This window comes from Streptomyces humi, assembly GCF_001005085.2.
GTDB lineage: Bacteria > Actinomycetota > Actinomycetes > Streptomycetales > Streptomycetaceae > Streptomyces > Streptomyces humi.
Window position 1 is genome coordinate 56,260 of sequence record NZ_LBMU02000085.1, and the last position, 45,477, is coordinate 101,736.

Annotated in this window: 38 protein-coding genes (1 of these 38 only partly in view); 24 read left to right on the forward strand and 14 right to left on the reverse strand. The window is 73.2% G+C overall.

Annotated elements, in window-relative coordinates:
- A protein-coding gene (locus AAW13_RS33700) for a M24 family metallopeptidase (RefSeq protein WP_046727206.1) crosses the window boundary here: on the forward strand, positions 1-44 show its 3' portion. It extends 655 nt beyond the left edge of the window; the window shows 44 of its 699 coding nt (coding positions 656-699); its start codon lies beyond the left edge, outside the window; it ends in the stop codon at positions 42-44.
- Positions 45-51: 7 nt separating this feature from the next.
- On the opposite strand, the gene AAW13_RS33705 is transcribed toward AAW13_RS33700, so the two are convergent.
- On the reverse strand, positions 52-414 hold the full coding sequence (locus AAW13_RS33705) for a winged helix-turn-helix transcriptional regulator (RefSeq protein WP_046727205.1): 363 nt from the start codon (positions 412-414) through the stop codon (positions 52-54).
- Between the two features lie 219 nt (positions 415-633).
- Between AAW13_RS33705 and AAW13_RS33710 the strand changes: the two genes are divergently transcribed.
- The 8 genes from AAW13_RS33710 to AAW13_RS33745 all read left to right on the forward strand — a co-directional run bounded on the left by AAW13_RS33710 (position 634) and on the right by AAW13_RS33745 (position 8,063).
- Positions 634-1,674 (forward strand): zinc-binding alcohol dehydrogenase family protein, encoded by a 1,041-nt coding sequence (locus AAW13_RS33710; protein WP_079179062.1) that lies wholly within the window; start codon positions 634-636, stop codon positions 1,672-1,674.
- Between the two features lie 145 nt (positions 1,675-1,819).
- Positions 1,820-2,584 carry a HipA family kinase gene (locus tag AAW13_RS33715; protein WP_046727204.1) on the forward strand — a complete coding sequence of 255 codons (765 nt, stop codon included), beginning with the start codon at positions 1,820-1,822 and terminating at the stop codon, positions 2,582-2,584.
- A gap of 17 nt (positions 2,585-2,601) precedes the next feature.
- On the forward strand, positions 2,602-3,030 hold the full coding sequence (locus tag AAW13_RS33720; RefSeq protein ID WP_046727255.1) for a DUF3037 domain-containing protein: 429 nt from the start codon (positions 2,602-2,604) through the stop codon (positions 3,028-3,030).
- Positions 3,031-3,179: 149 nt separating this feature from the next.
- On the forward strand, positions 3,180-3,941 hold the full coding sequence (gene fabG / locus AAW13_RS33725) for a 3-oxoacyl-ACP reductase FabG (protein ID WP_046727203.1): 762 nt from the start codon (positions 3,180-3,182) through the stop codon (positions 3,939-3,941).
- 31 nt (positions 3,942-3,972) lie between these two features.
- Complete coding sequence (locus AAW13_RS33730; RefSeq protein ID WP_046727202.1) at positions 3,973-4,734, forward strand: SDR family oxidoreductase; 762 nt, start codon at positions 3,973-3,975, stop codon at positions 4,732-4,734.
- 262 nt (positions 4,735-4,996) lie between these two features.
- Positions 4,997-6,574 (forward strand): ABC transporter substrate-binding protein, encoded by a 1,578-nt coding sequence (locus AAW13_RS33735; RefSeq protein ID WP_046727201.1) that lies wholly within the window; start codon positions 4,997-4,999, stop codon positions 6,572-6,574.
- Between the two features lie 93 nt (positions 6,575-6,667).
- Positions 6,668-7,354 (forward strand): uracil-DNA glycosylase, encoded by a 687-nt coding sequence (gene ung, locus AAW13_RS33740; protein ID WP_046727200.1) that lies wholly within the window; start codon positions 6,668-6,670, stop codon positions 7,352-7,354.
- A 103-nt stretch (positions 7,355-7,457) separates the two neighbouring features.
- Positions 7,458-8,063, forward strand: coding sequence for a hypothetical protein (locus AAW13_RS33745; RefSeq protein WP_046727199.1), 606 nt, complete (start codon positions 7,458-7,460; stop codon positions 8,061-8,063).
- A gap of 24 nt (positions 8,064-8,087) precedes the next feature.
- Here AAW13_RS33745 and AAW13_RS33750 read toward each other — a convergent pair whose 3' ends face one another.
- A complete protein-coding gene (locus AAW13_RS33750; protein ID WP_046727198.1) occupies positions 8,088-8,561 on the reverse strand; it encodes a hypothetical protein in 474 nt (157 codons plus the stop codon).
- A gap of 112 nt (positions 8,562-8,673) precedes the next feature.
- The gene (locus tag AAW13_RS33755) at positions 8,674-9,186 is read right to left on the reverse strand and encodes a DinB family protein (protein ID WP_046727197.1); all 513 of its coding nucleotides are present in this window, start codon (positions 9,184-9,186) and stop codon (positions 8,674-8,676) included.
- A 122-nt stretch (positions 9,187-9,308) separates the two neighbouring features.
- Between AAW13_RS33755 and AAW13_RS33760 the strand changes: the two genes are divergently transcribed.
- Positions 9,309-10,220 carry a Gfo/Idh/MocA family protein gene (locus AAW13_RS33760; protein ID WP_046727196.1) on the forward strand — a complete coding sequence of 304 codons (912 nt, stop codon included), beginning with the start codon at positions 9,309-9,311 and terminating at the stop codon, positions 10,218-10,220.
- Here the strand turns inward: AAW13_RS33760 and lnt are convergent.
- The 3 genes from lnt to AAW13_RS33775 all read right to left on the reverse strand — a co-directional run bounded on the left by lnt (position 10,138) and on the right by AAW13_RS33775 (position 13,039).
- Positions 10,138-11,712: an apolipoprotein N-acyltransferase gene (gene lnt / locus AAW13_RS33765; RefSeq protein ID WP_046727195.1), complete on the reverse strand. Its 1,575-nt coding sequence runs from the start codon at positions 11,710-11,712 to the stop codon at positions 10,138-10,140. The genes AAW13_RS33760 and lnt overlap by 83 nt on opposite strands.
- 76 nt (positions 11,713-11,788) lie before the next feature.
- Complete coding sequence (locus tag AAW13_RS33770; protein WP_046727194.1) at positions 11,789-12,292, reverse strand: nuclear transport factor 2 family protein; 504 nt, start codon at positions 12,290-12,292, stop codon at positions 11,789-11,791.
- Between the two features lie 69 nt (positions 12,293-12,361).
- Positions 12,362-13,039, reverse strand: a complete 678-nt coding sequence (locus tag AAW13_RS33775; protein WP_143145061.1) for a hypothetical protein — start codon at positions 13,037-13,039, stop codon at positions 12,362-12,364.
- A gap of 205 nt (positions 13,040-13,244) precedes the next feature.
- On the opposite strand from AAW13_RS33775, the gene AAW13_RS33780 reads away from it, so the two are divergent.
- Positions 13,245-13,985, forward strand: coding sequence for an SDR family oxidoreductase (locus AAW13_RS33780; RefSeq protein ID WP_046727192.1), 741 nt, complete (start codon positions 13,245-13,247; stop codon positions 13,983-13,985).
- Between the two features lie 10 nt (positions 13,986-13,995).
- On the opposite strand, the gene AAW13_RS33785 is transcribed toward AAW13_RS33780, so the two are convergent.
- Complete coding sequence (locus tag AAW13_RS33785) at positions 13,996-14,175, reverse strand: hypothetical protein (protein ID WP_046727191.1); 180 nt, start codon at positions 14,173-14,175, stop codon at positions 13,996-13,998.
- Positions 14,176-14,453: 278 nt separating this feature from the next.
- Complete coding sequence (locus AAW13_RS33790) at positions 14,454-15,278, reverse strand: helix-turn-helix domain-containing protein (RefSeq protein ID WP_046727190.1); 825 nt, start codon at positions 15,276-15,278, stop codon at positions 14,454-14,456.
- 133 nt (positions 15,279-15,411) lie between these two features.
- On the opposite strand from AAW13_RS33790, the gene AAW13_RS33795 reads away from it, so the two are divergent.
- Positions 15,412-16,119, forward strand: coding sequence for an alpha/beta fold hydrolase (locus AAW13_RS33795; RefSeq protein WP_046727189.1), 708 nt, complete (start codon positions 15,412-15,414; stop codon positions 16,117-16,119).
- A 52-nt stretch (positions 16,120-16,171) separates the two neighbouring features.
- A complete protein-coding gene (locus tag AAW13_RS33800; protein WP_046727188.1) occupies positions 16,172-16,561 on the forward strand; it encodes a nuclear transport factor 2 family protein in 390 nt (129 codons plus the stop codon).
- Between the two features lie 10 nt (positions 16,562-16,571).
- On the opposite strand, the gene AAW13_RS33805 is transcribed toward AAW13_RS33800, so the two are convergent.
- Positions 16,572-17,447: an undecaprenyl-diphosphate phosphatase gene (locus tag AAW13_RS33805; RefSeq protein ID WP_046727187.1), complete on the reverse strand. Its 876-nt coding sequence runs from the start codon at positions 17,445-17,447 to the stop codon at positions 16,572-16,574.
- Positions 17,448-17,739: 292 nt separating this feature from the next.
- Between AAW13_RS33805 and AAW13_RS33810 the strand changes: the two genes are divergently transcribed.
- The 3 genes from AAW13_RS33810 to AAW13_RS33820 are packed head-to-tail and all read left to right on the forward strand — an operon-like array spanning position 17,740 to position 20,545.
- Positions 17,740-18,897 carry a Gfo/Idh/MocA family protein gene (locus tag AAW13_RS33810; protein ID WP_046727254.1) on the forward strand — a complete coding sequence of 386 codons (1,158 nt, stop codon included), beginning with the start codon at positions 17,740-17,742 and terminating at the stop codon, positions 18,895-18,897.
- Complete coding sequence (locus AAW13_RS33815) at positions 18,894-19,823, forward strand: DUF6807 domain-containing protein (RefSeq protein WP_046727186.1); 930 nt, start codon at positions 18,894-18,896, stop codon at positions 19,821-19,823. Before AAW13_RS33810 ends, AAW13_RS33815 begins: the two co-directional genes overlap by 4 nt.
- Positions 19,820-20,545, forward strand: coding sequence for a cupin domain-containing protein (locus AAW13_RS33820; protein ID WP_420855507.1), 726 nt, complete (start codon positions 19,820-19,822; stop codon positions 20,543-20,545). The genes AAW13_RS33815 and AAW13_RS33820 overlap by 4 nt, the downstream gene beginning before the upstream one ends.
- Positions 20,546-20,552: 7 nt before the next feature.
- On the opposite strand, the gene AAW13_RS33825 is transcribed toward AAW13_RS33820, so the two are convergent.
- Positions 20,553-21,023: a winged helix-turn-helix transcriptional regulator gene (locus AAW13_RS33825; RefSeq protein ID WP_046727184.1), complete on the reverse strand. Its 471-nt coding sequence runs from the start codon at positions 21,021-21,023 to the stop codon at positions 20,553-20,555.
- Positions 21,024-21,138: 115 nt separating this feature from the next.
- Here AAW13_RS33825 and AAW13_RS33830 point away from each other — a divergent pair, with 115 nt between their 5' ends.
- Positions 21,139-22,311, forward strand: a complete 1,173-nt coding sequence (locus tag AAW13_RS33830; RefSeq protein WP_046727183.1) for a thiolase family protein — start codon at positions 21,139-21,141, stop codon at positions 22,309-22,311.
- 84 nt (positions 22,312-22,395) lie between these two features.
- Here AAW13_RS33830 and AAW13_RS33835 read toward each other — a convergent pair whose 3' ends face one another.
- Positions 22,396-23,175, reverse strand: coding sequence for a TVP38/TMEM64 family protein (locus tag AAW13_RS33835; RefSeq protein WP_046727182.1), 780 nt, complete (start codon positions 23,173-23,175; stop codon positions 22,396-22,398).
- Between the two features lie 342 nt (positions 23,176-23,517).
- Between AAW13_RS33835 and tuf the strand changes: the two genes are divergently transcribed.
- Both tuf and AAW13_RS33845 read left to right on the forward strand, forming a co-directional pair.
- A complete protein-coding gene (gene tuf, locus AAW13_RS33840) occupies positions 23,518-24,693 on the forward strand; it encodes an elongation factor Tu (RefSeq protein WP_046727181.1) in 1,176 nt (391 codons plus the stop codon).
- A 203-nt stretch (positions 24,694-24,896) separates the two neighbouring features.
- The gene (locus AAW13_RS33845) at positions 24,897-25,742 is read left to right on the forward strand and encodes a spermidine synthase (RefSeq protein WP_046727180.1); all 846 of its coding nucleotides are present in this window, start codon (positions 24,897-24,899) and stop codon (positions 25,740-25,742) included.
- Here AAW13_RS33845 and AAW13_RS33850 read toward each other — a convergent pair.
- Both AAW13_RS33850 and AAW13_RS33855 read right to left on the reverse strand, forming a co-directional pair.
- Positions 25,704-27,014: an MFS transporter gene (locus tag AAW13_RS33850; RefSeq protein WP_046727179.1), complete on the reverse strand. Its 1,311-nt coding sequence runs from the start codon at positions 27,012-27,014 to the stop codon at positions 25,704-25,706. The genes AAW13_RS33845 and AAW13_RS33850 overlap by 39 nt on opposite strands.
- A 68-nt stretch (positions 27,015-27,082) precedes the next feature.
- Complete coding sequence (locus AAW13_RS33855) at positions 27,083-28,096, reverse strand: DUF8017 domain-containing protein (RefSeq protein WP_046727178.1); 1,014 nt, start codon at positions 28,094-28,096, stop codon at positions 27,083-27,085.
- Positions 28,097-28,281: 185 nt separating this feature from the next.
- Between AAW13_RS33855 and AAW13_RS33860 the strand changes: the two genes are divergently transcribed.
- The gene (locus tag AAW13_RS33860; RefSeq protein ID WP_046727177.1) at positions 28,282-28,719 is read left to right on the forward strand and encodes a DUF4442 domain-containing protein; all 438 of its coding nucleotides are present in this window, start codon (positions 28,282-28,284) and stop codon (positions 28,717-28,719) included.
- Positions 28,720-28,787: 68 nt separating this feature from the next.
- On the opposite strand, the gene galU is transcribed toward AAW13_RS33860, so the two are convergent.
- Positions 28,788-29,750: a UTP--glucose-1-phosphate uridylyltransferase GalU gene (galU, locus tag AAW13_RS33865; protein WP_046727176.1), complete on the reverse strand. Its 963-nt coding sequence runs from the start codon at positions 29,748-29,750 to the stop codon at positions 28,788-28,790.
- A 415-nt stretch (positions 29,751-30,165) separates the two neighbouring features.
- Between galU and AAW13_RS33870 the strand changes: the two genes are divergently transcribed.
- The 4 genes from AAW13_RS33870 to AAW13_RS33885 form a co-directional block, all read left to right on the forward strand.
- A complete protein-coding gene (locus tag AAW13_RS33870; protein WP_240528806.1) occupies positions 30,166-32,013 on the forward strand; it encodes an RICIN domain-containing protein in 1,848 nt (615 codons plus the stop codon).
- Between the two features lie 381 nt (positions 32,014-32,394).
- The gene (locus AAW13_RS33875) at positions 32,395-34,875 is read left to right on the forward strand and encodes a beta-glucosidase family protein (RefSeq protein ID WP_046727175.1); all 2,481 of its coding nucleotides are present in this window, start codon (positions 32,395-32,397) and stop codon (positions 34,873-34,875) included.
- 528 nt (positions 34,876-35,403) lie between these two features.
- Positions 35,404-42,363: a type I polyketide synthase gene (locus tag AAW13_RS33880; protein WP_071659771.1), complete on the forward strand. Its 6,960-nt coding sequence runs from the start codon at positions 35,404-35,406 to the stop codon at positions 42,361-42,363.
- 91 nt (positions 42,364-42,454) lie between these two features.
- Positions 42,455-45,477, forward strand: a 3,023-nt coding sequence (locus AAW13_RS33885; RefSeq protein ID WP_240528807.1) for a type I polyketide synthase, incomplete at its 3' end; no start/stop codon positions are given.

Sequence of the window (45,477 nt, forward strand, 5' to 3'; positions counted from 1 at the left end):
AACGGGGCTTCGGCGGCTTCCACGAGGAACTGCTCACCCTCTGAGGGGTGGTCAGTCGCCCGGGGGGAAGCGGTCGATGTTCTGCTCCACCCAGGTGCGCAGGTGGGCCAGGGGGCGGCAGGCGTCCTCGCCGAGGGGCGTCAGGCTGTACTCGACGCGCGGCGGAACCTCCGGGTAGATCTCGCGGTGGACCAGGCCGTGGTCCTCCAGGCGACGCAGCGTCTGGGTGAGAACCTTCGGGCTGACGCCCTGGAGACGCGCACGCAGCGCGCCGAAGCGCTCCGGTCCGTCCTCCAGGGCGCCCAGGGCGAGCGCGCTCCACTTGTTGGCGAGCAGGTCGAGCATGTCCCGGCACGGGCAGGCCGCCAGGTAGACGCTCTTCGGGTCGTCGCAGGTATCGGCAGTCGTCGGCATACTCCAATAGTACCCATGGGGAACTAATGTCCCTTGCGGGTAACCACTACCCGTTGCGTACTGTCCCTGACGTGGCCGAAGCCATTCAGGCGGGCCACCAGGGCGCGTCGGCCCCGTGACACGGCCGGCTGCCGCGACCCTTGGTCCGACGCGCGCCCTCAACCGCCCACCGCCGTCGCGCGCCCTGATCACCCACCTCCGTCGAAAGGCCGTACCGCCATGACCGCCACGTACGACATCCCCGGGACGATGCCGGCAGTCGCCTACCGCAAGTCGCTGCCCGTCGACCACGCCGGCAGCCTGGAGGACGTCACCCTGCCCACCCCCGAGCCGGGCCCCCGCGACCTGCTGGTCCGCGTCGAGGCGATCGCGCTCAACCCGGTGGACTACAAGATCCGGCAGAACGTCGACCCGGGCGGCGAGGCGAAGGTGCTCGGCTGGGACGCCGCCGGGACCGTCGTCGCCGTCGGCGACGAGGTGGAGCTGTTCCAGGTGGGCGACGAGGTGTACTACGCCGGTGCGCTCGACCGCCCCGGCGCCAACTCCCGCTTCCACGCGGTCGACGAGCGGATCGTGGGCCGCAAGCCGGCCACGCTCTCCTTCACCGAGGCCGCCGCGCTGCCGCTGACCGCCCTCACCGCCTGGGAGGGGCTGTTCGAACGGCTCGGCCTGCGCACGGGGGCGCTGGAGCAGACCGGCGCCCTGCTGATCACCGCGGCCGCGGGCGGGGTGGGCGCCATCGCCGCGCAGCTGGCCCGCACCCTGACCAGCCTCACCGTCATCGGTACCGCGTCGCGGCCCGAGACCACCGCGTACGCGCGCCGGATGGGCGTGCACCACGTGATCGACCATCGCAGCCCGCTGGGCCCGCAGTTGGCGGAGGTGGCGCCGAACGGCGTCGACTTCGTCCTCAGCACCACGGGCACCGACCGGAACCTGGCCGCGTACGCCGAGGCCCTCAACCCGTTCGGCCACATCGTCGCCATCGACGACTTGGAGGCCCTGCCCATCGGGGTGCTCAAGGCCAAGAGCATCTCCTTCCACTGGGAGTTCATGTACACGCGGTCGATGTTCCGCACCGCCGACCAGGCCATGCAGCACCACATCCTCACGCAGGTCGCCCGCCTCGTCGACGCCGGTGTCCTCACCACCACGGCCACCCGGGACCTCGGCCGGATCGACGCGGCCAACCTCCGCGAGGCCCACCGGCTCCAGGAGAGCGGATCCTCGATCGGCAAGACCACCCTCACCGGGTTCTGAGCGTGCAGGAGGGCCCTCGCCCCCCGCACTCGGGCGCTCCCCGGCCGCGATCACCCTCGGTTACTATGCACACTTCGAGCCGGAGGCGCGCCCTTCGAGGGCCGGCCACGGACTGCACGCTTGAAGAGACGGGTGGCCTGGGAAAATGCTGAAAGCGGTCACCGCGACCCGCTACATCACGCCCCTGCGCGAGGGCGGCTCGCTGCCGGGACTCGTGGAGGCCGACGACTTCGGGACGTACGTCATGAAGTTCACCGGTGCCGGGCAGGGGCGCAAGACGCTGGTCGCCGAGGTCGTCTGCGGGGAGCTCGCCCGCCGGCTCGGGTTCCGGATGCCCCGGCTCGTCACCGTCGAACTCGACCCCGTGCTGGGGCTCGGCGAACCCGAGCAGCAGGTACAGGACCTGCTGCGGGGCAGCGGCGGCAGCAACCTCGGCATGGACTTCCTCTCCGGCGCCCTCGGTTTCGACCCGCTCGCCTTCGCGGTGAGCCCCGAGGAAGCCGGCCGGATCGTCTGGTTCGACGCGCTGGTCAACAACGTCGACCGCTCCTGGCGCAACCCCAACCTCCTGGTGCACCACGGCGACCTGTGGCTCATCGACCACGGCGCCACCATGATCTGGCACCACAACTGGCCGTCGGCCGAGACCTCCGCGGCCCGCCCGTACGACGCCTCGGACCACGCCCTGGGCGGCTTCGCCCCCGATGTCCGCGCCGCCGCCGCGGAGTTGGCGCCGCTCGTCACCGAGGAACTGCTCGCCGAGGTCACCGCCGAGGTCCCGGACGTCTGGCTGACCGCCGAACCCGGCTTCGACACGCCCGACGACCTGCGGCGCACCTACGCCCGGCCGCTGCTCGCCCGGGCCGCCGGCATCCACGAACGCATCACCGGCATCGAGGGGGCCAAGTGAGCGAGACCCACATCCACATGGCCGGACATGTGGCCGAGCGTCACATCACCCGGGCCGGCCAGGGTGGCGGCCGGGATGTCTTCGAGTACGCGCTGCTGCGGGTCGTCCCCCGCGTGGAGCGCGGCGAGTGCATCAACGCGGGGGTGATCGTGTACTGCCGGGCCAAGGCCTACGTCGGTGCCCGTACCCACCTCGACGAGGCCCGGCTGCTGGCCCTCGACCCGGCCGCGGACGTGGCCGGGGTGCGGGCCGCGCTCGGGGCGGTGGAGGGTGTGTGCGCGGGCGGCGACGCGGCGGGACACGCGGCCGGTGACGACCCCGGGCGCCGGTTCCGCTGGCTCGTCGCGCCCCGGTCGACGATCGTCCAGCCCGGCCCGGTGCACACCGGGCTGACCCTGGACGCCGCCGCCGAGCCGGCCCGGTTGCTGGACCTCCTGGTGAGGTAATGGATCACACCGCGCGGTGTGACGTTGACACCGCGTGCCAGGGCTTCTAGCGTCACGTCTGTCGAAGGTACTAAGCGGTCGCTCACCGCGGCGGGGTGCCACCAGCGGGCTCCGCGACCAGGTTCTCTCAAGGGCGAGGAGAAACAGCAATGTCCAGCACTGAGCAGCGGGTGGCCGTCGTCACCGGTGCCGCACGCGGGATCGGCGCCGCCACCGCCGTACGACTGGCCGCCGAGGGCCGCGCGGTCGCCGTGATCGACCTCGACGAGGCCGCCTGCAAGGACACCGTCGAGAAGATCACCGCCGTCGGCGGCAGGGCGATCGCGGTCGGCGCCGACGTCTCCGACGAGGCCCAGGTCGCCGCGGCGATCGCCCGCGTCGTCGAGGAGCTCGGCGCCCCGACCATCCTGGTCAACAACGCTGGCGTGCTCCGCGACAACCTGCTGTTCAAGATGTCCGCGTCCGACTGGGACACCGTCCTGAACGTGCACCTGCGCGGCTCCTTCCTGATGGCCAAGGCCGTCCAGCAGCACATGGTCGAGGCCGGCTGGGGCCGGATCGTCAACCTGTCCTCCTCCTCGGCGCTCGGCAACCGCGGCCAGGCCAACTACTCCGCCGCCAAGGCCGGTCTCCAGGGCTTCACCAAGACCCTCGCCATCGAGCTCGGCAAGTTCGGCATCACCGCGAACGCCGTCGCCCCCGGGTTCATCGCCACCGAGATGACCAAGGCCACCGCCGACCGCGTGAAGATGGGTTTCGAGGAGTTCAAGGCGGCCGCCGCCACCCAGATCCCGGTGCAGCGCGTCGGCGAGCCCGAGGACATCGCCAACGCCATCGCCTTCTTCACGAACGAGGCGGCCGGTTTCGTCTCCGGCCAGGTGCTGTACGTGGCCGGCGGACCGCTCGACTAGAAGCACACCGGGGAACCTGGGGAACACTGACATGACTGAACTGCCCGAGCTGTCCGGCAAGGTCGCGATCGTCACCGGCGCGAGCCGTGGCATCGGCTACGGCGTCGCCGAGGCGCTGCTCGCCCGCGGCGACCGCGTCGCCATCACCGGCCGCAACGAGGACGCCCTCAAGGAGGCCGTCGAGACCCTCGGCTCCGAGCGGGTCATCGGCATCGCCGGCAAGGCGCACGACCTGGCCCACCAGAGCGAGGTCGTCGACCGCACCATGGAGGCCTTCGGCCGCGTCGACCACCTGGTCAACAACGCCGGTACCAACCCGGTCTTCGGCCCGATCGCCGACGTCGACCTGGACGTGGCCCGCAAGGTGTTCGAGACCAACGTGGTCTCGGCCCTCGGCTTCGCCCAGAAGACCTGGCACGCCTGGCAGAAGGACAACGGCGGCGCCATCGTCAACATCGCGTCCGTCGCCGGGCTCTCGGCCTCGCCGTTCATCGGGGCGTACGGCATCAGCAAGGCCGCGATGATCAACCTGACCCAGCAGCTGGCGCACGAGTTCGCGCCGGGCGTCCGGGTCAACGCGATCGCCCCCGCGGTCGTCAAGACCAAGTTCGCGCAGGCCCTGTACGAGGGCCGGGAGGCCGAGGCCGCCGCGGGCTACCCGCTCAAGCGGCTCGGCGTGCCCTCCGACATCGGCGGCGCCGCCGCGTTCCTCACCTCGGAGCAGTCGGACTGGATCACCGGCCAGACGCTCGTCGTCGACGGCGGCATCTTCCTCAACGCCGGCATGGCCTGACACCTGACACCGTCTCAGCCCGGCGGTTCGGGCGGACCCTCCAGTCCGCCCGAACCGCCGGGCGTCGTCTTCGTCACAGACATTTCGTCACGTGAACGACGGAAGTGACGCCCGGACGGCCGTACGGGATCCGTACGTCGGAATGACAACGTCGTCATAGCACACTCGATCAACGCCCGTGTTTCCGGGGTGGTTCAGGGCGCGCAACGCTGCGGTATGGTCTGCCGCCGACCCCTGGTACGGCGGATCGAGGAGCGAGCGCGTGTTCAACCGGAACCGAGGGCTGCGAAGAGTCGCCGCGGCCGCGTCCCTGTCCCTGGTCGCCGGGTGCGGTGTGCTCTCCGGCAGCGGCGCGGGCGGCGGCGGACCGATCGTCGTCGGTACGACCAGCGCTCCCAGCACGCTCGACCCGGCCGGATCGTGGGACGGTTCCTGGGAGCTCTTCCGGAACATCTACCAGACGCTGCTCGCCTACCCCGACGGCGCCACCACCCCTCAGCCCGACGCCGCCCGGAGCTGCGGCTTCACGGACTCCGGCAGCCGTACCTACCGCTGTGAGCTGCGCTCGGGCATGAAGTTCGCGGACGGCGACGCCCTCGACGCCGACGCCGTCAAGTACTCCATCGACCGGATCCGGACCATCAACGCGCCCAGCGGTCCGGCCGGACTGCTCGGCAGCCTCGACCGGGTGCAGGCGGTCGGCGACCGCGAGGTGGTCTTCCACCTCAACAAGCCCGACGCGACCTTCCCGTTCGTGCTCGCCACCCCCGCCATGTCCATCGTCGACCCCGACGACTACCCCGCGCACTCGCTGCGCAAGGAGAAGTCGGTGCACGGCTCCGGGCCGTACGCCCTCAAGTCGTACGAGGACGGGAAGCGGGCCGAGCTGGTCCGCAACGACAACTACCAGGGGTTCGCCGACCGCCAGAACGACGCGGTGACCATCCGCTACTTCCAGGACTCGGCCACCATGGTCAAGGCCCTGCGGGCCGGGGACATCGACGTCACCTACCGCGGTCTCGCCGCCTCCGACATCGTCGCCCTCCAGGCGCACCGCTCCACCGACCTGCAACTCGTCGACGGCACCGGCATGGACATCAGCTACCTGGTCTTCAACCCCAAGGACCCGTGGGCGAAGATACCGGCCGTGCGCAAGGCCGTCGCCCAGGTCGTGGACCGCGCCGCGATCGCCCACGCCGTCTACAAGGACACCGTCGACCCCCTGTACTCCATGGTCCCGGCCGGGCTGACCGGCCACACCACCGGCTTCTTCGACGATTTCGGCGACCCCAGCACCTCCAAGGCGCACAAGATCCTCGCGGACGCCGGGGTCACCCAGAAGGTCCCGCTCACCCTCTGGTACACCACCGACCGCTACGGCTCCGAGACCGCCAGCATGTTCCAGGAGCTCAAGCAGCAGCTGGACGACTCCGGCCTGTTCACCATCACGCTCAGGAGCCGCCCCTGGAAGACCTATGTCGTCGGCTACCAGAAGGGCGAGTACCCGGTGTTCGGGCGCGGCTGGTTCCCGGACTTCCCGGACGCCGACAACTTCATCGCCCCGTTCGTCGGGCAGCAGAACGCCCTCGGCACGCCGTACCCGTCCCCGGTGATCACCGGCAGGCTGCTGCCCCGGACGCGTGGTGAGAGCGACCGGGCCGAGGGGGTCAAGGACTTCGAGGAGGCCCAGCAGATCCTCGTCAACGACGCCCGGCTGATCCCGCTGTGGCAGGGCCGGCAGTACGTCGCGGCGAGCGACGACATCTCCGGCGGCGAACGCGCGCTCGACCCGTCGACGATCATGATGATGTGGGAGCTGCACCGCAAGACCAGCTGGTGAATCCCCCGGGCGGCACCGGTTGTCAGTGGTCGCCTGTAGGTTCTTGGGCATCGGCAGGAACCGCAAGTGACCGCAATTCGTGAGGACGTTGACGTGACCGACATCGCCATGCTGCCCCAGTCCTGGCACGGGGTTCTGGGTGACGAGCTTCAGCAGCCCTACTTCAAGGAGCTGACCGAGTTCGTCGAGGAGGAGCGGGCGAAGGGCCCCGTCTACCCGCCGCGCGAGGAGGTCTTCGCCGCGCTGGACGCGACGCCGTACGACCAGGTCAAGGTGCTGATCCTCGGCCAGGACCCGTACCACGGCGAGGGCCAGGGCCATGGCCTGTGCTTCTCCGTCCGCCCCGGCGTGAGGACCCCGCCGTCGCTGCGGAACATCTACAAGGAGATGAAGGAGGAGCTGGGCTGGGAGGCGACACCGGACAACGGCTATCTGATGCCGTGGGCCCGGCAGGGCGTCCTGCTGCTCAACGCGGTGCTCACCGTCCGTGCCGGTGAGGCCAACTCGCACAAGAACAAGGGCTGGGAGAAGTTCACGGACGCGGTGATCCGCGCGGTCGCCGACCGGCCCGACCCGGCGGTCTTCGTCCTCTGGGGCGGCTACGCCCAGAAGAAGCTCCGGCTGATCGACGAGAGCCGCCACGTCGTGATCCAGGGCGCGCACCCGTCCCCGCTGTCCGCGAAGAAGTTCTTCGGCTCCCGCCCGTTCACCCAGATCAACGAGGCGGTCGCGGCCCAGGGCCACGAGGCGATCGACTGGCACATCCCGAACCTGGGCTGACGGCGCCGGCGGGGGACACGGCGGGCCGCGTGCCGATGAGCCGGGGGAAGCCGCCGGGGGCGGTTAGCGTCGACGCAGACGATCGAGACGTGCGGAGGCCGCGGTGACGGACCGACAGGAGCAGACGGCACCGGACGCCGTGCTCACGCGGATCGGGCAGGTCGTGATGCTGCACCACGCCGGTGACCGTGAGGAGGCCCGCGGGCGCCTGCTCGACCTGTGGGCGGAGATCGGCGAACACGGCGACCCGCTGCACCGCTGCACCCTGGCCCATTACCTGGCCGACACCCAGGACGATCCGGCTGACGAACTCGCCTGGGACCTGAGGGCGTTGTCCGCGGCGGACGAGGCCAGGGACGCGAGCGAGGACCGGGAGGCCGGGGGGCCGGGCGAGTCAGGGGCGGCGCAGGAGGCGGGGGAGGCGCAGGAGGGGGGCGGCGCCGAGGACGGGGACCGGCCCGCGGGGGTCCGCGGTTTCTACCCGTCCCTGCACCTCAACCTCGCCGCCGACTACGTCAAGCTCGGCCGTACCGAGGCCGCCCGCACCCATCTGCGCCGGGCCCGCGGCGCCGCCACCGCCCTCGGTGACGACGGCTACGGCAACGGGGTCCGGGCCGCGATCAGCCGGCTGGCCCTGCGGCTCGGCGAAGAGGGGGACGACGGCCCGGACGGCGAACGCTGGGGACCGCCGAGACAACGGCCCAGCTGACGGCCCGGCCGGAAGCCCGTCGCCTCAGTGGCCGTACGTCTGCTCGCAGATCCGCGCCTGCGGGCTGTCCGCGCGCCAGCCGCCGTACTGCTTGCCGAGGGCGCACACGTCCGGGGCCCTCGGTACGGGACGGACGTCGGGTACGTCGGCCTGTGAACTCCGCGTCCGGTGCGGGAGCGGATGGGCACGGGGATGCGGATGCGCGGGGCCGGCGGTGCGCGGTGGCGGCTGCGGAGGCGGCGCGGGCGGGGTGTGCGGGGCGTCCGACGTGCGGCGGTCCGGAGGCCGGGGCGGGCCGACCATCTCCAGCGCCTCCTTGGCCGGTGCCTGCACCACCTTGGGGTCGGCGCTGCCGTCCGGGCGGGGCGCCGACGGCAGCGAGGGCGCCGTACCAGGCGGCGGGCCGGGCGCCGCCGGACGCTGGACCGTCACACAGCCGGACAGCGCCGAGACGGTCACGGTGACCAGGAGCGCTGCGGTCGTCGTCGTTCGATGCACCCGCGCAACTCTGCTGGCTCGGCGCGGGCGTTGACACCGCCGACGGGAGTTCGGTGCCCCGCACGGGTGATCTCGTGCCCCGTACGGGCGACGGGTGGCCGTGGGGCTGACGTCAGTCGCCGGTCGCGCCGTCGATCCGCTCCCGGATCAGGTCGGCGTGACCGTTGTGCCGGGCGTACTCCTCGATCATGTGGGTGTGGATCCAGCGCAGGCTGATCCGCTTCCCGGTGCGGCGGTGCACACCCTTGGAGAGGTCGTCCAGGGCGAAGTCGGCGGCGGTGGCACGGGCGGCCTCGATCTCGGCCTGCCAGACCGCGTACGTCTCCTGCCAGGTGTCCGCCTCGGTGACACGGAACTCGCCGTCCGGGTCCTCGTCGCTCCAGTACAGCGGCGGCGCCTCCGCCCCGGCGAGCACCCGGCTGTACCAGGACCGCTCCACATCGGCCATGTGCCGCACCAGCCCCAGCAGGGACAGCGGGGACGGCTCCACGGAGGCGGTCCTGAGCTGGGCGTCGGTCAGTCCCTCGCACTTCACCGCGAGGGTCTCCCGGTGGAACTCCAGCCAGCCCTCCAGCATGGTGCGTTCGTCGGCGTCGGTCTCGGGCAAACGGCGGTCGGTCGTCATACCCGGCATCCTCGCCGAGGACCGCCCTGTCCCACCACGGATTATCGGCCCGTATGCTTCCGCACAGGCATCCGGACGGACATGGGTGCGGACACGCGTAGGCAACCGCCAGGGGAGCGTCAGTGAAGGTCGGCTGCATCGGACTGGGCGACATCGCGCAGAAGGCGTACCTGCCGGTGCTGGGCACGCGGCCGGGGCTCGAACTCCACCTCCAGACCCGCACCCCCGCGACCCTCGACCGGGTCGCCGACACCCTCCGCCTGCCCGCCGGCCACCGGCACGCGACCCTCGACGACCTCCTCGCCCAGGATCTCGACGCCGCCTTCGTGCACGCGCCGACGGGCGCCCACCCCGAGATCGTCGCCCGGCTCCTGGAGGCGGGCGTACCGACGTACGTCGACAAGCCGCTGGCGTACCGGCTCGCCGACTCCGAGCGGCTCGTGACGCTCGCCGAGGAACGGGACGTGTCGCTGTTCGTCGGCTTCAACCGGCGGTACGCGCCGGGCTACGTCCAGTGCTCCGACCACCCACGCGAGCTGATCCTGATGCAGAAGAACCGCATCGGGCTGCCCGAGGAACCCCGCACGATGATCCTCGACGACTTCATCCACGTCGTGGACACCCTGCGCTTCCTCGCCCCCGGACCCGTCGACGACGTCACCGTACGCGCCCGGGTCGTCGACGGACTGCTGCACCACGTCGTCCTCCAGCTCGCCGGGGACGGCTTCACCGCGCTCGGGGTGATGAACCGGCTCAGCGGATCGGCGGAGGAGATCCTGGAGGTCTCAGGGCAGGACACCAAGCGCCAGGTCGTCAACCTCGCCGAGGTGATCGACCACAAGGGACAGCCGACGGTCCGGCGGCGCGGCGACTGGGTGCCGGTCGCCCGGCAGCGCGGTATCGAGCAGGCCGTGTTCGCCTTCCTCGACGCCGTCCGCGCCGGGAAGGTGCTCAGCGCCCGGGACGCACTGGCGACTCACGAACTCTGCGAGCAGGTGGTACGAGAGGTTCGGCGGCGCCCCGGCGCAGCCTGACCGTCCGCGCCCCCTCGCCCAGGCAGAACCCGGCCAGTACCAGCAGCGCGCCGTCCACGACCCAGTCACCGAACCGTACGAACGGCGTGACACCGCGGGCGACCGGCACCTCGTACACCCGGGCCTCGCTCGCGTCCGTGCCCAGCCAGGGGCCCAGCCGCGCGCCGTCCGGGCCGTACACGGCGGACACGCCGGTCAGCGTGGCGTGGATCATCGAGCGGCCGGTCTCGGCGGCGCGCAGGGCACCCAGTGAGGCGTGCTGCTCGGGCGCCCAGCTGTGCTGGAACGAGGAGGTCGAGGACTGGCCGATCAGCACCTCGGCGCCGTCCTGCGCGAGATGCCGGCTCATGTCGGGGAACGCCGTCTCGAAGCAGACCATCGGGCCGACCCGCAGTCCGTGGCCGACGTTCATCACCACCTGCTCGGTGCCGCGCCGCCGGTCCTCGCCCGCGGCCTTGCCCACCGACGTGGCCCAGCCGAGCAGCGAACGGGCCGGTATGTACTCGCCGAAGGGAACCAGCCGCATCTTGTCGTACCGCTCGCCCGTCGGGCCGTCGGCGCCCACCAGGATGGAGCTCTTGTAGATGCCGGGCCGGTCGGAGCGCCGGGCGTCCACGTTCACCAGGATGTCCGCGCCGGTCTGCCGGGAGAGGACGGCGATCCGGCGCGCGAGGTCGGGCCGGTCGCCCAGGTCGAAGCCGACGCTGCTCTCGCCCCACACGATCAGGTCGGGGTGCTGCCCGACCAGCTGCCTGGTGAGCTGCTCCTCGCGGTCGAAGCGCCGGTCGCCGCTGGCGGAGCCGTCGACGACGCCCGGTTGTACGACGGCGATCCGGACGTGCCCGTCGGCGTCCGGGCGCGGTGACCACACCCAGGCGGCGGAGGTCGCGGCGGCCGTGGCCACCAGCGAGGCGACCGCGGGCATCCGGGCCTCGCGCACCGAGACGAGCACCGCGACGGCCACGTTCACGGCCACCACCAGGAAGCTCAGCAGCCACACCCCGCCCACGGAGGCCAGCCGCAGCGCGGGTGTCACCTGCCACTGGGTCGCGCCGAGCATGCCCCACGGCCCGCCCAGCCCCTGCCAGGACCGCACCAGCTCCACCATCAGCCAGCCCGACGGCAGGACCAGCACCGCGGCCGCGGCCCGCCCCGGTGACGGCACCCCGCCCAGCAGCCGGCGCGTCACCCAGCCCCAGGGCGCCCAGAACACGCTCAGCAGGCCCGCTATCAGGAAGATGAAGACGTGCAGACTCGGCAGCAGCCAGTGGTGCACGGCCACCATGAACCCGAAGCCGCCGCACCAGCCGTCGTACGCCGCCCGCCGTGCGGTCGGCGCCGAGCGGGCCAGCAGCAGCCACGGGACCAGCGCGACATACGCGAACCACCACAGCGACGGCGCCGGGAAGGCCAGCACGGGCAGGGCGCCCGCGAGCGCTCCGACGCAGGAACGCCGCCACGGGGAGGTGAGCCAGCGTTCTACGGTCCTCATGCGTCGCCTCCTGCCTGCGGGTCCTTCCAGTGTGCGGGACCCGCCGGGATCTCCGACAGGGGGCAGGGGCGCGGGCTCAGCCGGGCACGGCCGCCGCGCGCGGGTCGGGGAGCCTGCGCCAGCGCTCCTCGACGACCACCGTCCGCAGCCGCCAGCCCTCCTCGGTGCGCAGCGACGCGAACGAGTACCGGCCGCCGCACACGAAGTCCGGGGCGGTGGAGGCACCGGCACCGTCACCGTCGGCGCCGGCGCCGACGAACCGCATCGGGTTGACGTAGTCGGCCTGGACGTGGGCGGTGTCGCCGGTGTCGTGCTCCAGCAGGCCGAAGCGGATCCGACGGTTGACGATCAGATGCTGGCGCATCGAGAAGAGGGCCAGGTTCTCCGCGAGCCATCCGGCCACCTGTCCCGCGCCCCCCTCGATGCCCCCGGCGGAACGGTAGTCGGCCCGCCCGTCCGTGGTGAACAGTCCCCGGTACGCGGCCCAGTCCCCGTCGTCGACGGCCACCGCGTACTCGGTGACCAACTCGTCGAGGGCAAGCCGGTCCATCACGGTCGCGAGCTCCACACGCTGCGTCATCGGCTCAGTGTTGGGCACCCGACCGGCACAGCCAAGGGGTACGCGGATTTTCGGCGATGTTCGTACCGGTCACCCGGAGTCCGTCACCTTGTCCAGCTTGGCCAGCTGGGCCCTGATGACCGCCTCCGGCACGGCGGCCGGCTCCGCGGCCCCCTTCCCCTGGGGACGGTTGAAGGTGGTGAACATGGCGACCGTCGCTCCCTGACGGACCGCCACCACCGCGTACGGCACCCGCACGGGCTCCTCGTCGGCGCCGCCCGCCAGCTGGGTGAGGCGCAGGGACACGGACTCGTCGCCGTAGCCGGGGTCGGACCTGACCTCGACCCCGTCGTAGTCGAAGTCCACCAGGACGTCCTTGAAGGTCCTGCACCGTTCGGCGGCCGTCCGCAACGCGTCGATCACCCGCTCGGCGTCCCCGGAGCCGTGCGACGAGAGGGTCAGGTGCGCGCTGGGTCCGTGGTCCTTCGAGGAGATGATCCGGGCGGTGCGCGCGGTCGCCGCGAAACCACTGCTGCCCCCGACCGCCTGCACGGCGGGCGCGCACGAGGAGGGGTCCGCCGTCTTGCGGGACGCGGAGGTGGACGCCAGGTCCCGCTGCACCTCGTAGCCGTCGAGATCGGTGCCCGTGACCGTGGCCCGCACCAGGTCCGCCTCGCTCAGCGGCTTGGCGTCCGCACCGGACGTCCCGGCCGCCCCGGTCTTCCCGGGTGCCCCGGCTCCGCAGGCCGCGAGCGTCAACGAGGTCATGAGCATGGCAATCGTGCTGACGGTACGTGATCGGCGATCCACTGTTTCCCCACCCGTGTGTCCTGGAACCCGGGGCCCCCGCCCCGGCTCGAAGCCTCTGGCAGCAGCGTAGTTCGCGCGCCCGGTGAGCGGACCTGGTTCTGGATCACCGTAGGATCACCGTCCGGTCGTTCTCAGGAGGTCCGGTCGTTCTCAGGAGGCTTGTATGGCACGTCCCGTCACGGTGGTCACCGGTGGCAGTCGGGGAATCGGGGCCGCGACCTGTCTGCGGCTCGCGGCGGACGGGCACGACGTCGTGATCGGCTACGTCCGCGACGCGGACGCCGCCGCCGCGGTCGCGCGCGGGGTGGCGGAGGCCGGCGCGCGGGCCGCCGTCGTGCAGGTGGACACGGCGGTGGAAGCGGACGTGGAGCGGCTGTTCGACACGGCGGAACGGGAGCTGGGAGCCGTCACCGGTCTGGTCAACAATGCCGCCGTGACCGGGCCGTTGGGGCGGCTCGCGGACACCGGCACCGCCGATCTGCGCAGGGTCGTCGAGGTCAACCTGCTGGGAACGCTGCTCTGTTCGCGGCGCGCCGCGCGGCTGCTGGCCGGGCGGGGCGGCGGAGCCATCGTGAACGTGTCCTCGGGGGCCGCGACCCTCGGCAGCCCGGGTGAGTTCGTCCACTACGCGGCGACGAAGGCGGCCGTCGACGCCCTGACCGTGGGCCTCGCCAAGGAACTCGGCCCGGACGGGGTGCGGGTCAACGCGGTCGCGCCCGGCGCCGTGGACACCGAGATGCACGCGGCGATGGGCGACCCCGGCCGGGCCCTGCGGATCGGTGCCGGCGTCCCGTTGGGACGGGTGGGCCGGCCCGAGGAGATCGCCGCCGCGATCGCCTGGCTGCTGTCGCCGGAGGCCTCCTACACCACCGGGACCGTCCTGCGGGTGGCCGGCGGTCGCTGAGCCCCGGCGGTCAGGCCGCCTCGATGATCCGCCCACGGATCGCCTCGGCCCACTCGACCACCAACAGCTCGTACTCCGACCGCTCCTGAGCCGAGAGCGTTCCGCCCGCACGCAGCCACAGCGCCCGGATGTGCTCGTTGACCTCGGCAGCAGACCGCGCGGAACCAGGAGTTCGGGAATCGGGGGACATGCAAAACAGCGTAGGGGCAAGAACTGACCCTGCGCTACCGGGCCACTACGCAGACCGTATGGGGTTGGTCACGGGCGAAACGGTCAACAGATGGGCAAGCCTTGGCATTTGCCGGACGGGTGGGCGCGGGACACGACCGTCCCTGATCACCGCTCGCGGCCTTCGCCCTCGCCGGAGCCGGTGTGCCGGTCCCGAAGCGCGGCGCGGCGGGCGGCTGTCGGCAGTTGGCCGAGATGAGCCGCCCGGCGGGGCGCACGGCGCCGTCCGCGCTCCCGGCCTCACGGCGTGGGCAGCGCGACGGCGAGGAGCGCGAGCTTCTCGGCGCTGTCACTGCCCGGTTCCGGGTGGAACACGACGAGCGTCTGGCCCGTCGTGCCACTGATGTCCAGCCGCTCCCGGTGCAGCCGGAGACGCCCCACCCGGGGGTGGTCGAGGTCCTTGGCCGCGCCCGTGCAGCCGGCCACGTCGTGGCGGGCCCAGAGCCTGCTGAAGTGCGGGCTGGCAAGGGAGAGTTCGCCGACGAGTTCGATCACGCCGGGGTCGTCCGTGTCGGTTCCGACGGACCGGCGGAAGCCGGCGACCATGCCGGCCCCGGCGTTCTCCCAGTCGGGGTGGAGGGCCTGTTCGGCCGGATCGAGGAAGGTGTCCCGGAGCCGGTTGGCGCCGACCGTGAAACGCGGGGACAGCGCGGTGGCGAGGGGGTTGACGGCGAGCACGTCGAAGCGGCGGCCCTCGACGAGCGCGGGCAGCGGAAGGGCGGCGACGAGCTGGACGATGCCGGGCGGGACGGTCTCCTTCCGGGCCCGGCGCCGACGCCGGCGGGGCGCCGCCGAGCCGAGGCCCAGCAGGTACGCCGTCGCCTCCTCGTCGAGCCTGAGCACCCGGGCGATGGACTCCAGGACCTGCGCGGAGGGGTTGCGGTCACGGCCCTGTTCGAGGCGCAGGTAGTAGTCGGCGCTGATCCCGGCCAGCATCGCGACCTCCTCCCGGCGCAGCCCCGGCACCCGCCGTACCCCGAGCACCGGGATGCCGACCTGCTCGGGTGTGACGAGCTCACGTCGGGCCCGCACGTACGCGCCCAGCAGGTTCGGTTCGTCGGTCATCCCGCCACCGTAGTGCGGGCCGCCCTGCCCGTGCCTGGCCCTGTCACCCCCAGGACCGGCGGGGCTCTGCCGCGGCCGGCGCCCCGGCGCCAACGTGCTCGGTGACAGCGCGGAGCGAGCCGAGGAGGACGACATGTCGACGTATCTGCTGGTGCACGGTGCCTGGCACAGCGGGGAGTGCTGGGAGCGGGTGGTGCCGTTGCTGACGGCGGCCGGGCACCGGGTGTACGCGCCCTCCCTGACGGGCTTCGGGGACAAGGCGCGGCTGCTGGGCCCGGAGGTCGGCCTCGACACCCACGTCGACGACGTCGTCCGGCTGATCGAGGACGAGGACCTGACCGAGGTCGTACTGGTGGGGCACAGTTACGGGGGGCTGGTCGTCTCGTCCGCCGCCGACCGGGTCCCGGAGCGGATCGGGCACCTGGTCCACCTCGACGCGATGGACCCGGAGGACGGCGAGACCGCGGCCGACGTGCAGCCCGCGACGCAGGCCATGATCGACCGCGCGCTGGCCTCCGACAGCGGCTGGCGTGTCCCGCCGCTGCCCGAACTGCCGCCGCCGTACGGGCTGTTCGGGGTCACCGAGGCGGCGGACCTGGCCTGGTTGCGTTCGATGCTGTCCGACATGCCGGTGCGCTGCCTCCAGCAGCCGGTGCGGCTGGACAACCCGGCGCTGCACGGCGTCCCCCGCACCCACGTCCACTGCGTCGGCGCCGTACCGCCGGGCATCGTGCGCCGTCCGGTCCCGGCCGGCCGGCGGGTGTGGGAACTCCCCACCGGCCACGACTGCATGATCACCATGCCGGCCGAGCTCACCGGGCTGCTGCTCCGGCTCGCCTGACCCCGACGGCAATCCGCTGGGTCGGGACAGCGGCAGCCCGTAGGCTCCGGGTGTGACGGACGAGGACGAGGACGAGCGGGCGGTGCGGGCGGCGATCGACGGGGAGCTACGACTGCTCGACCCGGCGGTGCGGGCCGAGCCCGCCCTCGTCCTGGAGCTGCTCGACCCGGAGTTCACCGAGGTCGGGGCGTCCGGGCGGCTCTGGGACGCGGCCTCCGTCCTGACCGTGACCAGCGGCGGCTCGGTGTCCCCGGGCTCGCCGGTGGAGGTCACCGGGATGTCGGGGACGGTCCTGGCCCCCGGTGTCGTGCTGCTGAAGTACTTCGGCGACAACCGGGGGCGGCGCGTCTGGCGCAGCTCCGTGTGGCGGCTGACGGCGACGGGCTGGCGGCTGTTCTACCACCAGGGCACCCCGGCCGCCCCCGAGGCGCCGGGCCGCTGAGGCGCCTGCCTCAGCTCGACGACTCCGCCGCGTGCGGGCTGAGGACGTCCGCCGAGACCAGCGCGATGATGACGACGCCGAGGGCGACGCGGTACCAGACGAACGGCATGAAGCTCTTGTTGGAGATCCACTTCATGAACCACGCGATCACCGCGTATCCGGACGCGAACGCGATCACCGTCGCGAAGAGGGTCGGGCCCCAGGCCACATGGCCCTCGCTCACCGAGTCCTTGACCTCGAAAGCGCCGGAGGCCAGCACCGCCGGGATGGCGAGCAGGAAGGAGTAGCGGGCCGCCGCCTCCCGCCGGTAGCCCATGAACAGGCCGCCGCTGATGGTCGCGCCGGAGCGGGAGACGCCAGGGATCAGGGCGCACGCCTGGCACAGGCCGAAGATCAGGCCGTCCTTGATCCCGAGGTTCTCCAGCGTCTTGCGCTGCTTCGGCGCGCGGTGCTTGCCGCCGGTCTCGTCGCGGGCCGCCAGCCGGTCGGCGATGCCGATCACGACGCCCACGACGATCAGCATCGTCGCGGTGATGCGCAGATCGCGGAACGGGCCCTCGATCTGGTCCTTGAGCGTCACGCCCAGCAGCCCGATGGGTATCGAGCCGACGATCACCAGCCAGCCCATCTGGGCGTCGTGGTCGCGCCGCGTCGCCTTGTCGAACAGCGACCGGAACCAGGCGGAGACGATCCGCCCGATGTCCTTGCGGAAGTAGATCAGCACCGCGGTCTCGGTGCCGATCTGGGTGATGGCGGTGAAGGCCGCGCCCGGGTCCTCCCAGCCGGAGAAGGCCGCGGTCAGCCGCAGATGCGCGCTGGACGAGACGGGCAGGAACTCGGTCAGCCCCTGGACGAGTCCGAGGATCAGCGATTCAAACCAAGACATGAAGGTACGGCGTCCCAGGGGTGAGGGGGCGGCTGGAGGTCGCGGCGGCGCGCGTGATCATGCGTGTGCAACGGCAGCGTAGCGGGCCCGGACGACAGCCCTGACACAGGGGTTCGGCGGGCGGACCGGGGCCCGGCGGCGGTGAGGGGGTGTTGACCGGTCATGGCACCGCCGCTTACGTTTCCCCAGGAGAAAGCGCTTGCTCCCGCACATCGGGGTGCGTGTGCGGCGCATTCGGGCGGAGCTTCGCGCCCGTCGTCGGCAGACACCCCGAGGAGTGCTGATCACGCCCATGCCCCGCTCGCCCCGCCCCACAGCCCCCTTCACCGGCCGGCGCATCCGGGCCGCCGTCGTCGGCGCCGGTGCCATCGGGCGCGGCTCCCATCTGCCCGCGCTCGCGCACTTGGCCGCGGAGGGCGAGACCGAGGTCGTCGCCGCCGTCGACATCGATGCCACCGCCGTCGAGGCGATGTGCGCGGAGGCCGGCATCCCGCACGCCTACACCGACCTGGACCGGATGCTCGCCGAGCAGCGGCCCGACCTGGTCACGATCGGCACTCCGCCGACCCTGCACAGGGCGCAGACGGTGGCCGCGCTGCGGGCCGGGGCCTGGGTGTGGTGCGAGAAGCCCCCCGTGCCGAGCCTCGCGGACTTCGACGCGGTCGAGGCGGAGGAGGGCGCCGACGGCGGACCGTACGCCTCGATCGTCTTCCAGCACCGTTTCGGCTCCGGCGCCGGCCAGGTGCGCCGGCTGCTGGCCGAGGGGGCGCTGGGCCGCCCGCTGGTGGCCCACTGCCAGACCACCTGGTACCGGGACACCGCTTACTACGCCGTGCCCTGGCGGGGCCGCTGGGCCACCGAGGGCGGTGGCCCGGCGATGGGCCACGGCATCCACCAGATGGACCTGCTGCTCGACCTGCTGGGGCCGTGGCAGGAGGTGCGCGGGATGGCCGCGCGGCTGGTGCACGACGTGGAGACCGAGGACGTCTCCACCGCACTGGTCCGGTTCGGGAACGGCGCCCTGGCCACCGTGGTGAACAGCGTGCTCAGCCCCGACGAGACGAGTCGCATCCGTATCGACTGCGAACGCGCCACCGTCGAGCTGACCCATCTGTACGGCCACCGCAACGCGAACTGGCGCATCACCCCGGCCCCGGACGTCCCCGCCGACGAGGCGGCGGCCTGGCAGGACTTCGGCCCCGACGTGCCCAGCTCGCACCTGGCCCAGCTGCGCGAACTGGTCGCGAGCATGCGCGCCGGGGAGCGGCCGCGCAGCAGCGGCGCCGACGGGCGCACCAGCCTGGAGCTGATCACCGCGCTGTACAAGTCGGCGTTCACCGACACGACCGTACGTGCGGGCGAGATCGGTCCCGGAGATCCTTATTACACGGCCCTGCACGGGGGCGCACCGGGCTGGGCGCCGGTCGAGCGCGAGGAGGTGTCCGCGTGAGCGGGGAGCTGCGGATCACGCACACCCACGGCGACCGGGTCACCGTGACCGAGCCGGTCACCGGGGTGCAGCTGTTCGCGTACGTCTACCGGCCGGAGGCCGCCTGGGAGGCGCCGCGGCCCTATCTGCACCCGCTGCGCACCCTCGCCGGGGACGTCGTGACCGACTACCGGCCCAACGACCACCGCTGGCACAAGGGCCTCTCCCTGACCTCCTCGCACCTGTCCGGCGCGAATCTGTGGGGCGGCAACTCCTATGTCCACGGACAGGGTTACCTCGCCCTTCCGGAGCGGGTCGGCTCGATGGAGCACGTCGGCTTCGACGAACTGTCGTCCGGGGACGGCCGGCTCGTCATCGCCGAACGGCTCACCTGGCATCCGTACGACGGCTCGCTGTGGGCGGACGAGCGGCGGCGGATCGAGGTCCATGACGTCGACCCCGGCTCCGGTTCCTGGGCGCTCACCTGGAGCAGCGACATCACCAACCGGCGCCCGGAACCCCTGCTGTTCGGCAGCCCGACCACGGCGGGGCGCGAACAGGCGGGCTACACCGGCCTGTTCTGGCGCGGTCCGCGCGCCTTCCGGGACGGCCGGATCATCGGGCCCGACGGCGAGGGCCCCGGCCTGATGGGCTCCCAGTCCCCCTGGCTGGCCCTCTCCGGGGAGCACGACGGCGTCGACGGCCACGCCACCGTGGTCTTCGAACACGCGCCGGAGAACGACCAGTCGGGTGCGGACGGCGCCCACCCCGCGCACTGGTTCGTACGCAACGACCCGTTCGCCGGCATCGCCCCCTCCTGGGCCTTCCACGACGAACTCGAACTCGCCCCCGGCGACACCCTGCGGCGCCGCTACCGGGTCGTCGTCGCGGACGGCGCCTGGGAGCGGGCGGACATCGCCAAGTACCTGGCGGCGCATCCGTGGTGAGCGACCGGGAGACCACGTTCACCGGGCTGCCGGGCGGCGTCGCGGTCTCCCGGCTGTGCGTGTACGACTGGCCGGCCGCCGACGGTGTGCGTGGTGGAACACCCCATCTGCACCTCGCCTGTTCGGAGGCGTACGTCGTCACCGGCGGCCGCGGCGCGGTACAGACGCTCACCACCTCCGGGTACCGGGTCACGCCCCTCGTGCCCGGCACGGTCGCCTGGTTCACGCCCGGCACCATCCATCGCCTGGTCAACGAGGACGAGCTGCGCATCACCGTCCTGATGCAGAACAGCGGCCTCCCGGAGGCCGGGGACGCGGTGCTGACGCTGCCGCCGGAGTACCTGACGGACCCGGAGACCTACGCGGCGGTGACCGCCGTCCCGGCCGACGCGCCCGAGGCCGAGCGGGAGCGGATCGCGCGCGCCCGCCGTGACCTGGCACTGGAGGGCTACCGCGAGCTGCGCGCGGCCACCGGCCCGGAGCCGCTGGCCGCCTTCCACCGGGCCGCCGCCGCGCTGGTGCGGCCCCGGCTCGCCGAGTGGCGCGAGCGCTGGCGGCGCGGGGCACGGGCCGCCGCCGCGGCCACCGGGGGCCAGCTCGACCGGCTGGACCGGGGCGATGCCACGTACCTGGCCGGTGCCGTCGTACAGGCTGAACAGCCCTTTGAACAGGGCAGGTTCGGGATGTGCGGGCGGCTCGACGTGTACCGGCAGGGGCAGTAGCGCGGGCTCAGCCGGCCGCCGGTCCGGCGATCGTCCAGCCCGGGGCCTGCGGGTGCGCCGTGAGGTGTTCCTGGCGCACCGGGTCGCCGCAGGCCGCGCAGGTGACGACCGGGGTCAGGGCCTTGCCGCAGCTGTGCTCCAGCACCATGGGGCGGTCGCCGTCGGCGTGCAGATGGCGGTCGCCCCAGGCCATCAGGGTCATCAGCACCGGGTGCAGCTCCCGGCCGGCCGGGGTGGCCCGGTACTCGAAGCGCTGCGGGCGCTCGCTGTAGACGTGTTTGCCGAGGATCCCGGCGTCGACGAGACGGCGCAGCCGGGTGGCCAGGATGTCGCGTGGGGCGCCGATGTTGCGCACCAGCTGGTCGAAACGGCCGTTGCCCAGCATGACCTCGCGCAGGACCAGCAGGGAGTACTTCTCGCCGACGAGCGCCAGGGTGTCGGCGATGGAGCAGGGGCGGGGGTCCTTGGGGGCGGCCATGCGGGCCAGTGTAGAGGCATTCCGTGAGAGGGTTTGATTTTCCAACCCTGCGCGTTATGGTGAGTCCGGATTTCCTACTCACCGGTAATCGAGACTGGCAATCGAGGTCCCCGAGATGCGCGACGCAGTCATCGTCGAAGCCGTACGCACCCCCGTCGGGAAGGGCAAGCCGAACGGCTCCCTGGCCCACGTCCACCCCGTGGAACTCCTCGCGCACACCCTGCGCACCCTCGTCGAGCGCTCCGGGGTCGACCCCGCCCTCATCGACGACGTGATCGGCGGCACCGTCGACCAGGTCGGCGAGCAGGCCATGAACACCACCCGGTACGCCGTGCTCTCGGCGGGCCTGCCGGAGACCGTCCCCGCGACCACCGTCGACCGGCAGTGCGGCTCCTCCCAGCAGGCCGTGCACTTCGCCGCGCAGGGCGTCATGTCCGGCGCCTACGACATCGTGGTGGCCTGCGGTGTGGAGTCGATGAGCCGGGTGCCGATGTGGTCCAACGTGCCGCCCGGCAAGGACCCCTTCGGGCCCGGGGTCGCCGCGCGCTACCCGGAGGGGCTGGTCCCGCAGGGCATCAGCGCCGAACTCATCGCCGCGAAGTGGTCGATCGGGCGGGCGGAGATGGACGACTTCGCGGTCTCCTCGCACGCGAAGGCGGCGGCGGCCTGGGCCGCGGGGCGGTTCGACGCCGAGGTGGCCCCGCTGGAGGGGGTGAACCGTGACGAGTCCGTACGGCCCGGCACCACCGCGGAGGTCCTCGCAGGGCTCAAGCCCGCCTACTTCGACCCCGGCTTCGCCGAGCGCTTCCCGGGGATCGAGTGGAACGTCACCGCGGGCAACGCGAGTCCGGTCAACGACGGGGCGTCGGCGGTGCTGATCATGGCAGGGGAGACCGCGGAACGGCTCGGGCTGCGGCCGCTGGCCCGGTTGCACGCGTTCGCCGTGACCGGCTCCGACCCCGTGCTGATGCTGACCGGTGTCATCCCGGCGACCGAGAAGGTGCTGCGCAGGGCCGGGCTGCGGCTCGGGGACATCGACCTGTTCGAGGTGAACGAGGCGTTCGCCAGCGTGGTGCTGGCCTGGCGGCAGGAGACCGGGGCGGACCTGGGGAAGGTGAACGTGCACGGCGGGGCGATCGCGCTGGGGCATCCGCTGGGGGCGAGCGGGACCCGGCTGACCACGACGCTGGTGCATGCCATGCGGGAACGCGGCGCCCGCTTCGGCCTTCAGACGATGTGTGAGGCGGGTGGGCTGGCCAACGCGATGATTCTGGAGGCCGTTCGGTAGAACGACGTGCGCCCAGGGGCGTGGGGGTGGAGTTCGTGGGCGGGTGCGGCTGTGTGGGGGCTGGTCGCGCAGTTCCCCGCGCCCCTACGGGGCGCCGGAGTTGCCGGGGGCGCGCAGGTGGTGGCGTTTCTTCCAGGCCACCGCCGCTCCTGCCAGGGCCGGGAGGACGATGGCCGCCACCGAGATCAGGAACACCGGGGAGGTGGGGGTGGAGGCCCGGGCGCCCGCCACCACGTACGCGGCCACGTTCGGGATCGAGCCCAGGGCCGTTGCCAGCAGGAACGGGGTGCAGCGCATGCGGGAGACGGCCGCCGCGTAGTTCGCGGCCCAGAACGGGACGCCGGGGAACAGGCGCACCGCCAGCATCGAGCGGAAGCCGTGCCTGCTGAACTGGTTGTCGGCCGCCCTCATCCAACGGCCCCGCAGCAGCGGCCGCAACGCCTCCTGGCCGAGCATCCGGCCGAGCACGAAGGAGATCCACGCCCCGAGCACCGTGCCGGCCATCGCCGCGCCCACGCCCAGTGTCGAGCCGAACAGCGCGCCGGCCGCGAGGTTCAGGATCGGCCGCGGTACGAACGCCACCGTGATCAGCCCGTAGGCGGCGGCGAAGACCACCACCGCGGTGGCGCCCGCGACCTGCGGCGGCCAGCCCTGCGTCAGCAGTCTCTGGGGTTCGAAGAGCAGCACCGAGGACGCGGCCGCCGCGAGCAGGGCGACCAGCAGGGACAGCCGCGACCACGGTGACAGCAGCACTCTCGTGCAGCGCGTGGTGAAGCCGGCCGGGGCGGGTACGGCGACGGTGAACTCCGTGGCGGCGGCCCGGGGAGGGGCCGTGGCGGTGCCAGAGCGGTTGGCATCGAGCATTCGGTGACACTAACCGAAGCCGAGGTGTGATCGCCGTACGGTTGCCGTCCGTCGGGCGGAATCACGGCGCGGAAAACCGTTCGACGTGGGGCGACGCATCGGCAATGATCTGCGTCATGTTCCGGTACGCCTTCCTCCTCGCAGCATCCGCGGTCGCGGACGCGCCGAAGGCTGCCGTCCCCTTCCCGCTCTCGCCGGCCGCTGCCGACGGCGCCCGAAGCTGACCCTCCCCGGAACGTCCGGCGGACCCCGCAGGGGGAGGGTCGGCCGGCTCCCCGGGGTCCTCACGTCTCGCGTCCGACGAGGCGTCTCTCCGTACCGAAGAGGTTTTGAGGCACAGCCATGCCCAAGACGGCGTACGTCCGCACCAAACCGCACCTGAACATCGGCACGATGGGTCACGTCGACCACGGCAAGACCACCCTGACCGCCGCCATCACCAAGGTCCTCGCCGAGCGCGGCACCGGCACGTTCGTGCCGTTCGACCGCATCGACCGGGCCCCCGAGGAGGCCGCCCGCGGCATCACCATCAACATCGCGCACGTCGAGTACGAGACGGACACCCGGCACTACGCCCACGTGGACATGCCGGGTCATGCCGACTACGTCAAGAACATGGTCACCGGAGCCGCGCAGCTCGACGGGGCGATCCTCGTCGTCTCCGCGCTCGACGGGGTCATGCCGCAGACCGCCGAACACGTGCTGCTCGCCCGGCAGGTGGGCGTCGACCACGTGGTGGTGGCGCTGAACAAGGCGGACTCGGCCGACGAGGAACTGGTCGAGCTCGTCGAGCTGGAGGTCCGCGAACTGCTCAGCGCGCACGGCTACGGCGGCGACTCGGTGCCCGTCGTCCGGGTCTCGGGGCTCAAGGCGCTGGAGGGGGACCCGCGTTGGACGGCGTCGATCGAGGCGCTGCTCGACGCGGTGGACACGTACGTGCCGATGCCGGAACGGTATCTGGACGCGCCGTTCCTGCTGCCGGTGGAGAACGTGCTGACCATCACCGGCCGGGGCACGGTCGTGACCGGTGCCGTCGAGCGGGGGACCGTGCGGGTCGGCGACCGGGTCGAGGTGCTCGGCGCGGACGTCGAGACCGTCGTCACCGGTCTGGAGACCTTCGGGAAGCCGATGGACGAGGCACAGGCAGGGGACAACGTGGCACTGCTGCTGCGCGGGGTGCCGCGGGACGCGGTCCGGCGCGGGCACGTGGTCGCGGCGCCGGGGAGCGTGGTGCCGGCGCGGCGGTTCTCGGCGCGGGTGTACGTGCTGTCGGGGCGCGAAGGAGGTCGTACGACTCCGGTCGCGACGGGGTACCGGCCGCAGTTCTACATCCGCACCGCGGACGTGGTGGGGGACGTCGACCTCGGTGAGGTGGCGGTCGCCCGGCCCGGGGACACGGTGGAGATGACCGTGGAGCTGGGCCGGGACGTGCCGCTGGAGGCGGGGCTGGGGTTCGCCATCCGCGAGGGCGGCCGGACCGTGGGCGCGGGGACCGTGACGGCCGTCCAGGGTTCGTAGCGGGTCGCGGTGCGCGGGGGACCGCGGGGGCCGATGTGGCTCGTCGCGCGGTTCCCCGCGTCCCTTTCGGGACGCTGTCGCGGTCGTCGGCCGAGCGCGCGCGGCGGGGCCGCATGCCGACGCGGTCCCGCGTCCCTCTCGGGGCGTTCGCGCGGGCCTCGTACCAGTGCGCCGCGGTCCGTTCACGGGGCGACAATGGGGGCGTGAACGAATCCATACCCGTCGTCCGTGCCACCGAGTACGGCACGGCCAGGCTGATGCCCGACGTCGATCGGGAGCGGGCCTGGTTGCTGACCGTCGACGGGGCGCCGCAGTCGTACGTCGACCTCGACGAACCGACGTACCTGGAGTTCGAGTACACGCGGCGGCTCGGGTACGTGCTGGACGCCGTGGCCGAGGCCGGGGCCGCTCTCGACGTGCTGCATCTCGGCGGGGGCGCGCTCACCCTGCCGCGGTACGTGGCGGCCACCCGCGCCGGGTCCCGGCAGGACGTCGTGGACGCCGACCGGGGGCTGCTGGACCTGGTCACCGAGCATCTGCCGCTGGCGGACGGCGCCGGGATCGCGCTGCACGCGGCCGACGCCCGGAGCTGGCTGGAGGGGGCACCCGGGGACTCCGCCGACGTGATCATCGGCGATGTCTTCGGCGGCTCCCGGATCCCCGCGCACCTGACCTCGCTGGGCTACGCCCGGGAGGCCGAACGGGTGCTGCGCGGCGACGGGATGTACCTGGCGAACCTCGCGGACTCCGCACCCTTCGCCTTCCTGCGCTCGCAACTCGCCACGTTCGGAGCCGTGTTCGAGGAGCTGGCGGTCATCGCCGAGCCGGGGGTGCTGCGCGGCCGACGGTTCGGCAACGCGGTGCTGATCGCCTCGCACCGGCCGATCGACGCCGGTGCGCTGGCCCGTCGAACGGCCGCCGACGCCTTTCCGGCGCGAGTCGAACACGGCACCGCGCTGCGGGAGTTCGTCGGCGGCACCCGGCCGGTCGGGGACGCGGACGCGGTGCCGTCACCCGAGCCCCCCGGCGGAGCGTTCGGCATCGGGTGACGCGGACGCGGGCCGTTCGGTGACCGGGACCGTGCGGCGGGTGAGGTTGCGCACGTCCGGCACGAGGAGCACCGCGGCCGTGACGACCACGATCACACAGGCGCAGCCCCACAGCGCGGCGCCGAGGCCGAAGGCCTGCTCCGCGGGGCCCGCGAGCGCCATCGCCAGCGGCAGCAGGGAGACCGAGCCGAACCAGTCGTACGCCGAGACCCGGGAGAGCTTCTCCTCGGGTATCTCCTGGTGCAGCGCGGTCATCCAGGAGACACCGAAGACCTCCACCGTCACCCCGGTCACGAACATCACCACGTAGAGGACGCCCACCGGCACCGGTACCGCCAGGGCCGCGGAGGGCAGGGCCAGCGGGAAGATGCAGAGAGTGCCGACGAACAGCAGCCGGCGGGGCTTCCAACGGGTCATCAGGAGGGCGCCGGCCGCCGTGCCCGCGCCGAACGCGGCCAGGGCGAGGCCCCAGGGGCCAGGACCGCCGAGGCTGTTGCGTGCCACCAGCGGGCCGTAGACCGCGTCGGCGGCGCCCAGCACGGCGTTGGCGATCGAGAACTGGACGACGATGCCCCACAGCCAGGGGCGGCCCGTGAACTCCCGCCAGCCGTCCCGCAGGTCCGCCAGCATCCCGCCACCCGGAGCGCGCGGCGGAACATGGCTGACGTCGAGGAACGAACGCAGCGTCCCGGCGACCGCGAACGCCGCCGCGTCCACCGCCAGCACCCAGCCCGGGCCCACCGCCGCCACCAGAGCGCCGCCGAGCGCCGCACCGCCCAGGGCCGCGCCCTGCATGGCCATCCGGAACACGGCGAACGCGCGGCCCGCCTGTTCCCCGCTCACCGAGGACAGCAGCATGCCCTCCGCCGCCGGGCTGAAGAACGCCTGGCCGGTGCCGCCGAGCGCGGTGAGCAGCATCATCTGCCACAACCGGGGCTGGCCGGCGAGCACGAGAGCGGCGAAGGCGCCCTGGGAGAGGAAGTTCAGGGTGTTGGCCGCGACCATCACGCGGTGGCGGGGGAAACGGTCCGCCACCGCGCCGCCGACGAGCAGGAACAACACCAGCGGGAGGGTGCGGGCGGCGGCCACCAGGCCGACGTCCCCGGCGTCACCGCCCGCGTCCAGCACCGCGAACGCGGCGGCGATCAGCGAGCCGTTGGCACCCAGGCTCGTCACGATCGCCGCCGCGGTCAGCAGACTGTAGTTGCGGCCCGCCCAGGCGGGTCTGCGCAGGCGGGCGGGGCTGCCGGGGGAGTCGGAGGTGGAGGTCACCGCCTGACTATCCCCGGCCGGGACCGGGCTTGCCAAACCGTGTGCCGGCCGTCAAGCCCCTGATCCGGTCAGCCCCCCGTCGGGGTGCCGTGCAGCCGGACCGTGCTGAGGATCTTCATGATCGTCGCGGTCGGGACCTCGCCGTTCACGCCCTTGGCGCCGTAGAAGTCCCAGGACACCAGGTCCCCGGCCGAGTTCTCGAAGCCGAACGTGATCGCCTTGCCGTCGCTCGCGCACTTGCCCTTGTCCGGGGTGTTGGTCGAACGGGCCCACGCGTAGGCGCCCTTGAGGCCCGAGGCGGTGGTGTAGGCGGTGGCCTTCTTGTCGTAGCCGATGCTCTTCTTGTCCGGATACGTGTAGCCGCCGTACACCCACCAGGGAACCTCGCGGACGGCCGCGTCGCCCGGGGTCTTCGCGCCGCTCTCGCCCTTGGTGCCGACCGCCGCGAGCGCGGTGTCCTCGGACCTGCCGTCCTTGTCGTCGTCGCTCGTGCACCACTTGGACTTGTACTGGGCGGGCGCCGACATCGTGATGATCGGCTTGCCCGCCTTGTCCTCGAAGCCGACGGACGTGCCAGAGGTGAGCACCTCCCAGTCGGCCGGCACGTCGAAGGCCGTGCCCCACTTGGGGTTCACGACGGTCTTCCAGCCCGCGACCGTCGGCTTCTCGCCGCTGTCGTCACCGCGCGGGTTGTCGTCGGCCGAGGCCGAGGACGAGGCGGACGCGGCATGCGAAGGCGTCGGCGACTGGCTGGTCCCCTGGTTCTTCCCGTCGTCCGCCCTGTCGTCCTTCTTGCCGCCGAGCACCAGGAAACCGGTCACGCCGGCCGCCACCACGACGGCCGCGGCCGCCACGATCGCGACCACCTTCGTGCGGTTGCCGCCGCCCCCGCCCTGCGGTGCCTGCGGCGTGCCGGCGGGCCCCGGGGGACCCCACTGCGGCTGCTGCCCGTACCCGCCCGGCTGCGGGTACTGCTGGTAGCCGGGCTGCTGGTACGGATTCGGCTGCTGGTAACCCGGTTGCTGGTACGGGTTCTGCTGCGGGTTCTGCTCGCCCCCTGGCGGCTGCTGTTCTGGCCACATGGCTCGTAACCCTAGTCCCGCCCAGGACACGATTCGGTCACCGGACCTCGGCGGGGGCGTACCGAAACACCGGCCCGGCGGGTGGGGTACGGGTTCGCCGGACCGGTGTCGGGCTTCCGCGGGGCACCGGCTCTGGTCAGGCTCGGCTACCCGTGAGTAACATGGCCGTCATGAGCGCAGACCAGATGTCGATCGGCGAGATGCTCGCCGCCACGGTCCCGATGGTGCGGACCCTCAACCTGGAGTACCTGGAGACGACTCCGGAGCGGGCCGTGCTGGCGCTCCCGGACCAGGGCGACTTCCACAACCACATCGGCGGCCCGCACGCGGGGGCGATGTTCACCCTCGCCGAGTCCGCGAGCGGGGCGATCGTCCTCGCCGCCTTCGGCGACCAGCTCTCCCGTGCCGTGCCGCTCGCGGTCAGCGCCGAGATCGCCTACAAGAAGGTCGCCCTCGGTCCGGTCACGGCCACCGCGACCCTGGGCCGCCCGGTCGCCGACGTCGTCGCCGAACTCGACGCGGGCAAGCGGCCCGAGTTCCCGGTCGCCGTGGCCATCACGCGCGAGGACGGCGCGGTGACGGGCGAGATGACGGTCGTCTGGACGCTGCGCCCGAACAACTGAGGCGATCCGCGGGACGCCGGACGGGGTGAGGGGCGGCGGATCCTCGCCCGGCCCCTTGCGTGGGCCGCTCAGGCGGCGCGGCTCTCTTCCCGCCCGGCCCCTTCCTCCTCCGGCAGGGCCGCCACGAACTCCCGCAGCCAGGCCGTGAACTCGGGCCCCAGGTCCGGCCGTTCACACGCCAGCCGGACCACCGTGCGCAGGTAGTCCCCCTTGTCGCCGGTGTCGTAGCGCAGTCCGTCGAAGACCACCCCGTGCACGGTGCCGCCCGCGGCCAGCTCCTGGAGCGCGTCGGTCAGCTGGATCTCGCCGCCCCGGCCGGGCGCGGTCCGCTCCAGGACGTCGAAGACCCGCGGGTCGAGGACGTAGCGGCCGATGACCGCGTAGTTGCTCGGCGCGTGCTCCTGGGCCGGCTTCTCCACCAGCCCGGTCACCCTGACCACCCCGTCCTCGCCGGTGGCCTCGACGGCGGCGCAGCCGTAGAGGTGGACCTGTGACGGGTCGACCTCCATCAATGCCACGACACTGCCCTGGTAGCGGTCGCGGACGTCCAGCATCCTGCTGAGCAGGGTCTCGCGGGCGTCGATCAGGTCGTCGCCGAGGAGCACCGCGAAGGGCTGGTCGCCCACGTGGTGCCTGGCGCACAGCACCGCGTGGCCGAGGCCCAGCGGGTCGCCCTGCCGGATGTGGTGGATGTCGGCGAGCCGGGCCGGGTCGCGCACGGCGTCCAGGCGCACGGTGTCGCCCTTGGCGGCCAGCGCCTGCTCCAGCTCGAAGGCATGGTCGAAGTGGTCCTCGATGGCCCGCTTGTGCCGCCCGGTCACCATCAGGATGTCGTCGAGCCCGGCCTTGGCCGCCTCCTCGACGACGTACTGGATGGCCGGCTTGTCGACGACCGGCAGCATCTCCTTCGGTGTCGCCTTGGTGGCGGGCAGGAACCGGGTGCCGAGCCCGGCGGCCGGCACGACGGCCTTGCGCACCGGCCGGGCGGACGCGGGGACGGGGGAAGGTGACGGGGAGTGGGGGGCGATCATGCGGCACATGGTGGTGCACCGGGATGAGAGCGGGCCGAGAGAAACATGGGAGACGGCTGTGGAACGCGGGCGTCCGTCGGCTTCGAGTACGCGTGCCGAGAGTTGAAGATTTCGTGTCTCATCGGGTTCTTGACGCACACAAGTTGAACCTGCGCGGCCGCTGAATGACCTTAGGGCGCGGATACCGCCGGTAACTTATCTGAATTCCCTCGACTTTGAACTTCGGTCATCCTGACTTCTTGTTTCCTGTGAGGGGCGTGTGCGAAGGTGAGCCTCCGCGCGGGAGGGTCCAGAGGCCGGTACGGGTCGAACGGCCGGTCCTTATGGGCTCCAAAAGGTACGCACCAATCAGGCACTGCATTCCGTCAGGGCGCCATTTCGCATGCCGTCCTGCGGCTCGGAAGGAAATGGTTCAGTGCAATCCCCCTACCCCCCACGGCCGCCTTACCCGCCTCGCCCCGGTTCGACTCCGGGGGAGTCCGACCGCGATCTCGTCGCCGAACTCGCCGCGGAGCCCGCCGCCCGGCATCATGCCGTCGCCCTGCTGCTGGCCCGGCACTGGCGCGCCACCTGCGAGTACGCCATCGTCTGTCTCGCCTCCGCCACGCCCGCCGCGCAACTGGTCGCCAGTGCCGCGTTCGAACGGGTCCTCGGCCGGCTCGCCGGCGGCGCGGTCGGCGGCGCCCTGCGCCCGCAGCTGCTCGTGGCCGTACGGGAGACGGTCCGCGCTTGGGCCGCAGACGAAGCCATTTCCGTGGTCGTGCCGGAACTGCGCAAAACGACCGGCGGCCGTGGACTCGGCGCCGCGAGACCCGGGACCCCGGAAAGGCGGCAACTCGCGGAGCGTGCTTTCCAGGCACTTCCGGGAGCCTCGCAATGCCTTCTGTGGCACACCGAGGTCGAAGCAGAACCCATAAACATACCCGCTGGTCTGCTGGGTGTCGACACCGGTACCGCGACAGCCGCTCTGGACCAGGCCCGCGAGCAATTCAGGACGGGCCTGGTGCGCGCCCACCGGGAACTCGCGCCCTCGAAGGAATGCCGCTTCTACAACCGTCTCCTCGACGTCCCCATGCGCCGGGGCGGCTCGCTGCTCCCCGATGTGCAGCGGCATCTCACGGAGTGCCGGTACTGCCGGTACGCCGCCGAACAGCTCAGCCATTTCGACGGCGGTCTTGAACACCTGCTCGCCGAGACCGTGCTCGGCTGGGGCGCGCGCCGCTACCTCGACACGCGGCCCGGCCGCGGTGCCGCCGTCGAGGCGTGGCCGACCGGTGCCGGAGCCGGTGCCGGCGCCGGACCGGGGCAGCCGGCCGCGTCCGGCGGACGGCACCGCACCGTGTCCGAGGGCGGCCGGCGCAAGGCGCTGGCCCTCGGCGTCGGCCTGGTCTCCCTCGTGCTGCTCGCCACCGTGCTGGCGGCCAGGAGCTGGTCCGACGACAACGGTGTCCCGCACCCCGGTGCCACCACCTGGGGCGCCCCCGGCTTCGGCACCACCCGCTCCGGCCCCGCCGCCGATCCGTCCGCCGGGGCCTCCCCGTCGCCGGCCTCCGTGGGGGAGCCGGTGGAGGTGGCGCACGGCAGACTGCGCAGCCTGGACAGCGGGCTCTGCGTCGACGTGCGCGGCGGACGGGTGCGGGCGGGCGCCGAACCGCGGCTCGGCACATGTTCCGACGCCGGCTCCCAGCAGTGGTCGTACCAGGACGACGGCATGCTGCGCAGCGCGGTCGACCCGACCCTCTGCCTGGTCGCCGACCCGGCCGCGCGCGGTGTCGTGGTCGCCGGCTGTCTGGTGCACGCGGGAGAGGTGTCGTACGACCTGACGGTGCGCGGGGAGCTCCTGCTCCGCTGGCGCAGGGACCTCGCGCTGGCCGTGGACGCCGCCCGGGTGGTGGTGGCCCGGCGCGACGGCTCGTTCGCGCAGCGCTGGGACCTCCAGTCGGCGAGCGGCGACCCGGCGGGGGCGCCCCGGGCCACGCCCTCCGCGACGCCCCCGGCGGAACCGGACCAGCCGTCCGGGACGCCCGCGCGCCCGGCTCCGGGACGGGAGGCGTCCGGCGGGTCGGAGCAGCCGTACAGCACGCGGGTCGCGCAGGCCGGGGCCCCCGACCGCCCCGTCACCGTCGTCCCGCCCACACCCGTCGGCATCACGGAACACACCGCCCCGGCGACCCCGCTCGCGACGACGGCCGACGACGTCCTTCGCTCCGTACCGCAGGCCGTCACGGCCACCCTGACCGGAGCGACAAGCCTGCTCGGCTGACGTGCCCACCCACCTGGGCCGACGAGTCCACCTGCCTGGTCGATGAGTTGGCCCACAGCATCGGTGCGCAGGGTTTCTCTGGTGGGTGAGTTGGTCCCTCTGGTCGGTGGGTCGGGCTCGTCCGGTGGGTGAGTGGGTTCGGCGGTGCTGTCAACTGGTGCACCGCGTTCGGGTCTTGGCGGCTTCGGGGCGGTTCTTGTTCAGATCGTTGACACGAGTCACCTCCGGATCTACGTTTCCGACGCGCCGGTGGTGCGGTCGGCGGGTCGTCAAGGTCGTGCGGCGGGTGCCGCGTTCACAGGCCGAACGCGGTCCGGGCGGCGCCCGGGCGCGGCTCGCGGTCCACATCGTCGTGCCCGCACACCGAAGGAGTGACGGATCATGTCCGAAACCGTCTCCCGACGATCCACCCTGCGCCTCATAACGTCCGCCGTCGCGGTCGCAGCGGCGGCCACCGGAGGACTCGCTCCCCTCACGTCCGCCGTCGCGGCCGGCAGACCCGGCACCGGCGCCGGCCGCCGTGTCGAGGGCCTGCTCACCAGGCTCACCCTCGACGAGAAGATCTCCCTGCTGCACGGCGGGACCGACCCGGCCTCGCTCGGCCAGGCCGGCTACCTGCCCGGCGTCTCGCGGCTCGGCATCCCGCCGCTCAGGCTCGCCGACGGCCCGGCCGGCGTCCGGGTCACCCGGCACGCCACCGCCCTGCCCGCCCCCGTCCTGCTCGCCTCCGCCTTCGACCCCGAACTCGCCCGCCGTTACGGCCGGGTGATAGGCCGTGAGGGGCGCGCCCTCGGCCAGGACGTGCTGCTCTCCCCGATGGTCAACGTCATCCGCACCCCGTACGCGGGCCGCAACTTCGAGACGTTCAGCGAGGATCCGCTGCTCGCCTCCGACGTGGTCGCCGCCGAGATCGGGGGCATCCAGGACGAGGGCCTGATCGCGACCGTCAAGCACTTCGCCCTCAACAACCAGGAGCAGGACCGCAACTCGATCGACGTGCGGGCCGGCGAGCAGACCATGCACGAGATCGAACTGCGGGGATTCGAGGCGGCGGTGACCGCCGGTACCGGCGCCGTCATGGGCGCCTACAACAAGGTCAACGGCACCTTCGCCTGCGAGAACAGGACCCTCCTCACCGATGTCCTGCGCGACCGGTGGGGTTTCGAGGGCTGGGTGATGACCGACTGGTTCGCCGCGCACAGCACCGTCGCGGCGATCACCGCCGGTCTGGACATGGAGATGCCCGACGGCACCTACTTCGGTACCGCCCTCAAGTCGGCCGTGCGGAACGGGAGCGTGGGGGAGGAGTACGTCGACCGGGCGGTGCGGCGGATCCTCTCCGTGATGGACCGCTTCGGCCTCCTCGACGGCAGCGCCCCGCCCCGGCCCGACCGTGACGCGGCGGCGGGCGCGGCGGTGGCCCTGGAGGTCGCCAAGGCCGGTGCGACCCTGCTGCGGAACGCGCACGGCGCCCTCCCGCTGGACGGCGGCGGTGTCGCGGTGGTCGGGCCGACCGGCAGCCTCCCCTTCGTCAGCGGCGGCGGCAGCGCCCACGTCGTCCCCGACCACGCCGAGAGCCCCCTCGACGCCATCCGGGCCAGGGCCCGCGGCACCGTCACCCATGCCCTCGGCGAGGACCTGTTCGGCAAGGCGATCCCGGGCTCCGCGCTCACCCCGGCCTTCGAGAGCGAGGGCCTGCGGGTGGCCGCCGGGCAGACCTGGCAGTACGACGGCACCCTCACCGTCGCCGAGGACGACGAGTGGACCTTCGTCCTGCACTTCTCGTCCGCGCCCACCGCCCGACCCACGGTCCTGCTGGACGGCGTGGAACTCTTCCCGCTCGCGGCCGGGTACGGCGAGTACTTCTCCGGTGGACTGATCGCCACAGCCCCCGACGGCCTGGGCGTCCGCCGCCGGACGCTGCAACTCGGGGCGGGTGCCCATACGTTGAGGATCTCGGCGAGCGGCGGCGACGCCGGCCTGCTGTTCCGGCTGCGCCGGATCACCGGTGCCACCCGCGCCCAGGACGTCACCGAGGCCGTGCGCGCGGCCCGTGCCGCCCGCCATGTCGTGCTGTTCGCCTACGAGGACGCCACCGAGGGCCTGGACCGCACCACCCTCGCCCTGCCCGGCCACCAGGAACAGCTGATCCGCGCGGTGGCCGCGGCCAACCCGCGCACCACGGTCGTCCTCAACACCTCGTCGTCCACGTCGATGCCGTGGCTCGCGGACACCGGCGCGGTGCTCCAGATGTACTACCCCGGCCAGGAGGGCGCCGCCGCCACCGCCGCCGTCCTGTTCGGCGACAGCGATCCCGGCGGACGCCTCACCCAGTCCTTCCCGGTCGACGACGACCACCACCCGGTCGCCGGCGACCCGCGCCGCTACCCCGGTGTCGACGGCACCGAGGAGTACTCGGAGGGCATCCACGTCGGCTATCGCTGGTACGACGCCCAGGGCGAGCGGCCCCTGTTCCCCTTCGGGCACGGCCTGTCGTACACCTCCTTCGCCTATTCCGATCCGAGGGCGCGCTGGACACGCGAGGGCCTGGAGGTGACGTTCACCGTGCGCAACACCGGCCGCCGGACCGGGGTCGACGTCCCGCAGGTCTACGTCGGACGCTCACCCGACCTCCGAGTCGACCAGGCGGTGCGGGTGTTGGGCGGTTACCGGCGGCTGGTGCTGCCGGCGGGGGAGCGGCGCCGGGTGACCGTGCGGGTCGCTCCGCGCACCCTGTCGTCGTGGGACGCGCGGCGGAACCGCTGGACCCTCGGCACCGGACGGCGCACCGTCTGGATCGGTGCCTCCTCGGGCGACCTGCGGCTGCGCACCAGTGCCCGCGTGGAGGCCGCCCACCACTGAATCCCCGTCAACAGGCGGCCGGTGAGCGCTCGCTCGCCGGCCGCTTGATTCAAGGGTTTACGAGAATTTTTCCCAACGCGCGTTTCATTTCAAGTAATACAGTTGGCGACAGGTTTTTGTCAGGCTTGGTGCAAGGTTCGTGCAGGGCTGTTCGGTGCGCGTTTCCGGTGTGCCACGATCGAGCCAGCGGACCGAAGTCATCCCGAATTTACAGAGCTCGGCGCCATCGCACGGCGTGTTGCGCCAGGGTGAGTGCGGGGTGAATGGCCGGGGTGCTTTGACGGGCTTGTGGCGGTGTGGCGCCGGTGCTTCCAGGGGCGGACGGGCCCTGATCCGAATCGGATTGCTCGGATTTTCGGCTCTTGCGGTGAATTTCCCCGGCTGGCCGAATCAATGCTACCCGACGTGATAAGGCCGCCCTGTTATTGACCCGCGAGTAATGAACTCGCTAGTTTCCGGTGGCCTCACCCGGACCTCTCCGCCGCACAAGTCCCCCACCGTGCTGTCCTCCCGATTATTCGGAGCATCATGACGTCCCCTGTGCGTGCCGTCGACCTGATCATCTGTGTCACCCCTTTCGGAGAACCCGACGCCCGGCTCGCCACCGCGGTCTGCGCCGCCGGCGCACTCGGCGTCCTCGACCTGGGGCGCGGTGACCGAAGAACCCGGGAGGCGCTGGCCCGGCTGACCCGGGCCGCGCCGGGACCGTACGGCGTGCGGGTGCCCGCGGGCTGCGCGCTCACCCCGGACGATCTGGACCCCGCCCCCGACACGGTGGTCCTGGCCGGCGACGCTCCCTGGCGCGTCGCCGAACTCGCCCCGCGCAGCCGGGTGCTGGCCGAGGTCACCGACCTGGCCGCGGCACGCGCTGCGGTCGAGGCCGGCGCCCGTGGACTGATCGCCCGGGGCAGCGAGAGCGGCGGCCGGGTCGGCACGCTGAGCACGTTCGTCCTCCTCCAACAACTGCTCGGGCAATCGGACCTGGACGTGCCGGTATGGGCCTGCGGGGGCATCGGACCGCGCACCGCGGCGGCCGCGGTGGCCGGCGGCGCGGCCGGGGTCGTCCTGGACAGCCAACTCGCCCTGCTGGCCGAGTCCCGGCTGCCCGAGGCGACCGCGGCCGCGCTGCGCTCCCTGGACGGCTCCGAGACGGTGCTCGTGGCCGGGCATCGCGTCCTGCACCGGCGCGGTCCGGACGTCGTACGCCCGCCCGCCGACGACCCGGCCGCGGTCGCGGCGCTGCTCGGGGCCGACGACCCGCGCGGGCGGCTGCTGCCGGTGGGCCAGGACGGCTTCCTCGCCGCGCGCTTCGCCGAGTGCTGGGGTGATGTACCGCGCACGATCAGGGAGTTGCGGGCGGCGATCCGGAGTGACGGCGCCGCCGCGGCGGCGGCCCTGCGACCCGGGACCTCCGCGATGAGCCGCGCCCTCGGCACCCGGCTGCCCGTCGCCCAGGGCCCGATGACCAGGGTGAGCGACCGGGCCGACTTCGCCGCGGCCGTCGCCGCCGACGGGGCGCTGCCCTTCCTGGCGCTGGCCCTCGCGGACGGCGCCCGCACCCGGGAGCTGCTGACCGAGGCCAAGGCGGCACTGGACGGCAGACCCTGGGGCGTCGGCGTGCTCGGGTTCGCGCCCGAGGAACTCAGGAACGCCCAGCTCGAAGCCGTACGGGAGCTGCGGCCCAGCCACGCGATCGTCGCGGGCGGCCGGCCCGCCCAGGCGCAGGCGCTGGAACGGGCCGGGATCAGCACCTTCCTGCACGTGCCCTCGCCGGGGCTGCTGCGGCAGTTCCTGGAGGCCGGGGCCCGGAAGTTCGTGTTCGAGGGCTCCGAGTGCGGCGGCCACGTCGGCCCACGGGCGAGCTTCCCGCTCTGGGAGGCGCAGCTCGCCGTACTGGAGGACTTCCCGGACGCCGAGGGACTGGAGGTGTTCTTCGCGGGCGGTGTCCACGACGAACGCTCCGCCGCGATGGTCGCCGCCCTTGCCGCGCCGCTGACCGCCAGGGGCGCCGCCGTCGGCCTGCTCATGGGCACCGCCTACCTCTTCACCGAGGAGGCGGTGCACCGGGGCGCGATCCGGCCCCTCTTCCAGCGCCAGGTCATGGCAGCCGCCTCGACCGCGCTCCTGGAGACCGCGCCCGGCCATGCCACCCGCTGTGTGCCCAGCCCCTTCACCCTCAACTACCACAAGAGAGAGGCCGAGTTGAGGGCCGATGGGGCACCGGACCGGCAGGTGTGGGAAGAGCTGGAGCGGCTGAACGTCGGCCGGCTGCGCATCGCCAGCAAAGGCGTCGACCGCGCCGAGAGCGGCGAGTTGACACCCGTCGACGAGCGACGTCAGCTCAACGACGGGATGTTCATGGCCGGAGCGGTCGCCGTGCTGCGTTCGGAGACGACCACGCTCGCGGCCCTGCACCACGCGGTGACCGACGGCGCGGCCGGCCTCCTGGCCCGACGGCCGGCGCCCGAACGGGAACCCGAACCTCCCGCGCCCGCCCCGCTGGACGTCGCCGTCGTCGGCATGGCCTGCATGTTCCCGCAGGCTCCCGACCTCGCCGCCTTCTGGGCGAACGTGGTCGCCGGACACGACGCGGTCACCGAGGTTCCCCCGGAGCGCTGGGACCCGGCCGTCCACCACGCCGACGGCAGCACCACCTCGAAATGGGGCGGCTTCCTGCCGCCCATCCCGTTCGACCCACTGGGCTACGGCATCCCGCCCGCCTCCCTCGGCCACATAGAGCCCGTGCAGTTGCTCGCCCTGGAGGCAGCCGCACGGGCCCTGGAGGACGCCGGATACGGCGAGCGGGGGCGGCGGTTCGACCGCTCCCGGACCTCTGTCGTGTTCGGCGCCGAGGCGGGCAGCGACCTCTCCAACGCGGCCACCCTGCGCGCCGTCCTGCCCTCGTACTACGGCAGGGTGCCCGAGGGGCTGGCGGACCAGCTGCCCGGACTCACCGAGGACTCCTTCCCCGGCATGCTCGCCAACGTCATCTCGGGACGGATCGCCAACCGGCTCGACCTCGGCGGCGCCAACTACACCGTCGACGCCGCCTGCGCCTCCTCGCTGGCCGCCGTCGACGTCGCTTGCAAGGAACTCACCGCCGGTACCAGCGACGTCGTGCTGTGCGGCGGCGCGGACCTGCACAACGGCATCAACGACTACGTGCTGTTCTCCTCGGTCCACGCCCTGTCCCCGACCGGCCGCTCCCGCGCCTTCGACGGCTCCGCCGACGGCATCGCCCTCGGCGAGGGCGTGGCATGCGTCGTCCTCAAGCGGCTGGCCGACGCCGAACGCGACGGCGACCGGATCTACGGCGTGATCAAGGGACTCGGCTCGTCCAGCGACGGCCGTTCCCTCGGCCTGACCGCGCCCCGTCCCGAGGGCCAGCGGGCCGCCCTGCTGCGCGCGTACCGCAACGCCGGGATATCCCCGGCGCGGGTCGGTCTGGTCGAGGCGCACGGCACCGGGACCGTGGTCGGCGACCGCACCGAACTGACCATCCTCAGCGAGGTGTTCGCGGAGGCGGGCGCGGAGACGGGTGGCTGTGCGCTGGGGTCGGTCAAGTCGCAGATCGGGCACACCAAGTGCGCCGCCGGACTCGCGGGCCTGATCAAGACCACCCTGGCTCTGCACACCGGTGTCAAACCGCCCACCCTGCACCTGGAGCGGCCCAACGCGGCCTGGCAGGAGGACGCCAGCCCGTTCGCCTTCCACACCGAGGCCCGGCCCTGGGCGGCCCCGGCCGCCGAACGGGTCGCCGGTGTCAGCGCCTTCGGCTTCGGCGGCACCAACTTCCACGTGGTGATCGGCGCGTACGACAGCCCCGTACCGCCCGAGCAGGGCCTGGACGCCTGGCCCGCCGAGCTGTTCCTGTTCCGGGGGCGGGACGAGCGGGCCGCCCGGCGGGGCGTCGAGGAGATCCTGAAGGCCGCCGAGACCGGGGGCCGGCGGTTGCGGGACCTGGCGTTGGCGGCCGCCCGCCGCTCGGACACCGCGCACGAACCGGTGAGGGCGGCGGTGGTCGCCACCGACGTGCCGGGACTCGCCCGGCAACTGCGGAAGGTGCTGGCAGGGGAGCAAGACCCGCGTGCCGGGGTCCACCTGGCCGACGGACCCGACGACGACCGCGGGAAGGTCGCCTTCCTCTTCCCCGGCCAGGGCAGCCAGCGCCCCGGGATGCTCGCCGACGTCCTCGTCGCCTTCCCCGAACTCCAGCACTACCTCCGGCTGGGCCGCGCCCACGCCGACGCCCTGTACCCGCCCGCCGCCTTCGGCGACGAAGCCCGTGAGCGCCACCGGGCCGCCCTCACCGACACCCGCGCCGCCCAGCCCGCCCTCGGCATCACCGGCCTGGTCGCGCACGCCCTGCTCACGGCGGCAGGGGTCCGCCCCGACATGGCCGCCGGACACAGCTACGGCGAACTCGTCGCCCTCGCCGCGGCCGGTGCCCTCACCCCCGAGACCCTCCTGGAACTCAGCGCCGAACGCGCGGCGGCGATCCTGGCCGCCGCGGGTGACGAACCGGGCACCATGGCAGCCGTCGCCGCCGGAGCGCGGGACGTCGAGCGGGCGCTGCGGACCACCGGGGCGCCGGACCCGGTCGTCCTCGCCAACCACAACTCGCCTCAGCAGACAGTCATTTCGGGTCCCACTCCGGATGTGACCGAAGCCGTGAGGCTGTTGCGCGAGCACGGCCTCGGGGCCAAGCGCATCCCCGTCGCCTGCGCCTTCCACAGCCCCGTGGTGGCCACGGCCGGGGACCGGTTCGCCGAGGCCCTCGCCGAACACGCCGTACGACCGCCCGAGTTCCCCGTCTGGTCCAATCGCACGGCGGCCCCCTACCCGCCGGACGCCGACGCCGTACGGGCCGGACTCGCCGCCCAGATCGGCTCACCCGTCGCCTTCGCCGGCCAGATCGAGGCGATGTACGAGGCCGGCGCCCGCGTCTTCGTCGAGGCCGGCCCCGGGACCGTGCTGACCCGGCTGGTGGGACAGATCCTCGGCGACCGGCCGCACACCACCGTGGCCTGCGAGCCCCGCGCCGACAGCGGACTGCCCGGCTGGCTCGACGCGTTCGCCCGGCTGGCGGTGGCCGGGGTACCGGTGCGCACCGCATGGCTGCTGCGCGGCCGCGACGCCGTGGACGCGCTGCGGACCCCGGCGCCCCGGCGGCCCGGCTGGACGGTCGACGGGCAGCTGGTGCGCACCGCCGACGGAGACCTGCTGCCCGGTGCCCTGGCGCCGGCCCGACGAGTCGTGGAGACGACGACTGTGACGACGAACCAGCCGCACGGCACCCCGGTCGACCGGGACGCGCTGATCTCCGAATACCTGCGCACCAGCCGGGAGATGATCGCCGCCCAGCGCGATGTGCTGCTCACCTACTTCGGGGCGGCACAGGCGCCCGCGGCCCCCGGGCCGGTGCTGCCGCCGCCCGCCGAGGTGGTCGCCCCCGAACCGCGGACGGCGCCCGCCCCCGCCGAGCTCGAAGCCGCGCCCGGGGAGCCGGCCGGGGAACCGGCCGAGGTCGAGCGGGTGGTGCTGGAGATCATCAGCGAGCGCACCGGCTACCCCGTCGACATGATCGAGCCCGATCTCGACCTGGAGGCGGATCTGAGCATCGACTCGATCAAACGGGCCGAGATCGCCGGGGAGCTGGCGAAGCGGCTCGGGATCGCGGGCGCGGCCCGGGCCCTGGAGGACAGCGAGTTGGAGGAGCTGGCCAAGGCCCGCACCGCGGCGGCGGTGACAGGATGGCTGAAGGCCAGGGTCGGCACGGCGAGGAACAACCCCGGTGTCGGCGGGGCGGGCGGTGTCGGTGTCGGTGCGACGGACAGTGCGGGTGCGGGTGCGCTTGGCGGCGCCGGTGCCGGTGTGGGTGCTGGTGCCGGTACGGCGACGGCCGTGGTCGCCCCTGGCGTCGGCGCGGCGGCGGTCGTGGCTCTCGGGACGGACCCCTCGGGCCGGTCGGCGGAACGTGCCGGGCCCTCCGGCGGCGCCGCGGTCTTCGACGACATCCCGGCCGGCGAGGCGCCGAAGCGGTTCGTGGTGCGGCCGGTCGCGCTCGCGGAACCGGACGACGCTGTCGATCCCGCCGCCGTCCTGGGCGGCCGCCGGTTCGCCGTGCTCGGTGACGGCGGACAGGTGGCCCAACGGCTCGCCGAGTACGGCGCCGAGACCATCTCCCTCGCCGCCGGTCACCTGCTCGACGACGCCGACGGACCCCTGGACGGCGTGCTGTACCTGGCCGCGCTGCCCGGCGGCGACACCCCCGTCCTGCCGGACGCCTTCCCCGTGCTGCGCGCGGCCCTCGCCCGCGGCCCGCGCTGGCTGCTCGCCGCCCGGCCCGCCGACGGCGACGACGCGGCTCGCTCGGCCGGACTGCACGGGCTGTTCCGCACCGTCGCCCGGGAGTACCCGGACACCGTCGCCCGGGTCGTGACCCTGGAGGACACCGCGCCCGCCGCGGTCGCCGACGCGCTGCTCGCCGAACTGCTCGCCCCCGGCCCGGCCCCCGTCGTACTGTGCACGGCCGCCGGCCGGTACGGACTCGAACCGGTCGAGGTGCCGCTGGGCGCGCTCGGCACCACCGGGGCCGGACCGGCCGCGGAGGGGGCCGCGGAGGCCGCCGCGCTCGGCCTCGACCGGGACTCCGTGGTGCTGCTGGTCGGCGGGGCCCGGGGCATCACCGCGAAGTTCGCGGCCGCTCTCGCCACCGCCTGCCGCTGCCGCCTCGAACTGCTCGGCCGGACACCCGCGCCGACCGGCCCCGAGGCCCCGGACACCGCCGCCGCCCGCACCCCCGCCGAACTCCGCGCGGCCCTCGCCGCGCGGGGCGGTGTGACACCCGCCGACGTCAACCGGGAGGCCGAACTGCTGCTCGCCCAGCGGGAGATCACCGCAACCCTCGACGAACTCGCCGCGCTCGGCAGCGAGGTCCGCTACCACGCCGTCGACTTCCGGGACCGGGACGCCGCCCTCCAGGCAGTCAAGGAGATCCACGCCGACCACGGCCGACTCGACGGGGTCGTCTTCGCGGCCGGGGTGATCGAGGACCGGTTGATCGCGGAGAAGACCCCGGAGTCCTTCCAGCGGGTGTACGGCACGAAGACCACGGGCGCCGCCACGCTCCTCGCCGCCCTGGCGGAACTCCCCGCAGGGCCCGGGTTCGCGGTCCTGTTCGGCAGTGTCTCCGCCGTCCTCGGCAACCGCGGCCAGGCCGACTACGCCGCCGCCAACGACGCGCTGGAGAGCCTTGGCGCCGGCTGGGCGGAGCGCACCGGCAACCGGGCGCTGACCGTGCACTGGGGTCCGTGGGCGCCCGTCGGCGGCCACACCGGCATGGTCAGCCCCGAACTGGGCCGGGAGTACGCGCGGCGCGGGGTGCGGCTGATCGACCCCGAGGAGGGCACCGCCGCGCTGCTGCGCGAGCTCGCGTGGGGCGAGCCTTCCACACGGGCCGTCGTCTACACCGTGTCGGGCTGGTGAGATGACCGACGACAGCGGGAAGCCGGACGACGGCCGTCGCGGGCCGGTGGGGACGGGTGCGGGCGGGCGGACACCGGTCGCGATCGTGGGGATGGCGGTGCTGCTGCCGGGCGCCGCGGGCCTCGACGCGTACTGGCGGAACCTGGTGAACGGCACGGACGCCATCACGGAGGTGCCGGCCGGGCGCTGGGACGCGGACTACTACCGGCCCGGCTCGGCGGCCGGGCCGGCCGTGCCCGACGAGGTGTACTGCCGGAGGGGCGGCTTCGTCGACGGCCTGGCCGAGGTGGAGGTCACCCGGTACGGGATCATGCCGAACTCCGTCGCCGGAGCCGAACCCGACCAGCTGATCGCCCTGGACGTGGCCGCCGCCGCGATCGCCGACGCGGGCGGCGCGGACCGGCTGCCCGAGCGGCACCGGATCGGTGTGGTGCTGGGCCGGGGCGGCTATCTCACGCCCGGCCTGGTCCGGCTCGACCAGCGAGTCCGGACGGCGGGCCAACTCGTGCGCACGCTCGGGGAGTTGGTGCCGGACCTCACCCCCGGTCAACTCGCCCGGGTCCGGGAGGCGTTCACCGAGCGGCTGGGCCCCGCGAGCCCCGAGTCCGCGATCGGCCTGGTGCCCAACCTCGCCGCCTCCCGGATCGCCAACCGCCTCGACCTGCGCGGCCCCGCGTACACCGTGGACGCGGCCTGCGCCTCCTCGCTGGTCGCCGTCGACCAGGCGGTCACCGAACTGACCGCCGGACGCTGCGACATGATGCTCGCCGGGGGAGTGCACCACTGCCACGACATCACCCTGTGGAGCGTGTTCTCGCAGCTGCGCGCGCTCTCCCCGAGCCAGCGCATCCGCCCCTTCCACCGGGAGGCCGACGGCATCCTGATCGGCGAGGGCACCGGCGTCGTCGTGCTCAAACGCCTCGCCGACGCCGAGCGGGACGGCGACCGGGTCTACGCCGTGATCCGCGGTACCGGCGTGGCCAGTGACGGCCGGACCGCGGGACTCGTCAACCCCGACCCCGCCGGCCAGGCCCACGCGGTGCGCCAGGCCTGGCACACCGCCGGACTCGACCCGTCCGCCCCGCACTCCATCGGGCTCCTGGAGGCGCACGGCACCGCGACCCCGGCCGGCGACACCGCCGAACTCGCTACCCTCGCCGAGGTGTTCGGGCCCGCCGACGAACCCGCGGTGCTCGGCTCCGTGAAGTCGATGATCGGCCACACCATGCCGGCCGCCGGAGTGGCGGGGCTGGTGAAGGCGGCCCTCGCCCTGCACCACGCCACCCTGCTGCCGACCCTGCACTGCGACGACCCGCACCCGGCCCTCGCGGCCACCCGGTTCCGCACCCTGGACCGGGCCCGCCCCTGGGAGACCACCGCGGAGCAGCCGGTGCGCAGGGCCGGGGTGAACGCCTTCGGGTTCGGCGGCATCAACGCGCACGTGGTGCTCGAAGAGGCACCGGGCGGACGTCCCGCCCCGGCCACCGACCCGCTCGGAGCACCCGGCAGGGTCGCCGCCGCCCGGGTCAGCGAGCCCGAGCGCGTCCTCCTCCTGGCCGAAGGCACTCCCGAGCGGCTGGCCGCCGCACTCGCCGCCGACGACTCCGCCGTGCTGGCCGCCGGTCTCGCCTCCGACCGCCCGCACGCCCAGGCCGGACCGGCGCGGCTGGGCGTCGTCGACCCGACCGCCAAGCGGCTCGCCCTGGCCCGCCGCGCGGTCGCCAGGGGCCGCGCCTGGCAGGGCCGCAACGACGTGTGGTTCCGGCCCGCCCCCCTGCTCGGCGACACCGCCCACGGCAAGCTGGCCTTCGTCTTCCCCGGCCTGGAAGGCGAGTTCACTCCCCGCGTCGACGACATCGCCACGCATTTCGGCCTCCCCACCGTCACCGCGCCCGCCACCGGGGAGCTGCGGGTCGGCGACGTCGGCCGTCATGGGTTCGGTGTCGTCGGCGTGGGGCGGCTCCTCGACTCGGCGTTGCGCCGGATGGGCGTGGTCCCGGACGCGGTCGCCGGGCACAGCGTCGGCGAGTGGACCGCGATGGCGGTCGCCGGGCTCTACTCGGGGGCCCAGGTGGACGCGTTCATGGCGGACTTCGACCCGGACGCGGTCACCGTCCCCGGTCTCGCGTTCGCCGCGGTGGGCGCCCCCGCCGACCGTGTCGTCACAGCCCTCCGCGAGGACTGGGCGGACGCCGGGATCGTCCTCTCCCACGACAACGCGCCGGGCCAGTCCATGGTCTGCGGACCGGACCTGGCGGTGGCGGAGTTCGTCCGCGCCTTCCGCGCCGACGGGGTGCTGTGCCAGGTGCTGCCGTTCCGGTCCGGCTTCCACACGCCGATGCTGGAGCCGTACCTGACCCCGATCAGGGAGGCCGCCGAGGGCTTCCGGCTGCACCGGCCGGCCGTGCCGGTCTGGTCCGGCACCACCGCGGCACCCTTCCCGGCCGCCGAGTCGGAGGTACGGGAGCTGTTCGTCCGGCACCTGCTGCAACCCGTCCGCTTCCGGCAGCTCGTCGAGGGCCTGTACGCCGCCGGGCACCGCGCCTTCGTCCAGGCCGGGCCCGGCCAACTGGCCTCCCTGATCGGTGACGTCCTCGGCGACCGCGACCACCTCGCGGTCGCCGCCAACTCCCCGCACCGCTCGGGGATGGCCCAACTCCGCCGGGTGGCAACCGCGTTGTGGACGGCGGGAGCACCGGTGGCGGCCGCGGCCCCCGCCCGGGAGGAGACGGCCGCGACGACGGCGTCCGTACGGCACCGCCCCCCGGTGCGGCTGGACCTGGACGGCGCGCTGGTGTCCCTGGACGGCCCGGCTCTCACCGCACTCCGCACCGAGCTGCGCGGCGCCACACCCGCCCTGGCCACCACACCCGTCCCGGCCACCATGCCGGTCCCGGCCACCACGCCGGTCCTGGCCACCACGCCCGTCCCGGCCACCACGCCCCCGCCCGCCGTCACCGGCCCGGCGCCGCTGGACGACCTCGCCGCACGCATCCCGGCCGCCGCCGAACTCAGCGCGCTCCTGCGCGACACCGCCGCCTCGGCGGTGGCCGTGCTCACAGCCCTGCGCCCCCCGACCGCGACCCCACGCCCCACACCTCCCCCCACCGGCCC

What these genes read in the sequence shown, in the direction of transcription:
- AAW13_RS33835 (WP_046727182.1), bottom strand. Translation starts at nt 23,175, where the DNA reads ATGCTCGATGCCAACCGCTCTGGCACCGCCACGGCCCCTCCCCGGGCC.
- AAW13_RS33770 (WP_046727194.1), bottom strand. Translation starts at nt 12,292, where the DNA reads ATGACGCAGCGTGTGGAGCTCGCGACCGTGATGGACCGGCTTGCCCTC.
- AAW13_RS33785 (WP_046727191.1), bottom strand. Translation starts at nt 14,175, where the DNA reads ATGTCCCCCGATTCCCGAACTCCTGGTTCCGCGCGGTCTGCTGCCGAG.
- AAW13_RS33825 (WP_046727184.1), bottom strand. Translation starts at nt 21,023, where the DNA reads ATGGCCGCCCCCAAGGACCCCCGCCCCTGCTCCATCGCCGACACCCTG.
- AAW13_RS33780 (WP_046727192.1), top strand. Translation starts at nt 13,245, where the DNA reads ATGGCACGTCCCGTCACGGTGGTCACCGGTGGCAGTCGGGGAATCGGG.
- AAW13_RS33705 (WP_046727205.1), bottom strand. Translation starts at nt 414, where the DNA reads ATGCCGACGACTGCCGATACCTGCGACGACCCGAAGAGCGTCTACCTG.
- fabG (WP_046727203.1), top strand. Translation starts at nt 3,180, where the DNA reads ATGTCCAGCACTGAGCAGCGGGTGGCCGTCGTCACCGGTGCCGCACGC.
- AAW13_RS33755 (WP_046727197.1), bottom strand. Translation starts at nt 9,186, where the DNA reads ATGACGACCGACCGCCGTTTGCCCGAGACCGACGCCGACGAACGCACC.
- AAW13_RS33875 (WP_046727175.1), top strand. Translation starts at nt 32,395, where the DNA reads ATGTCCGAAACCGTCTCCCGACGATCCACCCTGCGCCTCATAACGTCC.
- AAW13_RS33855 (WP_046727178.1), bottom strand. Translation starts at nt 28,096, where the DNA reads ATGTGGCCAGAACAGCAGCCGCCAGGGGGCGAGCAGAACCCGCAGCAG.
- AAW13_RS33880 (WP_071659771.1), top strand. Translation starts at nt 35,404, where the DNA reads ATGACGTCCCCTGTGCGTGCCGTCGACCTGATCATCTGTGTCACCCCT.
- AAW13_RS33715 (WP_046727204.1), top strand. Translation starts at nt 1,820, where the DNA reads ATGCTGAAAGCGGTCACCGCGACCCGCTACATCACGCCCCTGCGCGAG.
- AAW13_RS33710 (WP_079179062.1), top strand. Translation starts at nt 634, where the DNA reads ATGACCGCCACGTACGACATCCCCGGGACGATGCCGGCAGTCGCCTAC.
- AAW13_RS33720 (WP_046727255.1), top strand. Translation starts at nt 2,602, where the DNA reads ATGGCCGGACATGTGGCCGAGCGTCACATCACCCGGGCCGGCCAGGGT.
- AAW13_RS33860 (WP_046727177.1), top strand. Translation starts at nt 28,282, where the DNA reads ATGTCGATCGGCGAGATGCTCGCCGCCACGGTCCCGATGGTGCGGACC.
- AAW13_RS33790 (WP_046727190.1), bottom strand. Translation starts at nt 15,278, where the DNA reads ATGACCGACGAACCGAACCTGCTGGGCGCGTACGTGCGGGCCCGACGT.
- AAW13_RS33805 (WP_046727187.1), bottom strand. Translation starts at nt 17,447, where the DNA reads ATGTCTTGGTTTGAATCGCTGATCCTCGGACTCGTCCAGGGGCTGACC.
- AAW13_RS33830 (WP_046727183.1), top strand. Translation starts at nt 21,139, where the DNA reads ATGCGCGACGCAGTCATCGTCGAAGCCGTACGCACCCCCGTCGGGAAG.
- AAW13_RS33795 (WP_046727189.1), top strand. Translation starts at nt 15,412, where the DNA reads ATGTCGACGTATCTGCTGGTGCACGGTGCCTGGCACAGCGGGGAGTGC.
- tuf (WP_046727181.1), top strand. Translation starts at nt 23,518, where the DNA reads ATGCCCAAGACGGCGTACGTCCGCACCAAACCGCACCTGAACATCGGC.
- lnt (WP_046727195.1), bottom strand. Translation starts at nt 11,712, where the DNA reads ATGAGGACCGTAGAACGCTGGCTCACCTCCCCGTGGCGGCGTTCCTGC.
- galU (WP_046727176.1), bottom strand. Translation starts at nt 29,750, where the DNA reads ATGATCGCCCCCCACTCCCCGTCACCTTCCCCCGTCCCCGCGTCCGCC.
- AAW13_RS33810 (WP_046727254.1), top strand. Translation starts at nt 17,740, where the DNA reads ATGCCCCGCTCGCCCCGCCCCACAGCCCCCTTCACCGGCCGGCGCATC.
- AAW13_RS33730 (WP_046727202.1), top strand. Translation starts at nt 3,973, where the DNA reads ATGACTGAACTGCCCGAGCTGTCCGGCAAGGTCGCGATCGTCACCGGC.
- AAW13_RS33775 (WP_143145061.1), bottom strand. Translation starts at nt 13,039, where the DNA reads ATGACCTCGTTGACGCTCGCGGCCTGCGGAGCCGGGGCACCCGGGAAG.